52 protein-coding genes, 1 tRNA gene and 2 pseudogenes (2 of these 55 running past the window's edge) are annotated in these 55,875 nt (G+C 71.8%); 28 read left to right on the top strand and 27 right to left on the bottom strand.

What is annotated here, in order from left to right; translation table 11 throughout:
• From ACIRO3_RS28740 to ACIRO3_RS28715, 6 genes are all read right to left on the bottom strand, one after another.
• Nucleotides 1–494, bottom strand: partial view of an acyltransferase gene (locus ACIRO3_RS28740; RefSeq protein ID WP_404141603.1) — the 5' end (the start) only. It extends 709 nt beyond the left edge of the window; 494 of the gene's 1,203 nt are visible here — the first part of the coding sequence; its start codon is at nt 492–494; its stop codon lies off the left edge, out of view.
• A complete protein-coding gene (locus ACIRO3_RS28735; protein ID WP_404141601.1) occupies nt 487–1,488 on the bottom strand; it encodes an alpha/beta hydrolase in 1,002 nt (333 codons plus the stop codon). The genes ACIRO3_RS28740 and ACIRO3_RS28735 overlap by 8 nt, the downstream gene beginning before the upstream one ends.
• A 234-nt stretch (nt 1,489–1,722) precedes the next feature.
• The gene (locus tag ACIRO3_RS28730; protein WP_404141599.1) at nt 1,723–2,112 is read right to left on the bottom strand and encodes a nuclear transport factor 2 family protein; all 390 of its coding nucleotides are present in this window, start codon (nt 2,110–2,112) and stop codon (nt 1,723–1,725) included.
• An 81-nt stretch (nt 2,113–2,193) separates the two neighbouring features.
• Complete coding sequence (locus tag ACIRO3_RS28725; RefSeq protein ID WP_404141597.1) at nt 2,194–4,092, bottom strand: serine/threonine-protein kinase; 1,899 nt, start codon at nt 4,090–4,092, stop codon at nt 2,194–2,196.
• A gap of 272 nt (nt 4,093–4,364) precedes the next feature.
• Nucleotides 4,365–4,991: a MarR family winged helix-turn-helix transcriptional regulator gene (locus ACIRO3_RS28720; RefSeq protein ID WP_404141640.1), complete on the bottom strand. Its 627-nt coding sequence runs from the start codon at nt 4,989–4,991 to the stop codon at nt 4,365–4,367.
• 19 nt (nt 4,992–5,010) lie between these two features.
• Nucleotides 5,011–5,640 carry a DJ-1/PfpI family protein gene (locus tag ACIRO3_RS28715; protein WP_404141595.1) on the bottom strand — a complete coding sequence of 210 codons (630 nt, stop codon included), beginning with the start codon at nt 5,638–5,640 and terminating at the stop codon, nt 5,011–5,013.
• Between the two features lie 241 nt (nt 5,641–5,881).
• On the opposite strand from ACIRO3_RS28715, the gene ACIRO3_RS28710 reads away from it, so the two are divergent.
• From ACIRO3_RS28710 to ACIRO3_RS28700, 3 genes are all read left to right on the top strand, one after another.
• The gene (locus ACIRO3_RS28710; RefSeq protein ID WP_365998325.1) at nt 5,882–7,234 is read left to right on the top strand and encodes an aspartate aminotransferase family protein; all 1,353 of its coding nucleotides are present in this window, start codon (nt 5,882–5,884) and stop codon (nt 7,232–7,234) included.
• A 133-nt stretch (nt 7,235–7,367) separates the two neighbouring features.
• Nucleotides 7,368–8,033: a GntR family transcriptional regulator gene (locus ACIRO3_RS28705; protein ID WP_404141593.1), complete on the top strand. Its 666-nt coding sequence runs from the start codon at nt 7,368–7,370 to the stop codon at nt 8,031–8,033.
• 191 nt (nt 8,034–8,224) lie between these two features.
• Nucleotides 8,225–8,875, top strand: coding sequence for a hypothetical protein (locus ACIRO3_RS28700; RefSeq protein WP_361770210.1), 651 nt, complete (start codon nt 8,225–8,227; stop codon nt 8,873–8,875).
• 135 nt (nt 8,876–9,010) lie between these two features.
• Here the strand turns inward: ACIRO3_RS28700 and ACIRO3_RS28695 are convergent, their stop codons facing one another.
• Complete coding sequence (locus ACIRO3_RS28695; protein ID WP_361770207.1) at nt 9,011–9,736, bottom strand: SLATT domain-containing protein; 726 nt, start codon at nt 9,734–9,736, stop codon at nt 9,011–9,013.
• Between the two features lie 255 nt (nt 9,737–9,991).
• Here ACIRO3_RS28695 and ACIRO3_RS28690 point away from each other — a divergent pair, with 255 nt between their 5' ends.
• The 7 genes from ACIRO3_RS28690 to ACIRO3_RS28660 all read left to right on the top strand — a co-directional run bounded on the left by ACIRO3_RS28690 (nt 9,992) and on the right by ACIRO3_RS28660 (nt 16,179).
• Nucleotides 9,992–10,336: a YbaB/EbfC family nucleoid-associated protein gene (locus tag ACIRO3_RS28690; protein WP_361770204.1), complete on the top strand. Its 345-nt coding sequence runs from the start codon at nt 9,992–9,994 to the stop codon at nt 10,334–10,336.
• 96 nt (nt 10,337–10,432) lie between these two features.
• Nucleotides 10,433–11,032: a recombination mediator RecR gene (gene recR / locus ACIRO3_RS28685; RefSeq protein ID WP_404141591.1), complete on the top strand. Its 600-nt coding sequence runs from the start codon at nt 10,433–10,435 to the stop codon at nt 11,030–11,032.
• Nucleotides 11,025–11,711 (top strand): DUF5063 domain-containing protein, encoded by a 687-nt coding sequence (locus ACIRO3_RS28680; RefSeq protein WP_404141589.1) that lies wholly within the window; start codon nt 11,025–11,027, stop codon nt 11,709–11,711. The genes recR and ACIRO3_RS28680 overlap by 8 nt, the downstream gene beginning before the upstream one ends.
• Before the next feature lie 92 nt (nt 11,712–11,803).
• Complete coding sequence (locus ACIRO3_RS28675) at nt 11,804–13,078, top strand: aspartate kinase (RefSeq protein WP_361770198.1); 1,275 nt, start codon at nt 11,804–11,806, stop codon at nt 13,076–13,078.
• Nucleotides 13,075–14,151 (top strand): aspartate-semialdehyde dehydrogenase, encoded by a 1,077-nt coding sequence (locus ACIRO3_RS28670; RefSeq protein WP_361770195.1) that lies wholly within the window; start codon nt 13,075–13,077, stop codon nt 14,149–14,151. Before ACIRO3_RS28675 ends, ACIRO3_RS28670 begins: the two co-directional genes overlap by 4 nt.
• 220 nt (nt 14,152–14,371) lie before the next feature.
• The gene (locus ACIRO3_RS28665) at nt 14,372–15,085 is read left to right on the top strand and encodes a SigE family RNA polymerase sigma factor (RefSeq protein ID WP_404141638.1); all 714 of its coding nucleotides are present in this window, start codon (nt 14,372–14,374) and stop codon (nt 15,083–15,085) included.
• Nucleotides 15,082–16,179, top strand: a complete 1,098-nt coding sequence (locus ACIRO3_RS28660) for a hypothetical protein (protein ID WP_404141586.1) — start codon at nt 15,082–15,084, stop codon at nt 16,177–16,179. Before ACIRO3_RS28665 ends, ACIRO3_RS28660 begins: the two co-directional genes overlap by 4 nt.
• Here the strand turns inward: ACIRO3_RS28660 and ACIRO3_RS28655 are convergent.
• Nucleotides 16,151–16,963 carry an SURF1 family protein gene (locus tag ACIRO3_RS28655; protein WP_366147708.1) on the bottom strand — a complete coding sequence of 271 codons (813 nt, stop codon included), beginning with the start codon at nt 16,961–16,963 and terminating at the stop codon, nt 16,151–16,153. The genes ACIRO3_RS28660 and ACIRO3_RS28655 overlap by 29 nt on opposite strands.
• A gap of 42 nt (nt 16,964–17,005) precedes the next feature.
• A complete protein-coding gene (locus ACIRO3_RS28650) occupies nt 17,006–18,817 on the bottom strand; it encodes a prolyl oligopeptidase family serine peptidase (protein ID WP_404141584.1) in 1,812 nt (603 codons plus the stop codon).
• Between the two features lie 100 nt (nt 18,818–18,917).
• Here ACIRO3_RS28650 and ACIRO3_RS28645 point away from each other — a divergent pair, with 100 nt between their 5' ends.
• Complete coding sequence (locus tag ACIRO3_RS28645) at nt 18,918–19,118, top strand: hypothetical protein (protein WP_365998317.1); 201 nt, start codon at nt 18,918–18,920, stop codon at nt 19,116–19,118.
• 302 nt (nt 19,119–19,420) lie between these two features.
• The gene (gene codA, locus ACIRO3_RS28640; protein ID WP_404141582.1) at nt 19,421–21,343 is read left to right on the top strand and encodes a cytosine deaminase; all 1,923 of its coding nucleotides are present in this window, start codon (nt 19,421–19,423) and stop codon (nt 21,341–21,343) included.
• 35 nt (nt 21,344–21,378) lie between these two features.
• Here codA and ACIRO3_RS28635 read toward each other — a convergent pair whose 3' ends face one another.
• Nucleotides 21,379–22,026, bottom strand: coding sequence for a TetR/AcrR family transcriptional regulator (locus tag ACIRO3_RS28635; protein ID WP_404141580.1), 648 nt, complete (start codon nt 22,024–22,026; stop codon nt 21,379–21,381).
• Between the two features lie 117 nt (nt 22,027–22,143).
• On the opposite strand from ACIRO3_RS28635, the gene ACIRO3_RS28630 reads away from it, so the two are divergent.
• The gene (locus ACIRO3_RS28630; protein ID WP_404141578.1) at nt 22,144–22,671 is read left to right on the top strand and encodes a DUF5956 family protein; all 528 of its coding nucleotides are present in this window, start codon (nt 22,144–22,146) and stop codon (nt 22,669–22,671) included.
• A gap of 74 nt (nt 22,672–22,745) precedes the next feature.
• On the opposite strand, the gene ACIRO3_RS28625 is transcribed toward ACIRO3_RS28630, so the two are convergent.
• From ACIRO3_RS28625 to ACIRO3_RS28605, 5 genes and pseudogenes are all read right to left on the bottom strand, one after another.
• Nucleotides 22,746–22,901 carry a hypothetical protein gene (locus ACIRO3_RS28625; RefSeq protein WP_404141576.1) on the bottom strand — a complete coding sequence of 52 codons (156 nt, stop codon included), beginning with the start codon at nt 22,899–22,901 and terminating at the stop codon, nt 22,746–22,748.
• Nucleotides 22,902–22,960: 59 nt separating this feature from the next.
• Nucleotides 22,961–24,067, bottom strand: coding sequence for a sulfite oxidase (locus ACIRO3_RS28620; protein WP_404141575.1), 1,107 nt, complete (start codon nt 24,065–24,067; stop codon nt 22,961–22,963).
• Nucleotides 24,068–24,181: 114 nt separating this feature from the next.
• Nucleotides 24,182–24,255, bottom strand: a tRNA-Pro gene (locus ACIRO3_RS28615).
• A 37-nt stretch (nt 24,256–24,292) separates the two neighbouring features.
• A pseudogene (locus tag ACIRO3_RS28610) lies at nt 24,293–24,565 on the bottom strand (Pr6Pr family membrane protein); the annotation flags it as partial.
• Nucleotides 24,566–24,631: 66 nt separating this feature from the next.
• The gene (locus ACIRO3_RS28605) at nt 24,632–25,570 is read right to left on the bottom strand and encodes a metallophosphoesterase (protein ID WP_365998309.1); all 939 of its coding nucleotides are present in this window, start codon (nt 25,568–25,570) and stop codon (nt 24,632–24,634) included.
• 80 nt (nt 25,571–25,650) lie between these two features.
• On the opposite strand from ACIRO3_RS28605, the gene ACIRO3_RS28600 reads away from it, so the two are divergent.
• The gene (locus tag ACIRO3_RS28600; RefSeq protein WP_361770159.1) at nt 25,651–26,112 is read left to right on the top strand and encodes a GatB/YqeY domain-containing protein; all 462 of its coding nucleotides are present in this window, start codon (nt 25,651–25,653) and stop codon (nt 26,110–26,112) included.
• Between the two features lie 81 nt (nt 26,113–26,193).
• Here ACIRO3_RS28600 and ACIRO3_RS28595 read toward each other — a convergent pair whose 3' ends face one another.
• Nucleotides 26,194–28,509 carry a transglycosylase domain-containing protein gene (locus ACIRO3_RS28595; RefSeq protein ID WP_361770156.1) on the bottom strand — a complete coding sequence of 772 codons (2,316 nt, stop codon included), beginning with the start codon at nt 28,507–28,509 and terminating at the stop codon, nt 26,194–26,196.
• A gap of 386 nt (nt 28,510–28,895) precedes the next feature.
• Between ACIRO3_RS28595 and ACIRO3_RS28590 the strand changes: the two genes are divergently transcribed.
• Complete coding sequence (locus ACIRO3_RS28590) at nt 28,896–29,246, top strand: WhiB family transcriptional regulator (protein WP_030299276.1); 351 nt, start codon at nt 28,896–28,898, stop codon at nt 29,244–29,246.
• Between the two features lie 55 nt (nt 29,247–29,301).
• Here the strand turns inward: ACIRO3_RS28590 and ACIRO3_RS28585 are convergent, their stop codons facing one another.
• Both ACIRO3_RS28585 and ACIRO3_RS28580 read right to left on the bottom strand, forming a co-directional pair.
• Complete coding sequence (locus ACIRO3_RS28585; RefSeq protein WP_404141572.1) at nt 29,302–30,780, bottom strand: ArsA family ATPase; 1,479 nt, start codon at nt 30,778–30,780, stop codon at nt 29,302–29,304.
• 8 nt (nt 30,781–30,788) lie between these two features.
• Nucleotides 30,789–31,775: an ArsA-related P-loop ATPase gene (locus ACIRO3_RS28580; RefSeq protein ID WP_361770150.1), complete on the bottom strand. Its 987-nt coding sequence runs from the start codon at nt 31,773–31,775 to the stop codon at nt 30,789–30,791.
• Nucleotides 31,776–32,090: 315 nt separating this feature from the next.
• On the opposite strand from ACIRO3_RS28580, the pseudogene ACIRO3_RS28575 reads away from it, so the two are divergent.
• The 6 genes and pseudogenes from ACIRO3_RS28575 to ACIRO3_RS28550 form a co-directional block, all read left to right on the top strand.
• Nucleotides 32,091–32,918 (top strand): annotated as a pseudogene (locus ACIRO3_RS28575) (transposase); the annotation flags it as partial.
• A gap of 166 nt (nt 32,919–33,084) precedes the next feature.
• Complete coding sequence (locus ACIRO3_RS28570; protein ID WP_107089134.1) at nt 33,085–33,249, top strand: DUF4177 domain-containing protein; 165 nt, start codon at nt 33,085–33,087, stop codon at nt 33,247–33,249.
• The gene (locus ACIRO3_RS28565; protein WP_361770146.1) at nt 33,246–33,719 is read left to right on the top strand and encodes a RidA family protein; all 474 of its coding nucleotides are present in this window, start codon (nt 33,246–33,248) and stop codon (nt 33,717–33,719) included. Before ACIRO3_RS28570 ends, ACIRO3_RS28565 begins: the two co-directional genes overlap by 4 nt.
• A gap of 108 nt (nt 33,720–33,827) precedes the next feature.
• Nucleotides 33,828–34,754, top strand: a complete 927-nt coding sequence (locus ACIRO3_RS28560) for an NUDIX hydrolase (protein ID WP_404141569.1) — start codon at nt 33,828–33,830, stop codon at nt 34,752–34,754.
• On the top strand, nt 34,751–35,596 hold the full coding sequence (locus ACIRO3_RS28555) for an MBL fold metallo-hydrolase (protein WP_365998305.1): 846 nt from the start codon (nt 34,751–34,753) through the stop codon (nt 35,594–35,596). The genes ACIRO3_RS28560 and ACIRO3_RS28555 overlap by 4 nt, the downstream gene beginning before the upstream one ends.
• Nucleotides 35,593–35,889 (top strand): hypothetical protein, encoded by a 297-nt coding sequence (locus ACIRO3_RS28550; RefSeq protein WP_404141568.1) that lies wholly within the window; start codon nt 35,593–35,595, stop codon nt 35,887–35,889. The genes ACIRO3_RS28555 and ACIRO3_RS28550 overlap by 4 nt, the downstream gene beginning before the upstream one ends.
• A 103-nt stretch (nt 35,890–35,992) precedes the next feature.
• Here the strand turns inward: ACIRO3_RS28550 and ACIRO3_RS28545 are convergent, their stop codons facing one another.
• Both ACIRO3_RS28545 and ACIRO3_RS28540 read right to left on the bottom strand, forming a co-directional pair.
• Entirely contained in the window at nt 35,993–36,817 is an 825-nt protein-coding gene (locus ACIRO3_RS28545) for a nucleotidyltransferase domain-containing protein (protein ID WP_404141566.1), read from the bottom strand.
• A gap of 112 nt (nt 36,818–36,929) precedes the next feature.
• Nucleotides 36,930–37,604 carry a Crp/Fnr family transcriptional regulator gene (locus ACIRO3_RS28540; protein WP_003981529.1) on the bottom strand — a complete coding sequence of 225 codons (675 nt, stop codon included), beginning with the start codon at nt 37,602–37,604 and terminating at the stop codon, nt 36,930–36,932.
• Between the two features lie 279 nt (nt 37,605–37,883).
• Between ACIRO3_RS28540 and nth the strand changes: the two genes are divergently transcribed.
• From nth to ACIRO3_RS28525, 3 genes are all read left to right on the top strand, one after another.
• Nucleotides 37,884–38,747, top strand: coding sequence for an endonuclease III (gene nth, locus ACIRO3_RS28535; RefSeq protein WP_361770131.1), 864 nt, complete (start codon nt 37,884–37,886; stop codon nt 38,745–38,747).
• A gap of 125 nt (nt 38,748–38,872) precedes the next feature.
• On the top strand, nt 38,873–39,631 hold the full coding sequence (locus ACIRO3_RS28530) for an NUDIX hydrolase (RefSeq protein WP_404141564.1): 759 nt from the start codon (nt 38,873–38,875) through the stop codon (nt 39,629–39,631).
• 13 nt (nt 39,632–39,644) lie between these two features.
• Nucleotides 39,645–40,850, top strand: a complete 1,206-nt coding sequence (locus ACIRO3_RS28525; RefSeq protein ID WP_404141562.1) for a MarP family serine protease — start codon at nt 39,645–39,647, stop codon at nt 40,848–40,850.
• A gap of 430 nt (nt 40,851–41,280) precedes the next feature.
• Here ACIRO3_RS28525 and ACIRO3_RS28520 read toward each other — a convergent pair whose 3' ends face one another.
• From ACIRO3_RS28520 to ACIRO3_RS28500, 5 genes are all read right to left on the bottom strand, one after another.
• A complete protein-coding gene (locus ACIRO3_RS28520) occupies nt 41,281–42,240 on the bottom strand; it encodes an alpha/beta hydrolase (protein ID WP_361770123.1) in 960 nt (319 codons plus the stop codon).
• Nucleotides 42,237–42,695 (bottom strand): phage holin family protein, encoded by a 459-nt coding sequence (locus ACIRO3_RS28515; RefSeq protein ID WP_361770120.1) that lies wholly within the window; start codon nt 42,693–42,695, stop codon nt 42,237–42,239. The genes ACIRO3_RS28520 and ACIRO3_RS28515 overlap by 4 nt, the downstream gene beginning before the upstream one ends.
• Nucleotides 42,696–42,746: 51 nt before the next feature.
• Nucleotides 42,747–44,204, bottom strand: coding sequence for a Na+/H+ antiporter NhaA (nhaA, locus tag ACIRO3_RS28510; RefSeq protein ID WP_404141559.1), 1,458 nt, complete (start codon nt 44,202–44,204; stop codon nt 42,747–42,749).
• Between the two features lie 220 nt (nt 44,205–44,424).
• On the bottom strand, nt 44,425–46,422 hold the full coding sequence (gene acs, locus ACIRO3_RS28505; RefSeq protein ID WP_361770114.1) for an acetate--CoA ligase: 1,998 nt from the start codon (nt 46,420–46,422) through the stop codon (nt 44,425–44,427).
• Between the two features lie 190 nt (nt 46,423–46,612).
• On the bottom strand, nt 46,613–49,039 hold the full coding sequence (locus ACIRO3_RS28500; protein WP_404141557.1) for a SulP family inorganic anion transporter: 2,427 nt from the start codon (nt 49,037–49,039) through the stop codon (nt 46,613–46,615).
• A gap of 234 nt (nt 49,040–49,273) precedes the next feature.
• Between ACIRO3_RS28500 and ACIRO3_RS28495 the strand changes: the two genes are divergently transcribed.
• Nucleotides 49,274–50,587, top strand: a complete 1,314-nt coding sequence (locus tag ACIRO3_RS28495) for a hypothetical protein (protein WP_404141555.1) — start codon at nt 49,274–49,276, stop codon at nt 50,585–50,587.
• Here the strand turns inward: ACIRO3_RS28495 and ACIRO3_RS28490 are convergent.
• Complete coding sequence (locus ACIRO3_RS28490) at nt 50,541–51,566, bottom strand: ATP-binding protein (RefSeq protein ID WP_365998297.1); 1,026 nt, start codon at nt 51,564–51,566, stop codon at nt 50,541–50,543. The genes ACIRO3_RS28495 and ACIRO3_RS28490 overlap by 47 nt on opposite strands.
• 109 nt (nt 51,567–51,675) lie before the next feature.
• On the opposite strand from ACIRO3_RS28490, the gene ACIRO3_RS28485 reads away from it, so the two are divergent.
• Complete coding sequence (locus ACIRO3_RS28485) at nt 51,676–52,530, top strand: oxidoreductase (protein ID WP_404141553.1); 855 nt, start codon at nt 51,676–51,678, stop codon at nt 52,528–52,530.
• 465 nt (nt 52,531–52,995) lie between these two features.
• On the opposite strand, the gene ACIRO3_RS28480 is transcribed toward ACIRO3_RS28485, so the two are convergent.
• A complete protein-coding gene (locus tag ACIRO3_RS28480) occupies nt 52,996–53,856 on the bottom strand; it encodes an HAD family hydrolase (protein ID WP_404141552.1) in 861 nt (286 codons plus the stop codon).
• A gap of 490 nt (nt 53,857–54,346) precedes the next feature.
• Between ACIRO3_RS28480 and ssd the strand changes: the two genes are divergently transcribed.
• Together ssd and ACIRO3_RS28470 are read left to right on the top strand one after the other, a co-directional pair.
• Complete coding sequence (gene ssd, locus ACIRO3_RS28475; RefSeq protein ID WP_404141636.1) at nt 54,347–55,534, top strand: septum site-determining protein Ssd; 1,188 nt, start codon at nt 54,347–54,349, stop codon at nt 55,532–55,534.
• Nucleotides 55,531–55,875, top strand: the start of a protein-coding gene (locus ACIRO3_RS28470) for a TadA family conjugal transfer-associated ATPase (protein WP_404141550.1). The gene runs 804 nt beyond the window's last position; the window shows 345 of its 1,149 coding nt (coding positions 1–345); it begins with the start codon at nt 55,531–55,533; the stop codon falls past the right edge of the window. The genes ssd and ACIRO3_RS28470 overlap by 4 nt, the downstream gene beginning before the upstream one ends.

Below are 55,875 nucleotides of genomic sequence, written 5' to 3'. Positions count from 1 at the left end.
GTCGCGGCGGTGAGCGCGGCGAACACCAGCAGGAACCAGAGCGGCGACAGGACGAGCTTCACCAGGGACCTGACGGTGTCGAAGTCCACCCCGCCGAGCAGCATCCCGCCCGCGGTGACGACCCACAGGGTGACGACCGCCGCCACCGGTCGGAACAACCGGCGCAGCCGCTGACCGATCCACGCGCCGTACGAGACTCCGCGCGCCCGGGCCGACGCGTACCCCTGGGCCGCGACGTGACCTCCGACCAGGAAGAAGACCGCCAGGGTCTGGAACACCCAGGAGACCGGGGCCAGGACGCTCATGTGGGCCAGCGGACTCGTCGTGCTCAGGCCGCCGTTGGTCGTGGTCAGAGCGGTCACCAGCCAGTGCCCCAACATCACGCCGAGGATGGCGAATGCGCGCAGCGCGTCCACGGAGCGGTCCCGGGAGGCCGGGGTGGCGGCGTGTATGCGGTCCGCGAGGTCGGACCAGCGGGCGGGATGCTTACGCATGGGAGGCCTCCGAAGAGCTCGAGCGGGCGAAGACACCGGAAGCGGCGGCGGTGGTGACGGCAGGGGCGGTGTCGGCGGACCCGATGACGATGCGGGCCATGCTGTCGAGGGACTCGGTGCCCGGCCGCAGGTAGTCGCTGTGCCCGGCGTCGCCCGCCTCGAAGGCCAGTGCGCCGAAGCCGGGATCCACCGGGTCGGCGCCGAACCCGACGGATCCGATCCGCACATGGGGCACACGGGCCACCCAGTCGCCGTTGCCACGCCCCGCCCACACGCGGGCGGTGGTGGCCAACTCGGCGACCGATCCGGCCCCGGTGCCCGGACTGCCGTACAGAACGATGTCGGTGACCTCGGGCCCCGTCGCGGTGCGGGCGCAGACCACGGAGCCGTAGGAGTGGCACAGGAGCGAGATCCGGGCCACGGACCGGGTGACCCCCCGCAACCCGGCCACGAAGGGGCCCAGTTCGGCGGCCCCCTCGTCGGCGCGACCCGTGGTCAGGACCGTGGTGCTGACCGTGCCGGGGGTGTCGTACCCGAGCCAGGCCACCACGGCTGAGCGCGGATGCTCGGCCTGGAGGCGCTGCTGAAGGGCGACGGCCCCGGCACGGAATCTTTGGTAGGTGTCCAGGGTGGTGTCGGAACCGGGCACCAGCACGGCCACCCGGTCCGCGGTCTCCACGTCGCCGAACACCTCGACGGCGCGCCCCTCCCCCCGCCCGTCGAAGCTCAGGAACCGGGCTCCGCCCGAAGGCGCCGCCATGGCCCGGAGCTTCGCCGCCCGTCCGCCGCGACCCGCGTCCTGGGCCATCCGGGCCGCCTCGGCGAGCTTGCCCAGATTGGCGGCGTAGCGGATCCGTGGGGCGGTGCCATCGGAGAAGGACAGTGGATTCGGGGCGGGCACGGCGGGCGGGGCGGCCGCCGACAGCGGGAACACCACGGCCGCGACGATCAGGCCGGCCAGCAGGGTGCGGGTCGTACGGCTGCCGATGCTCATGGCGTGCGTTCCTTCGATCCGGAGGTCCAGGTGGGTGCGTTCTTCTGGTTCCGAAGTTAGGAAGCGGGCCCCGTGGTCGGCGTCACCCTGCGGAGCCCCCTTGCTGAGTAGCTCTCAGGTATGACAGGGAAGACCTCCGAGCCATGGACCAGCGGATGGGGTGAAGACGGAGGGGCCGAAAGACGGACGGGGTGAAGACGGAGTGACGGAGGGGGCGGGTGGGTGCGGGGCGGCTCAGTCCGCCGTCAGGGGTTCCACGTAGCCCGCCCGCCACCGTGGCGCGGGACCCTGTCCGGGGCTGGTCCAGTACTCCCTGGCGCCCACGATCTCGCCGTCCCGTACGGTCCACAGGGAGACGGCCCGGTAGACGACGTGGTCCTGAGGTATCTCCACCTCGGTGACGACGAGGTCCCCGTCGGCGAGGATGCGCAGGACCTCCACGGGCCCCTCGTCGGTATCGGTGTCGTCGCTCAGGACGGCGATGAAGTTGGCCCGGCCCACGATGCGTTCGCTGCTGACGGGCCACTCGATGACCGCGTCCTCGGCGATCAGCTCGCAGACGCCGTCCCAGTCGCGTGCCTCGATCCGCTCCCACAGTCGTGCCACTACGCTCAACGGCTCCATGTGCCGCAGTTTGCGATGATGTTGACGCGCGCAACAAGCGCTGCCTGCAGGATTATTGACTTCGACACAAACGATCCGCGCCTACTCCCTGTCATACGTGAGAGGGAGCATCGCGGACCCCGTCAGCTCGCGTCGAAGGCGTCCGTCGGGCAGCAGACGCAACCGGCTGACACCACCCGCGGTACAGGTGGGTGGGGCTCCGGAGGTGACGGCCGAGCCGGCCAGTTCCACCGTGTCGTCACCGCCCAGAAGGGTGGCCCGCCAGGTACAGGAGTACCCCGGGTCCTCGGCCCGCAGGTCCATGACGGGGTCGCCGACCGTGCCGGGGGCCAGGGTGAGGTGCCAGGTGGTGGTCCCGGACGTCGCCCGCCAGGTGCCGGCGTAGGAGTCGGGGAGCATGAGCGTGGCCGTCGCGGGTCCGGCCCCCGGGGCGGTCCTGGCGGTGGTTCCCGTCTCCGCGTCGGGTCCGTTCGTCGCGCCCCCCGGCTTCGGTGCTCCGGACGCGGGCGGCGCGGGCGGCGCGGGCGACGCGGACGGCGCGGAGACGGCGCCGCGCGCCGCCGGGCGGGCGACGGGCGGGGCCGCCTCGGGGGCGGCGCTCATCACCGTGTGGACGGTGGCTCCCGACGCGACGGCGACGACCGCTGCCACCGCCGCCAGGAAGGCCGTCGAGGCGCGGCGAGGCCGGGACGCCGGCGCGCGGTGCGGCCTGGGTGGCGGCGCCGGAGTCAGCCCGTACGCGGCCCCTTGCCCCGCGGTCTCGCGACCCGTGGTCCTGTACCCCGCGGTCTCGCGCCCCGCGGTCTCGCGACCCGTGGTCCTGTACCCCGCGGTCTCGCGCCCCGCGGTCCCTCGCCCCGCGCTCCCGTGCCCCGTTGCTCCGGCCACCGCTGCCGCGGACCCCGCCCCGTACCCCGGCGGGTGCGTCGGCCGGGGCGGTGGCGGTCGGTCCGGGCCCGCGTCCTCGCGGTCGAGGAGCGCCACGGCATGCCTGCCGAGCAGGGCCACCAAGGGGGTCGGCAGCCACGGTTCCAGGGCCCGCCCGTCGGCCACGGTGGCGCGGGCGCCGACCCGGGCCGACACCTCCGAGGAGGTCGGCCGCGCGGCCGGATCCTTGAGCAGGCAGGCCCGTACGAGATCGAGCAGGTCGGCGGGTACGCCGCCCAGGTCGGGTTCCGCTTCGACGACGCGCAGGAGTAACCCGGCCGCTCCGTCGGACTGTTCGGTGTCCCCGAAGGGCGGCCGGCCGGTGGCCGCGTACGCCAGGACCGCGCCCAGGCGGAACATGTCACAGGCGGCCGTGACCGGTTCGCCGCGCACCTGCTCGGGGGCCATGAACCCGGGGGAGCCGATGAGTTCCCCGTTCCGAATGGCGCCCTGATCCGGGGCGGCCGGATCCTGCGGGGCATCCGGGGCGGCCGCGTCCTGCGCGGTATCCGGGTCCTGCCGCGCCCGCGCGATGCCGAGGTCGATGACACGGGGGCCGTCGAGCGTGAGCAGGACGTCGGAGGGTTTCAGGTCGCGGTGGATCAACCCGGCGCGGTGGATGTCCCGGAGGGCATACGCGAGACCGGTCGCGAGGATCCGTACGGTACGCGGCGGCAGCGGCCCGAAGTCCCGGTCCACGGCCTGGCGCAGGCTGGGCCCGGCGACGTACCCGGTGGCGAACCAGGGCACCTCGGCCTCCGTGTCGGCGTCGAGGAACGGAGCGGTCCAGTCGCCGCCGACACGGCGGGCGGCGGCGACCTCCTGCCGGAACCGGGCGCGGAACTCCTCGTGGAGCGCGAGGTCGGGGCCGGGGCCGGGGCCGGGTCCAGGGTCGGGCCCGGGCTCAGGGCCGGGGTGGACGAGCGTGACCGCGACGGTACGGCCGCGGTCGGAACGGGCGAGGTAGACCTGGCCCGTGTCACCGGCGCCGAGCCGGGAGAGCAGACGGTAGGGGCCGATGCGGTGGGGGTCGGCGGGGTCGAGTGGTTCCATGCCGGGTGGTCCCTCCCACGGGGGGTGGCCGGACGGGCCGAGCGTGGCGCGGTGGGCTCCGCGTGGGGAGGGACGGCGTCCGGGCGGGCCGTGGTTGCGGCGTTCCGCGGTTCCCGGTACCGGGATTCCGGTTGTGGGCGCCGCGCGGCGCGGCCCCGCCGCCGGACGCGGTCAGGCCGGGTCGACGGGACGCCCGAGCGCGCGACCCCCGAGGGCCGCATCCCCGACCAGGCATCCCCAACCGAGGCATCCCCGACCTCGGCGCCCCCGACCTAGGCGCCCGCGACGGAAGAATCCCCGAGCGCGGCATCCTCAACCGAGGCATCCCCAACCGAGACATCCCCGACCTCCGCACTCCCGCCCCCGGCATCCGCGAGGGTGTCCAGGGCCGCCGCCAGGCGTTCCAGTACGCGGGCCGTCTCCGCGAAGGCGGACTCGCCCAGTTCGGCGGCGAGTCGGGCGGCCAGGCCGGCGTGCCCCGGGGTGATGCGCTCGATGGCGGCCCGGCCGGCTTCCGTCGGGCGCAGCAACTTGGCGCGCCGGTGGGCCGGGTTGGGCACGTACTCCGCGAGGCCTCCCTCCGCCAGCAGGTCCGCGACGCGCTGGACGCTCTGGCGGGTGATGCCCATGGTCCGGGCGATGCCCGCGACCGGCAGTGGCTCCCGGAGCACGGCGCCCAGGACCTGCCAGCGGGCCGCGGTCAATCCGGCCGGGCGGGCCAGTTCCTCCGAGACGGAGAGGAGTTGGCCGTTCAGCCGGAACACCCCGAGCGCCGTGCGGCTCAGCAGGTCCTGCCGGTCGCGCGGGGAAAGCCCCCCGCCCGACGCCCCCACCTCACCGGACGCCTCCGCCTCACCCGACGCCCCCACTTCACCCAACACCCCCGCCTCACCGGACATCCCCGCCGCCGCCTCCCGCTCAGGCATCGCCGGCCTCCGCCGCCGCCATCAGGACCGGGAACGCGCTCGCGTCCGAGTCGTGGAAGAGCCGGTACCAGGCGTCCAGTACGTCGGGCTTGTAGACGTCGAGCCGGGCGAAGACCTCGCGGGCGAAGGCCACCGGCTCGGTCGGGCCCGCCGTGATCAGGTCGCCGTCCGTGACCGCGTCGGCCTCGACGTAGTCCGCGCCGCCCCCGTACCCGGGCTGCGCCCCCAGGTACTCGGCCGCTCCGCTGGTGTGCGGGCGGCCGTCCAGCAGGCCGGCCCGGGCGAGGCCCGCGGTGGCTCCGCAGATCGCCGCGACCGGGACCCCGGCCGCCAGGAACTCCCGGGCCTTCTCCGCGAACGGCGTCAGGTCGTCCCCGGTGTCCCAGAGCGCCGCCCCCGTGAGGATCAGCAGGGCGGAGTCCTCGGGACGCAGGTCGGCGAGGGCCTGGTCGGGCAGGACGCGGAGGCCGCCCATGGTGGTGACCGGCGTTCCGGTGGAGGCGCCGACCGTACGGACGCCGTGGCCGCGCTGGGTGAGGTGCGCGGTGGTGTGGCCGGTCTCCCAGTCCGCGTACGTGTCGTAGACCGCGAGGTGGACGGGCTTGCGCGGGGTTTCGCTCATGGTGCTCGCCTCCGTGTGTGCGTGTGCGTGTGCGTACCGGTACGAGGTGCTCGACGTCGTGCGGTGCGTGACGTCGTGTGGGACGCCCCGCCGACCACATGACAGAATCCTGTCATCAGGACAGTGTGCTGTCAATGAATCGAGTGTGGACAGGAGTGCAGACAGACTGCCGAGGGCCGGCCCCCACCCCCATACAGTCCGCCGATATCCCTCCCCACCTGCGCACTTTTAGCGTGGCCGGATGACCCCTCATGTCACCGGCGCGGCCGTCAAGGCCGCCGATCGCGCCCACGTCTTCCACTCCTGGTCCGCCCAGGCCCTGATCGACCCGCTCGCCATTGCCGGGGCCGAGGGGTCGTACTTCTGGGACTACGACGGCAACCGCTTCCTCGACTTCTCCTCCCAGCTGGTGAACACCAACATCGGCCACCAGCACCCGAAGGTCGTCGCCGCGATACAGGAGCAGGCCGCCCGGCTCTGCACCCTCGCGCCCGGCTTCGCCGTCGACGTCCGCTCCGAGGCCGCACGCCTCATCGCCGAGCGGACCCCCGGCGACCTCGACAAGATCTTCTTCACCAACGGCGGCGCCGAGGCCGTGGAGAACGCCGTACGGATGGCCCGGCTGCACACCGGCCGCCAGAAGGTGCTGTCCACCTACCGCTCGTACCACGGGGCCACGGCCGCCGCGATCAACCTCACCGGCGACCCGCGCCGCTGGCCCTCCGACACCGCCTCGGCCGGCGTCGTCCACTTCTGGGGCCCGTTCCTCTACCGCTCTCCCTTCCACGCGACCACCGAGGCCGAGGAGTGCGCCCGCGCCCTGGCCCACCTCGCCGACACCATCGCCTTCGAGGGGCCGGCGACCATCGCCGCGATCATCCTGGAGAGCGTCCCCGGCACCGCCGGGATCATGACCCCGCCGCCCGGCTACCTGGCCGGCGTGCGCGAGCTCTGCGACCGCCACGGCATCGTGTTCATCCTCGACGAGGTCATGTCGGGCTTCGGTCGGACCGGCACGTGGTTCGCCGCCGACCACTGGGACGTCGCCCCGGACCTGATCACCTTCGCCAAGGGCGTGAACAGCGGCTACGTGCCGCTCGGTGGCGTGGCCATCTCGGCCGCGATCGCGGAGACCTTCGCCACACGTCCCTACCCGGGCGGTCTGACGTACTCGGGCCACCCCCTCGCCTGCGCCGCCGCCGTCGCGACGATCAACGCGATGGAGGAGGAGGACGTCGTCGGGAACGCGGCCCGGGTCGGGGAGCAGGTGATCGGACCCGCGCTCGCCGAGATGGCCGAGCGGCACCCCTCGGTGGGGGAGGTCCGGGGTCTGGGCGCCTTCTGGGCGCTGGAGCTCGTACGGGACAAGTCGACGCGGGAGCCGCTGGTTCCGTACAACGCGGCCGGCGCGGACAACGCGCCGATGGCCGAGTTCGCGGCCGCCTGCAAGGCGTCCGGTCTGTGGCCTTTTGTCAACATGAACCGGACGCATGTCGTCCCCCCGTGCACGATCACCGAAACCGAGGCCAAAGAGGGCCTGGCCCTGCTGGACGCGGCGCTGGAGGTGGCCGACCGGCACACGGTCGACGCATAGGGACACGGAGAGATGCGGAAGGGTGGCGTCCGGATATCGGGCGTCATATCCGTATACCGGCCACAAACCGTTCGGTTTCGGCCGCGCTGCCTGGCCTAAGGTGTCCGAAGTTCTACGGAGGAGACGGACCCCTATGCCAGGCAGCGGAGCTGTCACCCGCAACACACTTCGCCGGCAGATCGCGGACGCGCTGCGGGACGAGGTGCTGGCGGGACGCCTGCCCCCGGGGACCGAGTTCACGGTCAAGCAGATCGCCGAGCAGTACGAGGTCTCCGCGACCCCGGTGCGCGAGGCGCTCGTCGACCTCTCGGCACAAGGGCTGCTGGAGTCCGTGCAACACCGGGGGTTCCGGGTCCGGACCTACTCCGTCGACGACTTCCGGGGCATGATCGAGGCCCGCATGCTGATCGTCGACGGGATATTCCGCCGGCTCGTCGAACGCGGCACCGGGCCGGGGGCGGCCGAGATGCTCGTCTCCGTGCGGCGCCGGGGCGAGGAGGCGCGACGGGCCGCGCAGAGCGGTTCGCTGGAAGTGCTGATCGGCTACGACCTGCGCTTCTGGCGGGAGTTGAGCGGGCTGGTCGGCAACACGTACATATCCGAGTTCCTGCACCGGATACGCGTCCAGTGCTGGGTCTTCTCCGTCCCCCACCTCCAGAGCGCGCAGGACATGCGCAGCGCCCTGTGGGACGGCCACCGCGAACTGGTGGAAGCGGTGACGCGGGCGGACGCGACGGAGGTGCGCCGGATCGTGCACGCGTACAACCAACACGGACTGGACTGGGCGGCCGGGCTGTAGCCGCGCCGGGCGGACGGAACCGGTGCCCGTGCCCGTACTCGCGTCGGTCCCCGGGTCGGTCCCGGGGTCGGTCGCGGTCTGAGGAGCCCGTCGGAGCCCGCCGGTGCCCGCAGGTTCTGCGGACCTCTTCGCTGAGCGTGTCCGGCGCACTACGCTGGCGGAATCGGCGGCAATGACTGATCGGAGCCCGAGTGGCCTGTGACCTGTGGCTGGTCCCCCTTGTCGACGTGCTGTGCCACAGCCCCGACAACCCCTTCGCGGAAGAGATCGCCTCGTACGACAAGGCGTTGGGCGCGGCGGGACTGCCGTCCGTGCCCGTGTTCGCGTACATGCCGGGGCTCTCCGGCGATGTCGCCCCGGTGGCCGGTTTCGACTACGACGCCCTGCACTTCCTGCGGAGGGCCTTCCTGCTCCAGATCTGCGGACTGCCGGTGACCCCGGTGGACGAACTGGGCGGGGACTACGAGCAGCTCCTGGAGATGTTCGAGTCGACGGCGCAGCAGTCGCACCTGGTGTGGCACTACGACCACGCGGGCGCGTACGTGCCGGTGGACTTCGCGGCTCCGCTGGCCAACGAGGAGCTGCTGGCCGGGGGCGGCCCGCTGGGGTCAGCCCAGGGGCTGCTGCGGGAGCTGGCCCTGGTCGCTCCCGCGATCGGGATAGACCCGGGGAACCCGCCGGCGGCGCCCGCCCCGCCCGGGCGGCCCACGTCCCTGGAGGAGCCGGCCGGGCCTATCCCGTACGACGACAGTCCGTTCGCCCGGGAGCGGCACGTGTGGCTGGGGCTGCACGCGGCGGCGACGCGGAGCCTCGGACAAGGCTCGATGATCATCTTCAGCTGACCGACGACCGACGACCGACGACCGACGACCGACGACCGACGACCGACGACCGACGACCGACGACCGACGACCGACGACCGACGACCGACGACCGGCCGCCGACTGAACAGTCCCGTCCGCCTGGGCGGCCCCTCCTCAGCGGGGCTGCTCCGGCGGCCGTTGGCGGGGCATGTTCGGCCGGGTGCCCGGCGGGAGCGGGAACCGGGTGGCCGGGATGCCCGGGTCGGGGCGGGCCGGGGACGTGGTCAGGGACTGCATCACCAGCGGCGCCGGGCCGGCCCGGAACTCGACCATCCAGTCCGCCGTCTCCGAGCGGACCAGATCCGTGACGTCCTCGGAGAAGCGCCGCAGCACCGTCAGGCACCGCTCCGCCGCCTCGCTCGCCGTGCCCTCGGTGGGGCCCAGCACCTCCCGCACGTTCTCCGAGGCCCAGTCGAACTGCAGCGCCTGCAGTCGCCGCTGCACGGCCTGGGCCGTGGCGACGTCCCGCATCCACCCCGACGTCAGCCCGAAGAACCGGTCGCAGGCCAGGCACGCGGCCGCCAACAGCAGGCACAGGTACCCGTACGAGGCCGCGCCCGGCGCCGAGCCCGTCAGCTCCAGCAGCGGCATCGCGGCCCCCGTCACGGCTCCCGCGGCGGCGCCCACCCGCAGCGCCCGGGCGCCCCGTCGCTTCCACGCCCGGTCGGCCAGATACCACTCGGCGGTGCGCAGCGCGTCGGCCTCGACCCGTCGGTAGAGCTCGTCGAGCCGCTCGGCGGGCTCGCCCCAGTCCCCGAGAGGGAACGGTCGCCCGGTCAGGTCGCCGTCCTCTGCGGGATCCCGGGGTGGCCCCTCGGGCTGCATCTCCGGCTGACTCACCGGGCACTCCCTCTGCCTGCGCTGACGTGTCGTGGTGCGCGTGTGCGCAATGGTGCGCATGCTCTTCCTACCTTCGAATGACACGCGATGGACGACGAATCCCGGCTTTTCCGCTCGCAAGGAGGTCTCCATCAGGTACGCGCGCCCCCGGTCTCTCACTCGAAAGAGTTGGTCCTCACGGCGTAGGGCGCGCCGCGCGGGGAGCACGTAGGCTCGGATTGACCAAGCGTTCCCAAGGTATGGAGTGAGTGCCCTGTGATTTCCGGTGGTGGCCAGCCCGACATGCAGCAGCTGCTCCAGCAGGCCCAGAAGATGCAGCAGGACCTCGCCGCGGCCCAGGAGGCGCTGGCCGGGGCCGAGGTCGAGGGACAGGCGGGCGGCGGCCTGGTGAAGGCCACCGTCAACGGCTCCGGTGAGCTGCGCGCGCTCGTCATCGACCCCAAGGCCGTGGACCCCTCGGACACCGAGACCCTCGCCGACCTGGTCGTCGCGGCGGTCCAGGCGGCCAACGAGAACGCCCAGGCGCTCCAGCAGGAGAAGCTGGGACCCCTGACCGCGGGCCTGGGCGGCGGCAGCGGCATTCCGGGCCTTCCGTTCTAGACACCTCCGGCCCGCGCGGCCGGACCGCGCAACCCCACAGGGGCCGCGGTAACCCCCAAGGGGCCGTGAAACCCCACAGCGAAAGAAGGCAGTCCGTTGTACGAAGGCGTGGTCCAGGACCTGATCGACGAACTGGGCAGGCTGCCCGGCGTCGGGCCCAAGAGCGCGCAGCGGATCGCCTTCCACATCCTGCAGGCGGAGCCCACCGACGTCCGTCGCCTCGCGCACGCGCTGCTCGAAGTGAAGGACAAGGTCCGCTTCTGCGCGGTGTGCGGGAACGTGGCGCAGGAGGAGCTGTGCGGGATCTGCCGTGACCCCCGCCGCGACACGACGGTCATCTGTGTCGTGGAGGAGCCGAAGGACGTCGTCGCGGTCGAGCGGACCCGCGAGTTCCGGGGCAAGTACCACGTCCTCGGCGGGGCGATCAGCCCGATCGAGGGCGTCGGCCCGGACGACCTGCGGATCCGCGAGCTGCTGACGCGCCTGGCGGACGGCACGGTGACCGAGCTGATCCTGGCCACGGACCCGAACCTGGAGGGCGAGGCGACCGCCACCTACCTCGCCCGCATGATCAAGCCCATGGGCCTGAAGGTCACCCGCCTGGCCAGCGGGCTCCCCGTCGGGGGAGATCTGGAGTACGCGGACGAGGTCACGCTGGGGCGGGCCTTTGAAGGAAGGCGACTTCTCGATGTCTGACGCAACGCTGCACGCCCTGGGCCAGGACCCGGACGACTTCGCCGTCCAGATCGCGGACCAGATCGAGTCCTTCATCGTCGCGGTCACCGAGGTGGCCAAGGGCGAGGACCCGGACAGCGCCGTGCCCTTCCTCCTCCTGGAGGTCTCGCAGCTGCTGCTGGCGGGCGGCCGGCTGGGCGCGTACCAGGACGTCCTGCCCGACGAGCGCTACGAGCCGGACCTCGGACCCGAGCCGGACGTGGACGACCTGCGCGAGCGGTTCGCGTACATGCTGGACCCGGTCGACGTGTACTCCGAGGTCTTCGACCCGTACGAGCCGCGCAAGGCCCCGGTCGCGCACCGGATCTCCGACGACCTGGCGGACGTGGTCGCCGACCTGCGGCACGGACTGGCGCACTACCGGGCGGGCCGGACGACCGAGGCGCTGTGGTGGTGGCAGTTCTCGTACTTCTCCAACTGGGGCTCGACGGCCTCGGCGACCCTGCGCGCGTTGCAGTCGCTGGTGGCGCACGTGCGGCTGGACCAGCCGCTGGAGGAGCTCGACGGTCTGGACACCGACGAGGACCTCACCGAGGAGGATCTCGCGGAGCAGGCCGGGCGCGTGATGGTCGAGGAAATCGCAGGTCCGCTGGGTCTGGGCGGCAAGCGGGCCCGTGGTGCGAGTGAACCCATCCTTTGATCGTTTAGTCTCATGATGTGGTACGAAGCGGTCGGATCGCGGCCGCTCGTTAGACTGCACCAGCAATGAGACGGACTGAGCGAGGAGCGCACGTGGGCCTTGTCGTGCAGAAGTACGGAGGTTCCTCCGTAGCGGATGCCGAAGGCATCAAGCGTGTCGCCAAGCGAATCGTGGATGCCAAGAAGAACGGCCACCAGGTGGTCGTCGTGGTATCCGCGATGGGCGACACGACGGACGAGCTGATCGATCTCGCCGAGCAGGTGTCCCCGATGCCTGCCGGCCGCGAATTCGACATGCTGCTGACCGCCGGAGAGCGGATCTCCATGGCCCTGCTGGCCATGGCGATCAAGAACCTGGGCCATGAGGCCCAGTCGTTCACGGGCAGCCAGGCAGGTGTCATCACCGACTCGGTGCACAACAAAGCGCGCATCATCGATGTCACGCCGGGCCGTATCCGCACCGCGCTGGACGAGGGCAACATCGCCATCGTCGCCGGTTTCCAGGGCGTGTCGGCGGACAGCAAGGACATCACCACCCTCGGACGGGGCGGCTCGGACACGACCGCCGTGGCGCTCGCCGCGGCCCTCGACGCCGAGGTCTGCGAGATCTACACCGATGTCGACGGCGTCTTCACCGCGGACCCCCGCGTCGTGAAGAAGGCCAGGAAGATCGACTGGATCTCCTCCGAGGACATGCTGGAGCTGGCGGCCTCCGGGTCCAAGGTGCTGCTGCACCGCTGCGTCGAGTACGCACGCCGCTACGACATCCCGATCCACGTCCGTTCGTCCTTCTCCGGACTGCCGGGCACCTGGGTCAGCAACGAGAATCCGCAAGGGGACGAGCCGGTGGAGCACGCCATCATCTCCGGAGTCGCTCACGACGTCTCCGAAGCCAAGATCACGGTCGTAGGCGTTCCGGACAAGCCGGGCGAGGCCGCGGCGATCTTCCGCGCCATCGCGGACGCCGAGATCAACATCGACATGATCGTGCAGAACGTGTCCGCCGCCTCCACGGGTCTGACGGACATCTCCTTCACCCTCCCCAAGGCCGAGGGCCACAAGGCCATCGAAGCCCTGGAGAAGGCGAAGGGCGCGATCGGCTTCGAGTCCCTGCGCTACGACGACCAGATCGGCAAGATCTCCCTGGTCGGCGCGGGCATGAAGACCAACCCGGGCGTCACCGCCTCGTTCTTCCAGGCCCTGTCCGACGCGGGCGTGAACATCGAGCTGATCTCCACCTCGGAGATCCGCATCTCGGTCGTCACCCGCCAGGACGACGTCAACGAGGCCGTCCGCGCCGTGCACACGGCCTTCGGCCTCGACTCCGACAGCGACGAGGCCGTCGTCTACGGAGGCACCGGACGATGACGCCGACCCGGTCGACCCCGGCACCGGCACTCGCCGTGGTCGGGGCGACCGGAGCGGTCGGTTCGGTCCTGCTCGGGATCCTGTCCCAGCGGGCCGACATCTGGGGCGACATCCGCCTGATCGCCTCCGCACGCTCGGCCGGCCGTGTGCTGACCGTGCGCGGGGAGGAGATCGAGGTGCTCGCCCTCACCGAGGACGCCTTCGACGGCCTCGGGCCCGGTGACGTGGTGATCTTCCTTACCCCGGGCGAGGTCTCGGCGCGCTGGGCGCCCGTCGTCACCACGCGCGGCGCGGTGGCCGTGGACCAGTCGCCCGCCTTCCGGGACGACCCCGAGGTGCCGCTGGTGGTGCCCGAGGTGAACGGCCACGCCGTACGGATGCGGCCGCGCGGCATCGTGGCCGGCCCGGACTGCGTGACCGCCTCGATGATCGCCGCGGTGGGCGCGCTGCACGCCGAGTACGGGCTGGCCGACCTGGTCGTGTCCTCGTACCAGGCCGCGAGCGCGGCGGGCCGGGGCGGCGCCGAGACGCTGCGGCGCCAGGTGTCGCTGGTGGCGGGGACCTCCCTGGGGGAGAAGCCCGGGGACGTGCGCCGCGCCGTGGGCGAGGACACCGGTCCCTTCGCGGCCCCGCTCGCCCTGAACGTGGTGCCCTGGTCCGGTGGGCTGCGCGAGGACGGCTGGTCCTCGCACGAACTGGCCGTACGGGCGGAGACCCGGCGGATCCTCGACCTGGCGGAGCTGCCGATCGCGGTGACCTGCGTACAGGTTCCGGTGGTGACCGGGCACTCCCTGTCGGTGCGGGCCCGGTTCGAGCGCGAGGTGGACGCCGCGCACGCGCGGGAGATCCTGGAGGCGGCGCCCGGAGTGGTCCTGGTGGACGAGCCCGCCGCGGGGGAGTTCCCCACACCCGTGGACGCGGCCGGCACGGATCCGGCCTGGGTGGGACGGGTACGGGCCTCGCTCGACGACCGGCGGGCCCTGGAGTTCTTCGTCTGTGCGGACAATCTCCGCAAGGGCGCGGCCCTGAATGCGACGCAGATCTCGGAACTGATCGCGGGTGAATTTGCGTAATTCGCTTTGTAGGATCGGTGTCGATCCCTTGATCAAGGTGATGGCCCGACTGCCGCCTGGATAAATGGGGCAACCGGGAAGAGCGGGTACGCATGAGCGCAATGGGGATATTGCCGGAAACTCTGGCTCGCGCGTACAACCCTGACGGGGGGACGCGTGTCCAACAGGCGTGGCAGAGGCATTGCTCGATTTCACCGTCATACCGGTGCGCACCGGGACCATTCCCCCGCGCCGGAGATCGAACGCGCCCGGCGGCCTTCCTGTGATCGTGCCCGTCCCGCCGACGAGCGCGGCGACGTCCACGCCGTCCGTCGTACCGACCCTGGGCGGCCGCGTGCCCTCACCCCGGGATAGCGCCGGCGCCCCGGGGACCAACGCCGCCGACGACACGGCGCGCAAGGCCGCGGTGGCCGCGGACACCGAGAAGGTCGTCGTGGCCGGCACCACGGTGGACCACCTCACCGAGACCTACCAGGCCCACTACCGCTCCCTCCTGGGCCTGGCCGCCCTCCTCCTCGACGACACCGCCTCCTGCGAGGACGTGGTCCAAGAGGCCTTCATCCGCGTCCACTCGGCCCGCAACCGGGTCCGGGACCGCGACAAGACCCTGGCCTACCTGCGCCAGACCGTCGTCAACCTCTCGCGTTCCGCGCTGCGCCGCCGCATCCTCGGACTGAAGCTGCTGACCAAGCCGATGCCGGACATGGCCAGCGCGGAAGAGGGCGCCTACGACCAACTGGAACGGGACGACCTCATCAAGTCCATGCGGGGACTCCAACGACGCCAGCGCGAGGTGCTCGTGCTGCGCTACTTCGCGGACATGACGGAGGTTCAGGTCGCGGAGACGCTCGGCATATCGCTCGGCTCGGTGAAGGCGTACGGATCGCGGGGCATTGCCGCGCTGCGGGTGGCGATGGAGGCTGCGCAGTCATGATGGACGACCGGAAGAACGACGCCGAGGGAACCGACGAGCAGGCCCTGCGAAGCCTGCTGAGCGGAGCCGTCCAAGGCCTGGAGCCGTCCGAGGGAGCGCTGGAGCGACTGCGGTACGCCGTCCCCGCGCGCCGGGCCCGCAAGCGGCAGGTCCTCGTCTGCGCCGTGGCGGCGGCCGTACTGGCCGGGGCGGGCGTCCCGGCCGCCCTGCAACTGAGCGGCGGGCAGGGCTCCGCCACGGACCACTCCGCCATGGCCGGCCACGGGCAGCAGCAGGACGGCGACAGCGGAGGCACCTCCGACCCGCACCAGAACGGCTCGGGCAACTCCGCCGCACAACCCACCTTCCTCCCGGGGACGGGCCAGAGCGCCGGCGGCACGCCGTCCCCGCAGCCGAGCGGCTCCCCCTCCGACAGGGTCGTGGCGGGCCCGTCGGGCACGGCCTCCGCCGGCGCTGCGAGCGGTTCGGACGTCACCCCGCGGCCCCCGCTGGGAGCGGCCGGCGCGGTGCCGGGGTGCTCCGCCGACCAACTGGGTGTGCTGGGCAGCGCCGGCGCCCCCCGGGCCGACGGCAAGGTGTACGGCAGTTTCAAGGTCACCAACGTCTCCGGCCGGGGCTGTACGGTCACCGGCCCGGACACCGTCACCGCCGCCTCCGCGGCCAGGTCGGACCCGGCCGCGCCCGGCTCCGGGGTCACCGTGCTCAGCCACACCGCCGGGGACCCGGCGAGCGGACTGCTGCCCGATCCGGCCGTCGAGTCCGCCTCGGTGGTCCTCGAACCGAACGCCGCCTACGAGGTGCGGTTCGCCTGGGTGCCCTCGGCGCAGTCCTGTCCGGCGACCTCCGCCGGACCGACGGGCAAGCCCCCGGCGGGCGGTTCGGGCGAGCCCCCGGCCGGTACCCAGGGCGCCGGCGCCGACGGGGCGGCGGCGTCGGACCCGGCGAACGGGGGCGCCGGCGCGGACCCTGCCGGCGTGGCCGTGTCCCACACGCCCGAGGCGGGGGCGCCGATCACGCAGACGACGATCCCCGACGCCTGCGGCGGGACGCTCTACCGGACGGGCGCTATCGCGCTGGGGGCGTCGACGCAGTAGCGGCGGGGGCGGGCCGCGCGGCGACCGGCTCCGCCGGCAGCAGACCCGCCTCCGTGTCGCGCAGGGTCTCCACCTCGCGCCGGTAGAGCCGGAACCACATGAAGAGCACGAAGGCGGCGAAGACGAACCACTCGCCGGTGTACCCGAGGTTCTGGAAGGCCTTGAGGTCCAGGCCGGTGTTGGTCGGCGCCTTCGCGGGCACCGCGACCATCCCGTCCGACGGGGTCTGCACCGTCAGCCAGGCGTCGTACAGCGGCTCCTGCACCATGTTGACCAGCGTCGCGGCCCCGATCACCCCGAGCTGCCCGGCCGGCAGACCGCCCTGCGCGTACACGCCCTTGGTCCCGGAGTTCTCCGAGGCCTGGAGCGCCCCGGTCACCTCCACCCGCCCGCTCGGCGCGGCCGGCGCCTTCGCCGGGTCGGCGGGGCCCGGCAGCCAGCCCCGGACCACCGGGACGGCCTTGCCGGAGTCGGTCTTCAGCAGGGTCAGGACGTAGAAGCCGGACTTCCCGTCGAGCTGCCGTTGCGGTACGAGCAACTGCTCCCCGTACACACCGGACGCCGAAGCCGGCCGCCCGGAGGTCTCGGTGTCCACCGGGAGCAGCGAGTCAAGCGGCGCCGCCGCCCGGTCGGCGGGGCGTGCGGTCGTCGCCTCCCGATGGGTGTCGACGCGGTCCTCGAACCGGCCGAGCTGCCAGGTCCCCATGAACAGGCAGAAGGGGACGCCGAGCGCGACGAAGACGTTGATCCCCCACCAGCGCGGGGTCAGGAGAAACCGGTGCACCCCACCACGGTACGGGGGGTGCACCGGTCATCGGCTGCCGGGTCAGGCCGGAAGGTGCTTCAGCGCGAACTCCAGGTCCATCCGCACCTGCTTGATCCGCTCCTCCACGACCAGCGAACCGTGCCCGGCGTCGTACCGGTACACCTCGTGCACCGCCCCGCGCGCCGCGAGGCGGTCCACGTAGTTCTCGATCTGCCGGATCGGGCAGCGCGGGTCGTTGAGGCCCGCCGCGATGTGCACGGGCGCCTTCACCGAGTCCACGTACGTCAGCGGGGAGGACGCCTCGAAACGGTCCGGGACCTCCTCCGGCGTGCCGCCGAAGAGGGTGCGGTCCAGGGACTTCAACGCCTCCATCTCGTCGTGGTACGCCGTCACGTAGTCCGCGACCGGCACCGCCGCCAGCCCCACGGCCCAGGCGTCCGGCTGGGTCCCGAGGCCCAGCAGCGTCAGGTACCCGCCCCACGAGCCACCGGACAGCACCAGCCGCGCCGGGTCCGCGAGAGCGGACTCCACGGCCCACTCCCGGACCGCCGCGATGTCCTCCAGCTCGATCAGACCGACCCGGTGCTTGAGGGCGTCGGTCCACTCGCGCCCGTAGCCCGTCGAACCGCGGTAGTTGACCCGGACCACCGCGAAGCCGTGGTCGAGCCAGGCCGCCGGGGTCGCCAGGAAGGAGTCGCTGTCGTGGTGGGTCGGGCCGCCGTGGATCTCGAAGATCGTCGGGAAGGGGCCGTCACCGCGGCCCGTCGGCCGCTGCGCCAGCGCGTGGATCCGGCCGCCCGGACCCTCCACCCACACGTCCTCCACCGGCACTGAGCCCGGCGGCCGGAAGCCGGGCGGGTCCAGCACCACGCCGCCCGCCGTGGACCGCACGGCCGCCGGCTCGGCCGCCGAGGACCACTGGTACTCCACCGACCCGTCCGGGCGGGCCGTCGCCCCGGACACCGAGCCCGTGGGAGTCTCCACCTCGACGAGGGACCGCGTGGTCAGGTCGTAGCGCCACAGCTCGCTGCGCGCCTCGAAGTCGTGCGAGACCAGCAGGGCCGAACCGTCCGGATACCACTCGGCGCCCACGTCGCCCGGCAGCTCGATCCCGAGTTCCGTCTCGGTGCCCGTGGCCACGTCCCAGATCATCGGCTCCCAGCGGCCGCGCCGCTGGTGGGCGACGAGCAGCCGGGTGTCGCCGGGGACCGGGGCGAAGCCGAGCACGCCCAGACCCAGTTCCACGGTGCCGTTCTCGGAGTCGTCGAGCTCCGCGACCGCCGCGCCGTCGAGGGTGACGACGCGCAGCGCCGAGTGCATCGCGTCGCCGTGCTCGGTGTGCTCGATGACCAGCAAGGTCCCGTCGCGGGACAGGTCGCCCACGCCGGCGGACTCGCGGTGCCGGTAGATCACGGCCGGCGCGCCGCCGTCGGGCCGTACGACGTGGACGGAGGTGCCCTCCTCGTCGGTGGACCGGCCCACGACCGCGGTGCCGTCCCGCCCGATGGCGAGTCCGGCGGAGTACGAGGGCTCCAGACCGGGCGTGGCGGGCGTGTCGGGGCCGCCCGCGAAGGGCTGGCGGACCCAGGTGCCGAACTCGTCACCGTCGGTGTCGGAGAACCACCAGATCCACTCGCCGTCGGGGGAGAGGGTGCCGTCGGTGGTGCCGTTGGGACGGTCCGTGGCCTGACGTTGCGCGCCGGTGGCGCGGTCCCAGGCGTACAGCTCGTAGGTCCCGGTCGCGTTGGAGACGAACAGGGAACGGTCCGGCGCGTCCTCGGCCCACTCGGGCAGCCCGACGCGCGGGGCCCGGAAGCGCTTCTCCCAGTCGGGCATGGCGGGCGTGTCTGCGAAGGCGTCTGCGTCAGTCATGCCCCCATGTAACCCGATCGGCGCTGCCGGATGGTCCCGGCGCCCGGAAGGCGGCAGCGTGGGCGGGGATCCCACCCGCCGTCCTCAAGGAGGAACGATCATGGCGAAGCAGCCCAAGGAGCAGTCCGACATGTCGGGCGACAGCGGCTCCTCGCGTTCGCGGATGTCGAAGAGCTCGGACCAGCAGAGCAAGGGCAGGATCGAGGACATCGCCGAGGCCCAGGCCCGGGCGATGGACGAGGACGCGCGCCGCGAGCGGGGAACGAGGCCCCCGTCGTCCGGATCGAAGCGCGGCGGCTGAGCCGCCACACGGGTGACGGGTCCCGGGGATGTGCAGTCGATCTCCGCGAAGACCCGGGGCATGCAGCAGAGGGCCCGGGCCGAGCGCGGTCGACCGGCCGCCGACCGGTCGACCGCTGACCGGCCGCGTCACCGGCCCGTCACGGCCGCCGCTCCACCGCCGTCACCCCGTCACCGGCCCGCGGTTTCCCCCCGGAAACCGCGGGCCGTCGGCGTCCGGTCCCGCCCCCACCCCGGTCCCGGTCCCGCCGGCCCGGTCCCGCCTCCGGTCCGCCCGGCCGCCCCCGGTCGTACGCTGACGCCATGCGGATGATCGTCCGGGGCGCCCGGCTGTTGACCGACCACCAGTCCGCCGCCGGCGACGGACTCAGCGACGTGGAGGTCGCGGAGGACGGCCGGATCGCCCGGGTCGTCCCGCACGACGACCAGAAGGAGCCACCCTCCACCGGCGTCCTGATCGAGGCGCACGGGGCCCTGCTCACCGCCCCCTTCGTCGAGCCGCACATCCACCTCGACACGGCCCTGACGGCCGGCGAGCCGCGCCCGAACGCCTCCGGCACCCTCTGGGAGGGCATCGCCTGCTGGAGCGAACGCAAACGGTCCCTGACCCGCGAGGACGTCATCGCCCGCGCCACCGAGGTGCTGCGCTGGCAGGCGGCCCAGGGCGTGCTGCACGTACGGACCCACTGCGACACCACCGACCCGGAGCTCACCGCGCTCGACGCGCTGCTGGAGGTCCGGGACCGGGTACGGGACGTCATGACCCTGCAGATCGTCGCCTTCCCGCAGGAGGGCATCGTCTCCTTCCCGGACGGTGAGGCCCTGCTGCGCGAGGCGGTACGGCGCGGCGCGGACGTGGTCGGCGCGATCCCGCACTTCGAGGACACCCGCGAGGACGGGGTGGCCTCCCTCGGCATCGCCTTCGCGCTCGCCGAGGAACGGGGCCTGCGCGTCGACGCGCACTGCGACGAGATCGACGACGAGCAGTCCCGCTTCGTGGAGGTGCTGGCCACGCTCGCGCTGCGCTCGGGGCTGCGCGAACGCGCGACGGCCTCCCACACGACGGCCATGGGTTCCTACGGCGGCGCTTACAGCTTCAAACTCCAACGGCTCCTGTCGCGCGCCGGGATCAACCTCGTCTCCAACCCGTTCGCCAACCTCAACCTCCAGGGCCGCTTCGACGCCTATCCCAAGCGGCGCGGCCTCACCCAGGTCAAGGAGATGCTGGCGGCCGGGGTGAACGTGGCCTTCGGACACGACGACGTGATGGACCCCTGGAACGCCCTGGGCACCGGCAATCCGCTCCAGACCGCGCTCGTCGGCGTGTACGCCGCCCAACTCACCGGCGCCGACGAGATCCCCCACGCCTTCGCGATGGTGACGGAACGCGCCGCGCGGGTGCTCGGCCTGTCCGCGACCGAGTACGGCATCACCCCGGGCGCCCCGGCCTCCTTCGTCCTGCTGCCGGCCGAGTCGCCCACCGAGGCGATCCGCCGGCAGGTCCGACCCCGGTACGTCGTCTCGCGCGGCACCGTCCTCGCCGAGAACCCGCCCGCCTGCTGTCCTGGCCCGGCGAACCGGTCCCGTCGGAAGTGGACTTCAGGCGACCGTGAATCGCCGCCTACCCTGACGCCCATGACGACATGGAGACTTGACGGCACCTCGGCCCGAGCCGCCCTGGAGATCGCTTCCGAATACGCGGACCCGGCACTGCTGAACCACTCCGTGCGCTCGTACGCCTTCGGGGCCCACTACGCGCGCCAACACGACCTGACCTACGACGCCGAGCTGTTCTACGTCGCCGCGGTCCTGCACGACCTCGGCCTGACCGCCCCGTTCGACAGCCACACCCTGCCCTTCGAGGAGGCCGGCGGCCATGTCGCCCGCGTCCTGACGGCGGGCCTGGGCTGGCCGCCGGCCCGCCGCGCCCGCGTGGAGGAAGTGATCGTCCTGCACATGAGGGACGACGTCACGGCCGCCGAGGACGTGGAGAGCCACCTGCTCCAGGTGGGCACCAGCGCGGACGTGTCGGGGCTGGGGGTGTCCGACTTCCCCGCCGCGTTCACCGCGGAGCTCCTCGTCGCGTACCCGAGGCTCGGCTTCGGCGAGGCCTTCTGCGCCCTGGTCGAGGAACAGGCCGTCCGCAAGCCGGACTGCGCCGCGGCGGCCTGGGTGGCGAGCGGCGCGAGGGCACGCGTCGCGGCCAACCCGCTCGACGCGGGCTAGTGCTGTGACCGGATCCAAAGGACAGGCCCCAGGTCTCAGATCCCCCGCTCCAACATCGTGATCACGTCCTGGCCCGCGTCGTGCGCCTGTTCCGGGGTGACCCCGCGCAGCGGACCGTCGATCACCAGCGTCGCCAGTCCGTGCACCGCCGACCAGGCGAGGAACTCCGCGCCCGGGCGCCGTTCGGCCGGCAGCGCGCCGACCTCCACGAGTCCGTCCAGGGCGGCGCCGAGCAACTCGAAGGGGGTGAGGCCGCCCTCGCCGGCGGCCGTGGTGTCGGCGGCGTGGACCATGTCGGCCGGTACGTGGAACGCCGTCCGGAACCAGCCCGGCTCGGTGACCGCGAAGCGGATGTACCCCGTCCCCACGGCCCGGAAGCGCGCCCGCGCCCGCGCCGCGGGTTCCCCGGCGGGCGGGGCGGCCTCGAACTCGGCCTCCATCGCCCGCGCCACGTGCGCCATGGCGGCCTGCGAGACCGCGTGCACCAGAGCCCCCCGGTGGGTGAAGTGCCGGTACGCGGCGTTGGGCGAGACCCCGGCCCGCCGGGTGACCTCGCGCAGCGAGACCGCGTCGGGCCCGCCCTCACGGGCCAGTTCCAGGGCCGCGTCGAGCAGGGCGCCACGGAGGTTGCCGTGGCGGTAGGTGGTGCGCCCCCGCGGGGGTTCGGCGGTCGGTGCCGGCATGGGATCGTCGATTCCAAAGATGTGGACAGCGTCTACTTGTGGCCCAGCCTACGCCCGAAGCCGCCGCCGCCGCTCAGGGTCACGCACATTCGCCACCCCGTCGGATAGCGTGCCCGCATGTCCTGGGACGAGACCGGATCACCCCACCCGCTCGCCGCGCGCCGCACCGGACGCAGCGAACAGGAACCGGACCGGCTGCCCGAGGTCAGGGAACTGGAGGTGCTCGGCTGGGAGCCCGCACCCGAGAGCGCCACGTGGGTGTTCCTCCCCTACGTCTGGCCCGCGCGGGCCCGCACCTGGATCCCGGACCGCGGCACCCACTGGGCCGTGGAGAGCGAACTGGACGGCCACGGCCACATCACGCGCGTGCGGTGCGCCCCGCTCCCCGCCGAGGACCTGGACCTCCTCGACACCGAATCGGTGGCGGGCCTCGCCGCCCTCGGCCTGCCGCCCCGCCCCCGACACCGCCTGTGGCTGCTGCGTCCGGTCGGCCCCTTCGACACGGTCGACGCCGTCCTCGACCACCTGCTCCGGCTCGCCGAGGACCGCTCGGTCGACACTCGGACCCGGGAGTTCGTCACCCTGGTCCGCACGGAACTCGACGCCTACCCGGACCCGGACCCGGAACAGCCCCCCGCGCCCTGACAGCCTGCCCGTGCCCGGACATCTCCCCGCACGCGGACGCATCCCCCGCACCCGGGCCTACCACTGACTTCCCCTCAGGCCGGCAGCTTGTCCTTGGCCTTCTGGACCTCCTCCGGGCTGAGCGAACCGTCCGCCTTGAGCCTCGCCGGCCGCTCCAACTCGTCGACGTGCCGCGGGCCCCCCGACCCCCGCCGCCCCGAACTGCCCCGGATGATCAGGTAGACGAGCACCTCGGGCCCATGCTGTGCGCGGCCGGCCCGGCCCCCGTACCCGCTGGGGGCCGAACGGGTCACTCCCCGGGGGCGCACACCACCGCCACCCGCTGGACCGCGTTGTTGCCGAAGCCGCCCCGGTTCCACCTCTGTTCGAGCGGCTGCCGTCGCCCCTCGGCGTCCGTGGCCCGTACGACCAGGGTGTGCGCGCCCGCAGTCGCCTCCCACACCCCGTGCCAGGCCTGCCAGGCGCAGCGCCCACCGGCCGCCGCCACCTCGGCGTCGACCCAGGTCAGGCCCGCGTCGGCGCTGAACTCCACCCGCACCACCGGCCCGTACCCCGACCAGGCCCGGCCCGCCAGCGGCACCGGCCCGGGCCGCACGACACGGGTACGGGTCATGAAGTCGGGGAAGCCCGGCGGCGCCATCAGGGCGCGCGGCTCGATCAGGGTCACGGGCTCGCCGGCCTCGTCGGGGGACTGCCGGAACCGGTAGGCCACGGACTGCTGGAACCCGGTGAAGGGCACGTCGACCAGCGTGATGTCCGTCAACCACTTCACGTGGGCCATGCCGTACCAGCCGGGCACCACCAGCCGCAGCGGATACCCGTGCTGCGGCGGCAGCGGCAGCCCGTTCATCTCGTACGCGATCAGCACGTCCGCGTCGATCGGCAGCGGCAGACTCCGCCGGTAGTCCTGCTCCACCCCGCGCTCGAACCCGTGGTCGGCGCCCGTGAACACCGCCTCGACCGCGTCCGGCTCCACACCCGCCTCGGCGAGCAGCCCGCCCAGCGCCACCCCCGTCCAGTCGGCCGTCCCCACCGCCTCCACCAGCCAGGGCTGGCTCACCGGCCGCGGCGACAACCGCGCCCGCCCGTTCCCGGCACACTCCATGGTCACCCGCCGCGTGACGGCCGGCCGGGCCCGCAGCTCGGCCGCCCCCCACTCCACCGCGGTCCGCACCCGCCCACCGACCCGCAACCGCCACCCGTCCGCGTCGGCCGCGGGAATGTCGTAGTGCACCAGTACGTAGTGCAGCCCGGCCGGCGTCACCTCGTAACGCAGCGCCTCCAAGGGCAGACCGTGGTTGCGAGCGGCCAACGCCAACTCGTCCGCCCCGACCCCCTCCCCGACCGCGGCCACCCGACCCGGCCCACCGACACCCCCCGGGGACGCCCTCTCCATCCCTCCATGCTCCCCCGAAACCACCCCGCCGGCCTGCTCACCGAACGACGGCCCCAAACGCAGAAAGGGCCTGACCCGCGATGCGGATCAAGCCCTTGACCTGGTCTTACGAAGTCGGGGTGGCGGGATTTGAACCCACGACCTCTTCGTCCCGAACGAAGCGCGCTGCCAAGCTGCGCTACACCCCGATCGCCGCCTTGCAGACTTGCTGCCTGGCGACATCGATTACTTTAGCGGACCGTCGGCCGGAGACGAAATCCGGTTTTCGCGGGCCCGGCCCGGGCGGAGGTCCGGGCGGAAGCGGTCCGCCACCACCAGGGCGAGGCGGAGCGCGAAGAAGGCGACGCCCGGGATCAGGGCTTTCAGCGCGACCTGGCCGTAGCCGTACCGGGCCACATCGACGAAAGGGTACGGGTACCGGGCCGCGGCGCCCGGGGCCAGTACGGCGCCGCGGGCCGGCGCGAAGGTCACGTGGGCCAGGGGCCAGGCGAGCCATTGGACGGCGCGGCGAGGGCGATCAAGGCCCGCAACGCGCGGTGACGAGGACGGCGGGTGCGGGGCGGCTCACGCCTTGGGGGTGAGCGTCAACAGTGTGGCCTCGGGCGGGCAGGCGAAGCGCACGGGCGTGAACCGGTTGGTTCCGCAGCCCGCCGAGACGTGCAGGTACGCGCGGTTCCCGCCGGTCTCGTGCGTGGACAGGCCCTTCACCCGCTTCGCGTCGAGGTCGCAGTTGGTGACCAGCGCCCCGTAGAAGGGGATGCACAGCTGCCCGCCGTGGGTGTGGCCCGCCAGGATCAGCGGGTAGCCGTCGGCGGTGAAGGCCTCCAGCGTGCGCAGGTACGGGGCGTGCACCACGGCCATGGAGAAGTCCGCGCCGGACTCCGGCCCGCCCGCGACCCTCTCGTACCGGTCCCGCTTGATGTGCGGGTCGTCCAGTCCGGTGAAGGCGAGTTCCAGGCCGTCCAGCTTCAGTCGGGCCCGCGTGTTGGTGAGGTTCTGCCAGCCCGCCGCGTCGAAGGCGTCCCGCAGTTCCTCCCACGGGTTGTGGACGGCGCCGACGACCGGCTTGTTGCCGTTCAGCCCGTGCCGGCCCTGGGCTTTCTCGATCAGGTAGCGCGCGGGATTGCGCAGCCGCGGCCCGTAGTAGTCGTTCGACCCGAAGACGTACACGCCGGGGAACTCCATCAGCGGGCCGAGCGCGTCCAGCACCTCGGGAACGCCCTCCGTGTCGGAGAGGTTGTCACCGGTGTTGACGACGAAGTCGGGGCGCAGGCCCGCCAGGGACTGCAACCAGGCGCGCTTCTTGCGCTGCCCGCCGACCATGTGGATGTCCGACACCTGAAGGACGCGCAGTGGGCGCATCCCCCGGGGCAGGACGGGGACCGTCACCCGGCGCAGGCGGAACGACCGCGCCTCGAAGCCGGCGGCATAGGCCACACCAGCGGCCCCCACCGCCGCGATTCCGGCCGTGACCTTCAGGGGTACTCCGTAACGCGCACGCATGCCCCCATCGTCGCACCCTCGGCGGCTCCCGAGGAAAACCGGCGGGCGCCGACGCCCCCGCACCTGGCAGACTCATGTGCATGACCACGCTCAAGGCCAAGCTCCAGGAAGACCTCACCGCCGCCATCAGGGCGCGCGACGAACTCGCTTCGTCCACGCTGCGACTGACCCTCTCCGCCATCACCAACGCGGAGGTCGCGGGCAAGGAGGCACGTGTGCTCTCCGACGACGAGGTCCTCAAGGTGATCGCCAAGGAGGCGAAGAAGCGCCGCGAGGCCGCGGAGGCGTTCGCCGCCGGAGGCCGCGCCGAGTCGGCCGCGCGCGAGACGCTGGAGGGCGAGTTCCTCGACAAGTACCTGCCCAAGCAGCTCTCCGACGACGAGCTGACCGCGATCGTGTCGCAGGCGGTCGAGGAGGCGAAGGCGGCGGGCGCCGAGGGGCCGCGGGCCATGGGTGCGGTCATGAAGATCGTGAACCCGAAGGTCGCGGGTCTGGCGGAGGGCGGCCGCGTCGCCGCCGTCGTGAAGAAGCTCCTCTCCTAGTACGTACCAGGGATGAAAGGAGGAGGGCCCCCAGCCGGATCCGGCTGGGGGCCCTCCTCCTCCGCGTCACCGCGCGGGTGGTTACTCCGTGTCGCGTCCGCCGATCAGACCCGGGGGGAAGACGATCCCGCCGGGCCTGCCGCCGCCGTTGTCGCCGCCGGTGGCGCCGCCCGAGTTGCCGCCGGTGGCTCCGGCGGTCGTCTGTCCGCCGGGGCGACCGTCGCCGGGTTTGTTGTCACCGCCGGGCCGGTTCGGCTTGCCCGGCCGGTTCGGGTTCGGCGAGGTGGGCGGGTTCGGCTTGTTGCCGCGCGGGCCGCCGGTCGGGGACGCGTTGTCCGCGATGGTCACCGTGGAGAAGTTCAGCGACTCGCGGCCCGAGAGGGCGCCGGAGACCGCCTGCTTCCAGATCGGTCCGGGCAGCCCACCGCCGTAGACCTTGTCGTAGTACTCGCCGCCGATGGAGATGTTCTCCATCTGTACCTGCTTGGCCCCGCCCGATCCGACCCAGGTGGCCCCGGACATGTTGGGGGTGTAGCCGACGAACCAGGCGTTCCAGCGGTTCTCCGTGGTACCGGTCTTGCCCGCGCTCTGCCGGTCGGTCAGACCCGCCGCGGCACCGGTACCGCCGGTGTCGACCACGCCGAGCAGCAGCGTGTTGATGGTGTCGGCGGTCTTCTCCGACATCACCCGCTCGCACTTCGACTTCGGCACGGCCAGCGCCTTGCCGTGCGAGTCGGTGATCGACTCGATGGCGACCGAGGTGCAGTGGACGCCCCGGTTGGCGAAGGTCGCGTACGCGTTGGCCATGGTCAGCGGGGACATGCCCTCGGTGCCGAGCGCGATGGCGGGGACCTCGGGCAGCTTGGTGCCGTCGGCCGGCTTCACGCCGAGCTTGCCGGTCATCTCGGTGATCGGGCAGAGCCCGGCCTCGGAGATCATCTCCACGAAGTAGGTGTTGATCGACTTGGCCATCGCCTCCCGCATGCCGTACGGGCCGACCTCGGTCTCCGACTCGTTCTCCACCCTGGCCTTCTCGGTGTTGACCCAGGGCTTGTCGCCGCAGGTCTGCACCGGGCTCGGGTACTCCATCTCGTAGGGGGAGGCGTACGTCTTGGTCGGCGGGACGCCGCCCTCGATGGCCGCCGCCGCCACGAACGGCTTGAACGTCGAGCCGGTCGGGAAGCCGAAGTTGGAGCCGCCCAGCCGCTTGTCGACGGAGAAGTTGATCTGGGTCTCGTTCTTGCCGAAGCCGTAGGGCTTCGACTGGCCCATGCCGAGCACCCGGCCGGTGCCGGGCTGCACCAGCGTCACGGCCGTCGCGACCTTGTCCTCCTGGTCGACGTGGTCCTTGATCGACTCGTTGACCGAGTCCTGTGACTGCGGGTCCAGCGTCGTACGGACCGTCAGGCCGCCCTGGTTCCAGATCTTCGCCCGCTCCGCGCGCGTCTTGCCGAAGACCGGGTCGGTCAGGAAGCTGTTGCGGACGTAGTCACAGAAGAAGCCCGCGCCCTTGACGGCCGTGATGCAGCCGTTCTTCGGCCGGGTCACCTTCAGCGTGACGGGCTTCGCCTTCGCCTGGTCCGCCTCCGCCTGCGAGACGTCCTTCATGTCGGCCATCCGCTGGAGGACGACGTTGCGGCGCTTCATCGCCTCCTGCGAGTCGTTCACCGGGTCGAACCGGGTCGGCGACTGCACGACGCCCGCCAACAACGCGGACTGCTCCAGGGTGAGGTCCTTGGCCGGCTTGCTGAAGTACCGCTGGGCGGCCGACTCGATTCCGTAGGCCTGCTGCCCGAAGTACGTGATGTTCAGGTAGTTCTCGAGGATCTTCTTCTTGCCGAGTTCCTCTTCGACCTGGATCGCGTACTTCAGCTCGCGGATCTTGCGCCCGAGGCTCTTCTCCTGGGCCTCGCGCACCTTTGTCTCGTCGTCGCCCGCCTCCTCGACGAACACGTTCTTCACGTACTGCTGCGTGAGGGTGGAGGCGCCCTGTGCGGCGCCGCCCTCCTGCGCGTTGCGGTTGACCGCGCGCAGGATGCCCTTGAGGTCGACCGCGCCGTGTTCGTAGAAACGCGAGTCCTCGATCGCGACGATCGCCTTCTGCATGTACGGCGAGATGGCCGTCAGGGGAACCACCTGACGGTCGCGTGAATAGACGGTGGCGATCAGGCCACCCTCAGCGTCCAAAATCGTGGTGCGCTGACTCAACGGAGGTGTCTTGAGATTGGCCGGGATCTCATCGAAACCCTCGACCGTTCCTTTGGCCGCGAGACCCAGGGCGCCGGCGCCCGGGATCGCGATTCCGGCCAGTACGACTCCGGAGAGGACAGACACACCGAGGAACTTGGCGGCCTGCTGTGGCCCCGTGAGCCCGCCGCCCGAGCGCTTCTTTCCCATGGGGGGCAGCCTACGTTCTCATTCGCCGGACACGCGCGAATGCCTTGGCCTAAGCTGTCCCCAACTGTCACAGCAGTGCGGCACGACATCAACCCTTCGGCTTGAATTTCACCCTTCCCGAATGGGGTGGACAGATGTCCGAATCCCGCCGTTCGCTCTGATGGTCCGCCGCCGATTTCACCCGGATCGCCGGAATGGTCGGGCATGTCGTGCGATCACTCCGTCGGGTGATCTGCCGCTTACCCATAGTCCGTTCGGACCATTCAAGATTGGGCCCGACGGGGGTGTTGCACTGTGCCCGCCTTCCGTAACGTCCTCAACTGGCAGCGGTGAATATGCCGCTACCGCCGTGGGGGAGCCTCGATTCGGGAGAGGACGGCGCCGGGATGGGCTGGGTTACCGACTGGAGTGCGCAGGCAGCCTGCCGCACTACCGATCCGGATGAACTGTTCGTTCAAGGAGCGGCACAGAACAGGGCCAAGGCGGTGTGCACCGGATGTCCGGTGCGGACCGAGTGCCTGGCCGACGCGCTCGACAATCGTGTCGAGTTCGGAGTATGGGGCGGAATGACCGAGCGGGAACGTCGCGCACTGTTGCGCCGGCGCCCCACCGTCACCTCGTGGCGACGGCTGCTCGAAACCGCCCGTACGGAATACGAGCGCAGTACGGGCATCCTCACCGTGGATGTCGACGCGGAGATCGACGTTCCGTACGAGACGTACGCGGCTGCCGGGTAGATCACCCGGGCGGTCCCGCGTACGGACTCCCCCCGGGGAGTCGCGTACGAGACGCCTACGCTCCGGCCGGAACCCCGGTCGCGAGCCGCTCTCCGATGGCCCGCAGCCCGGCGAGGTCGTGTACATCGCCGGGCAGGGCGGCCACCTCGGCCACCGCCACCTCGGGGTGCAGCGAGGTGAAACGATCGTGCGTGCGTCGTTCGCGCGCGATCACCTGCATGCGTTCGGCGTGCAGTCGCAGCAGTCCTGCCGTGATCGCGTCCACGTCGGCACTGTCATCGTCTTCGGTGCCGTCATCGGCGTCGTCTTCGGCGTCGGGTGTGCCGGCGGTGTGCCGGTCCGTGCCGTCCTGGTGCGTCGTGGGTCGGTCCGTGCCGTGCTCGTCGGTCGGGTGCCGGTCCGTGCCGTGCTCGGTCGCGCCGGCGCTGGGGGAGCCGGTTTCGGGAGCCTCCGTGTCGGGGGCGGCGGCCTCCGCGGCCGCGTCACGAAGTCCAGCTTTCCCGGACTCCTGATCGACAATGCCACCGTCTTCAAGATTCTCTGCGGCGGCCAACGCCCGCTCCGCGGACAGCCGGTCGGCTCCGCTCACGTGCACCCGGTTCAGCACCAGGCCGGCCAGCGGCATGCGGTCCGCCGCCAGCCGCTCGACGAAGTACGCGGCCTCGCGCAGGGCGTCCGGTTCGGGCGCGGCGACCACGAGGAAGGCCGTACCGGGGGCCTGGAGCAGTCGGAAAGTGGCGTCCGCGCGGGTGCGGAAACCGCCGAACATCGTGTCCATCGCGGCCACGAAGGTCTGTACGTCCTTGAGGAGCGAGGCACCCATCAGCTTGCTCAGCGTGCCCGTCATCATCGACATGCCGACATTCAGGAACTTCATCCCGGCCCGGCCGCCGACCTTCGCCGGAGCCATCAGGACCCGGATGAACCTTCCGTCCAGGAAGGACCCCAGGCGTTTCGGCGCGTCCAGGAAGTCCAGTGCGGACCGGCTCGGCGGGGTGTCGACGACGATCAGGTCCCAGTCGTCCTTGGCCCGCAGCTGGCCCAGCTTCTCCATCGCCATGTACTCCTGCGTGCCGGCGAACCCGGCCGACAGGGACTGGTAGAAGGGGTTCGCCAGGATGGCCTGGGCCCGCTCGCCGTCCGCGTGCGCCTCGACGATCTCGTCGAAGGTCCGCTTCATGTCCAGCATCATGGCGTGCAGTTCGCCGCCGGCACCGTCCCCGCCGCCGTTCCCGTCCCCGCCGCCGTTACGGTCACCGCCGTCGTGGTCGCCGGCGCCCACGCCCTTGACGCGGCGCGGGGTGTTGTCGAGGGAGTCGATGCCCATCGACTGGGCCAGCCTGCGCGCGGGGTCGATGGTGAGCACGACGACCTTCCGGCCGCGCTCCGCCGCCCGGACGCCCAGCGCCGCGGCGGTGGTGGTCTTGCCGACCCCGCCCGCGCCGCAGCACACGATGATCCGGGTCTTCGGATCGTCCAGCAGCGCGTCGACCGCCAGCCGCGGCGGCGTGTTCATGCCCGTGCTCGCGCCCATGACCTCGCTCATTCGTCGCCCGCCTGCTTCCGCAGTTCCGTCGCCAGCTCGTAGAGCCCGGCCAGGTCCATTCCCCCGCCGAGCAGGGGCAGTTCGTACGTCGGCACGGGCAGCCCCGCCAACACGCCGCGCTGCTCGCGCTCCAGCTCCACCCGGCTCGCGTGCTCGGCGGCCTGCGTGAGCAGCGGGTCCACCAGCCGCTCGGCCAGTCCGCCGCGCCGCGCGCCGCCCAGCCCGGCCCGGGACAGTGCCTTCGCCACGTCGGCGCGGTGCTCGCCGGCCGCCGCGCGCAGGGTGTCCTCGTCCAGGTGGTGCGGCCGGACCATGTTCACGACGACCCGGCCGACCGGGAGGCCCGCCGCGACCAGTTCCGCGATCCCGTCCGCGGTCTCCTGGACGGGCATCTCCTCCAGGAGGGTGACCAGGTGGACCGCCGTGTCGGGCGACTTGAGCACCTTCATGACGGCCTGCGCCTGGTTGTGGATCGGCCCGAACCGGGCCAGCCCCGCCACCTCGTCGTTGACGTTCAGGAAGCGGGTGATGCGCCCGGTGGGCGGAGCGTCCATGATCACGTGGTCGTAGACGAACCTTCCGGCCTTGTCCTTACGCCGGACCGCCTCGCAGGCCTTGCCCGTCAGCAGGACGTCCCGCAGGCCCGGCGCGATGGTCGTCGCGAAGTCGATCGCGCCCAACTTCTTGAGCGCGCGGCCGGCCGAGCCGAGTTTGTAGAACATCTGGAGGTAGTCCAGCAGCGCGCGTTCGGCGTCGATGGCGAGCGCGTACACCTCGCCACCGCCCCTGCCGGGCGCGACCGCGATCTTCCGCTCCTCGTACGGGAGCGCCTCCGCGCCGAAGAGCTGCGCGATGCCTTGCCTGCCCTCGACCTCCACGAGAAGAGTCCGCCTGCCCTCGCGTGCGAGGGCGAGCGCGAGTGCCGCGGCGACCGTGGTCTTGCCGGTGCCGCCCTTGCCGCTGACCACCTGGAGCCTGCTCACAGCGTCCGAGCCTAATTCCTTCGGCCCGCGTCCGGGGGTGCCGGGTGGCCTCGTGGGCGCGTTCGCGCCGTGAGGTCCGTTACGGCCGGGCCGCGGGCATCGCAACGGAGCGGTCGTCCCGGGCGTCCTCCTGGACGTCACCACCACACACCTTGATCACTCGTTGGAGTGGTGGCGCGAGCCCGCCCCACGGTGGTCCCTCGATGCGCCCGAGCCCTCCGGGTTCCGTGCACCGACGTCCGGAGTGAGCGTGCCGCGCGGCCCGCACCTGCTCGTGACCAGCGCGAACACCTGCGATCCCGGGGAGGGAACACCTTGATCTACTGCGGAATCGACTGGGCGGACAAGACCCACGACGTCGCCCTCGTCGATGCCGGCGGCCGGCTCCTGGCCGCCCGCCGCATCACCGACGACGTGGCCGGTTACCAGCGCCTGCTGCATCTGCTCGCCGAGTACGGAGACACCCGGGACGCCCCGATCCCGGTCGCCATCGAGACCTCCCGGGGCCTGCTCGTCGCCGTGCTGCGGACCGGCGCGCGGCAGGTCTTCGCCCTCGACCCGACGGCCGCGGCCCGCCACCGCCACCGGCACGCGGTCGCCCGCGAGAAGTCCGACCACGGTGACGCCCTGGTGCTGGCGCACATCCTGCGCACCGACATGCCCGCCCTCCGGCCGCTGTCGACGGACTCCGACGCGGCCCGCGCCGTCGCCCTCCTCGCCCGCGCCCAGCAGGACGCCACCTGGCACCGCCAGCAGATCTCCCATCAGCTCCGGTCCCTGCTGCGCGAGTACTACCCCGCGGCCCTGGCCGCGGCCGCGCACGGCCCGAACGGAATCTTCCGGCCCGAGGCGCGCGAACTCCTCAAAGCCGCCCCGACCCCGACCAAGGCCGCCCGGCTGACCCGGACGCAGATCACCGCGGCCCTCAAGCGAGCCGGTCGCAGACGGGGGGTCGAAGCCGAGGTGGAGCGGCTCCGCGCGGTCTTCCGCGCCGAGTGGGCCCACCAGCCGCCGCCGGTCGAGGAGGCCCTCGGTCGGCAGACGCTCGCCCTCCTGCTCCAGCTGGCCGCGGCGTGCACCGCGGCCGACGAACTCGCCCAAGCCCTGGCCAAGGCCGTCGCCCAGCAGGCGGAGGCCCCGGTCGCCCCGCACGCCACTGTCGCCCCGCGCGCCCCTCACGCCCAGCACGCCCAGGACATTGACGACGGGGCGGCCGGTGCGGGCGGTGCGGGCGGTGCGAGTGGGCCCGTGACCGCGCGCGTTCCGGGGCGCGCGTGAGCCCCGCGCGACAGGCACTACGCTCGCTCCCATGACCAAGAAGTTCGAATACGCGACCGTCCCGCTGCTGGTCCACGCCACCAAGCAGATCCTGGACACCTGGGGCGAGGACGGCTGGGAGCTCGTCCAGGTCGTGCCCGGGCCGAACAACCCCGAGCAGCTCGTGGCCTACCTGAAGCGGGAGAAGTCGGCATGAGCGGGATCGTCGACGCGAGGCTGGCCGAGCTCGGCCTGATCCTGCCCGAGGTCGTTCCGCCGCTGGCCACGTACCAGCCGGCGGTCCGGTCGGGCGTGTACGTGTACACCGCGGGACAGCTCCCGATGGTCAAGGGCAGCCTGCCGGTCACCGGCAAGGTCGGCGCCGAGGTCTCGGCGGAGCAGGCCAAGGAACTGGCCGCCACGTGCGCGCTGAACGCCCTGGCCGCCGTCAAGTCGGTGGTCGGCGACCTCGACAAGATCGCGCGCGTCGTCAAGGTCGTCGGTTTCATCGCCTCGGCGCCGGACTTCACCGCCCAGCCGGGTGTGCTGAACGGTGCGAGCGAGCTGCTGGGCGCCGTCCTCGGCGACAAGGGCGTGCACGCCCGCAGCGCCGTCGGCGTGGCGGTCCTGCCGCTGGACGCCCCCGTCGAGATCGAGATCCAGGTCGAGCTCACCCCCGACGCCTGATCCCTCCGGGCTGGTGGGGCTCCGCGACGGAGCCCCACCAGCCGCGGACGGACCCCGGCGCGGGCGGCGGCTCTCGAACATCGGGCCGGATCCCCGTAGCATCCCGCCATGCCGAACGGTGAGCACGGACAGCAGACCACCCCCACCGGCCCCACCCCCGCCGGAGGCCAGTGGTACCCGCCCGAGTGGCCCGACCGCATCCGCGCGCTCGCGGACGGCGCCCTCACACCCGTGGCGCCCAAACGCGCGGCCACGGTCATGCTGCTGCGGGACACCGACGCCGGCCCCGCCGTGCACATGCTCCGCCGCCGCACCTCGATGGCCTTCGCGGGCGGCGCGTACGCCTACCCCGGGGGCGGGGTGGACCCGCGCGACGAGGACCACCTCGTCGGATGGGCCGGGCCGAGCCTCGCGGACTGGTCGGCGCGGCTGGGCACCGATCCCCGTACCGCCCAGGCGATCGTCTGCGGCGCGGTCCGCGAGACGTTCGAGGAGGCCGGTGTCCTGCTGGCCGGTGAGACCCCGGACAGCGTCGTCGGTGACACCACGGCCGACGACTGGGAGGCCGACCGGCTGGCCCTGGTGGCCCGCGAGTTGTCCTTCGCCGAGTTCCTCGACCGCCGGGGCCTGCTCCTGCGGTCCGACCTGCTCGGGGCGTGGGCCCGCTGGATCACCCCGGCGTTCGAGCCCCGGCGCTACGACACCTGGTTCTTCGTCGCCGCGCTCCCCGAGGGCCAGCGCACCCGCAACGCCTCGACCGAGGCCGACCGGACCGTCTGGATCCGGCCCGCCGACGCCGCCGCCGGCTACGACAAGGGCGAGCTGCTCATGATGCCGCCGACGATCTCCACCCTGCGCTCCCTGGAGCCGTACGACAGCCCCGCGCACGCCCTCGCGGCCGCCGCGGGTCAGGACCTGGCCCCGGTGCTCGCGCAGGCCACCCTGGAGAACGGCGAGCTGGTGCTCAGCTGGCCCGGCCACGACGAGTTCACCAAGCGCGTCCGACCCGGAAACCCCGGAGGAGCCACCGCATGACCGACGCCGCCGCACTGCCCGGCCGGCCCCGCGGGACGGTCGTCTCCGGCCCCGCCACCGCCCGGGCGGTCAACATCCTGGCCCCCAACCCGTCCGCGATGACCCTGGACGGCACCAACACCTGGCTCGTCTCCGAACCGGATTCCGACCTCGCCGTCGTCATCGACCCGGGCCCGCTGGACGAGGCGCACCTGAAGGCCGTCGTCGACGTCGCCGAGAGGGCCGGCAAGCGGGTCGCGCTGACCCTGCTCACCCACGGCCACCCCGACCACGCCGAGGGCGCGGGCCGGTTCGCGGAGCTGACCGGTACGAAGGTGCGGGCGCTCGACCCCGCGCTGCGCCTGGGCGACGAGGGGCTCACCGCCCGGGACGTGATCCGGGTCGGCGGCCTGGAGCTGCGCGTGGTCCCGACGCCGGGCCACACCTCGGACTCGCTCTGCTTCCACCTGCCCGCCGACCGGGCGGTCCTGACGGGCGACACCATCCTCGGCCGGGGCACGACCGTCGTCGCGCACCCCGACGGCCGGCTCGGCGACTACCTGGACTCCCTGCGCCGACTGCGCTCGCTCACGGTAGACGACGGGGTCCACACGGTGCTTCCCGGCCACGGTCCGGTGCTGGACGACGCGCAGGGCGCGGTGGAGTTCTACCTGGCGCACCGGGCGCACCGCCTGGCGCAGGTCGAGACGGCCGTGGAGAACGGTTTCCGCACGCCGGAGGCGGTCGTGGCCCGGGTCTACGCGGACGTGGACCGGTCCCTGTGGCCGGCTGCGGAATGGTCCGTTAGAGCGCAGTTGGAGTACCTTCAAGATCACGGACTGATCTCTGGGGGATCCGAATGAACACGCTGTACCTGCTGCTCGCCCTGATCGTCGCGGCCGGGTGGATCACCTCGACCGTCACGCTGCGGATGAAGGCCCTGGAGCGCCGGGCGGACGGGCTCGAACGCCGCCTGGGCCTGGTCCTGGACCACTTCGGGATCGAGGAGCCGGAGCCGGCCGGGCTGGACGAGGTACGGGCCCTGGCGCGCGCCGGCCGCCAGGTCGAGGCGATCCGCGTCCACCGGCGGGTCACCGGCTCCGGCCTGCTGGAGGCCAAGCAGGCGGTCGAGGCCCTCACCGCCCAGCCGGCCTGACGCGCACCGCCGAGCCCGCCCGACCTTTCACCGCTCAGCCCGCCCGACGCGCACCGCTGAGCGCGCCTGACCTTCACCGCTCAACCGGCCCGACGCGCACCGCTCAGCCCGCCCGACGCGGCGTCCTCGTCCCGTGCCGGGCGGTGTACTCGTCCGCGAGCCACGGCCCGAGGTCGTCGACGTACGTCCACAGGACCGCCGGGTCGGCGACCGGTTCCAGTGCCACCGCCGCGGCGGCCCGCATCTGCGCCGCGCGCCCCGGGTAGTAGCGGCCGAAGATCTCCGCGGACTCGGCGAGATCGCTGGTCCAGCCGCCCCAGCGGGGCATGACCAGCATGAGGCCGGTCCGGACCAGATGGCGGGCGAAGGAGCGGCTGAGCCCGCGGTACTCCCGCGGGGTCGAGGCGTCCCGGATCCTGGACCGCCAGCCGGGCAGCAGGTCCGCCAGCCCGCCGTTGGTCTCCCGGGCGAGGACCCCGTCCGGCCGGTAGCGGGGCAGGTGCTCGGCCAGGTCGGCTCCGAGCAGCGGGGTGCACAGGCAGGCGAGGAACCAGCCCAGGTCGTACCGTTCCGGCTCGCTCAGCAGGGTGTCCTTGCCGTACAGCAGGACACCGACCCCGTCGATCTCCGGGAAGTCCTCGTCGAGCCCGCGCCCGAGCACCTCGGCGGTGTCGCGGTCCTCGTCGCCGGGCTCCCGGTGCAGGGCCAGCAGCAGGTCGAGGTCGGACCGCCCGGGCCGGGCGGTTCCGCGCGGCACGGAGCCGTACAGGTAGGCGCTGTGGAGCCGCTGCCCGTACGCCTCGGGGATCCGCTCCCGCGCGGCCGCGACGACCGGCGCGAACTCCGCGCCCACCCGGCCGAGTGAGCCCTCGCGCACGAAGAAGCCGTACGGGTCGAGCCCTCTGCGTTCCCTGTCCCGGCGCTCCATGTGCTCCACCCTGCCCTCACCCCGGCCGGGGTGCTCGCCCCGGTCGGGCGGCGCGACGGCGAAGGGGCCCCGCCCGACCGGGCAGGACCCCTCCACCGAAGAACCGCGTGCGTCAGCGCGAGCGCTTGGCCAGTCGCTCCACGTCGAGCAGGATCACCGCGCGTGCCTCCAGGCGCAGCCATCCGCGTCCGGCGAAGTCGGCCAGGGCCTTGTTCACGGTCTCGCGCGACGCGCCGACGAGCTGGGCCAGCTCCTCCTGCGTGAGGTCGTGGACCACGTGGATGCCTTCCTCGGACTGCACGCCGAAGCGGCGCGACAGGTCGAGGAGCGCCCGGGCGACGCGCCCCGGGACATCGGAGAAGACCAGGTCGGACATCTGGTCGTTGGTCTTGCGCAGGCGCCGGGCGACGGCGCGCAGCAGGGCCGTGGCCACCTCGGGCCGGGCGTTGAGCCACGGCTGGAGGTCACCGTGCCCCAGGCCGAGCAGCTTGACCTCGGTCAGGGCGGTGGCGGTGGCGGTGCGCGGGCCCGGGTCGAACAGCGACAGCTCGCCGATCAGCTCACCGGGGCCGAGGACGGCCAGCATGTTCTCGCGGCCGTCGGGGGAGGTGCGGTGCAGCTTCACCTTGCCCTCGGTGACGACATAGAGCCGGTCACCGGGGTCGCCCTCGTGGAACAGGGCGTCACCGCGCGCGAGGGTCACCTCGCCCATGGAGGCGCGGAGCTCCGCGGCCTGCTCGTCATCGAGCGCCGCGAAGAGCGGGGCACGCCGCAGTACGTCGTCCACGAGTCTCTCTCCTATGTCGACCGGCTCAGGGGACCGTGTTCCCCCATTTTGCCGGACGGCTCAAACAGTGCGATCAATCACGTTCCTCACAAGGATGCCGGACGTACGGGTGTGCTGTGCGGCGAGAGACCAATCAGGGTGGTGTTACCTGAGGTCCGGACGGGTGTCGGCGGCCGGCCTTAGGCTGGCCGGGTGTCCAATAAGCCGGTGAGAGCACAGGCCAAGGGGTCCGCGGCAGTGACCGAGACCCCGAATTCAGCCGTGGGCGAACATGCCCCCATGGAGGTGCCCCCGAAGGCCCCGCCGCGCCCCCAGGGCAAAGCTTCGGCCAAGAAACCGGAGGCCCCGGGGCGGCCTCCGAAGGCTCCGCGCCCGGAATCCCACCTCGCCATGGTCCGCCGGGCGCGGCGGATCAACCGGGAACTCGCCGAGATCTATCCGTACGCCCACCCGGAGCTCGACTTCCGCAACCCCTTCGAGCTGCTCGTCGCCACCGTCCTGTCCGCGCAGACCACCGACCTGCGCGTGAACCAGACGACCCCGGCCCTCTTCGCCGCCTACCCGACCCCCGAGGACATGGCCGCGGCGGCGCCCGAGGATCTGGAGGAGCTGATCCGGCCGACCGGGTTCTTCCGGGCGAAGTCACGCTCGCTCCTCGGCCTCTCGCAGGCCCTGCGCGACAACTTCGGCGGCGAGGTCCCGTCCCGTATCGAGGACCTCGTGACCCTGCCCGGCGTGGGCCGCAAGACGGCCAACGTCGTCCTCGGCAATGCCTTCGGGGTCCCCGGCATCACCGTGGACACCCACTTCGGCCGGCTCGTCCGCCGCTGGAAGTGGACCGAGCAGGTGGACCCGGAGAAGGTCGAGGCGGAGATCTGCGCGATCTTCCCCAAGAGCGAGTGGACGATGCTGTCCCACCGCGTCGTCTTCCACGGGCGCCGGATCTGCCACTCCCGCAAGCCCGCCTGCGGGGCCTGCCCCATCGCGCCGCTCTGCCCGGCGTACGGGGAGGGCGAGACCGACCCGGAGAAGGCGAAGAAGCTGCTGAAGTACGAGAAGGGCGGCCAACCGGGGCAGCGGCTGAGCCCGCCGCCGGACTACCCGGGCCTCCCGGCGCCTCCCCTGGGCGGGACCGCGCCCTGAGGACACGGCGGTGCGGCAGTAGGGCCCGGGCGCCGCACGGCGGCCCGCGGAGGAACCAATCCGGCCTCGGGGCGCGTTGTGCCGAGTGTCGCCGGTGCCGGCAACGGCAGGGAGCAGGGTCGCCTATGACGCGGGGTACGAAGGACGAGAGCGTGACGGGCCTGCCGTCGGGCGCGCCCCCGCCCGGGCCCGCGGAGCCGTACGCCGCCCCGCGCGGCGACGTCACCGTCAGCACCCGGGGCCTGCCCGGTTGGCTGGACCCGGTGGTCGAGGCCGTGCGCACGGTCCGCCCCGAGCAGCTCAGCCGCTTCCTTCCCCCCGAGGACGGCCGGGGTCGCCAGTCCGCCGTGCTGGTCCTCTTCGGCGACGGGCCGCGCGGCCCGGAACTGCTGCTCCAGGAACGCGCGAGCAGCCTCCGTTCGCACGCGGGACAGCCGTCCTTCCCGGGCGGCGCCCTCGATCCCGAGGACGGCGATCCGCTCACCACCGGGCCGCTGCGCGCCGCCCTGCGCGAGGCCGAGGAGGAGACCGGGCTGGATCCCGCGGGGGTCCAGCTCTTCGGCGTGCTGCCGCCCCTCTACATCCCCGTCAGCCAGTTCGTGGTGACCCCGGTGCTCGGCTGGTGGCGCGATCCCAGCCCGATCCGCGTGGTCGACCCGGCGGAGACGGCTCGGGTGTTCACGGTTCCCGTGGCGGATCTCACGGACCCCGATCACCGGGTGACCGTGGTCCACGCCCGCGGTTTCAAAGGCCCCGCTTTCACTGTCGAATCGGCTCTGGTCTGGGGCTTCACCGCCGGAGTGATCGACCGCATCCTGCACTTCGCGGGGTGGGAGCGGCCGTGGGACCGGTCACGCCAGGTCCCGCTCGACTGGCGCGCGTGAGACGGTGACCCACGTGAACGTGCTGGACATCCTGTTGTTGCTCGCCGCCGTGTGGTTCGCGATCGTCGGCTACCGCCAGGGGTTCGTCGTCGGCATCCTGTCGGTGATCGGCTTCCTCGGCGGTGGTCTCATCGCCGTGTCCCTGTTGCCCCTGGTCTGGGACCGGGTGACCGACGACGGCTCCCAGGTGTCCACCACCGTCGTGGTCGTCGCCGTCGTCGTCATCATCGTCTGCGCCTCGATCGGGCAGGCCTTCACCACCCATCTGGGCAACAAGCTGAGACGCCACATCACGTGGTCGCCGGCCCGCGCGCTCGACGCGACGGGCGGGGCGCTGGTCAACGTGGTCGCGATGTTGCTGGTGGCCTGGTTGATCGGTTCCATGATCGCCCAGGCGGCGCTGCCCACCACGGTGGGCAAGGAGGTCCGCAACTCCAAGGTGCTCATCGGCGTGTCGGAGGTGCTGCCCACGCAGGCGAACACCTTGTTCTCCGACTTCAGTTCCACCCTGGCCCGCAACGGGTTCCCGCAGGTGTTCAGCCCGTTCTCCAGCGAGCCCATCACCGAGGTCAAGCCGCCGGATCCGGCGCTCGCGAACAGCGCGGTCTCCGCGCGGGCCAAGCGCTCGATCGTGAAGGTCGTCGGCACCGCGGCCAGTTGCAGCAAGGTCTTGGAGGGCACCGGCTTCGTCTTCGCGCCGGGCAAGGTGATGACCAACGCGCACGTCGTCGGCGGCGTCGGCGAGCCGACCGTGCAGGTCGGCGGCGAGGGCAAGCTCTACGACGGCAAGGTCGTGCTCTACGACTGGCAACGCGACATCGCCGTGCTCGACGTGCCCAAACTGAAGGCGCCGGCGTTGGAGTTCGTCGAGAAGGACGCGACGAGCGGCAGCGACGCGATCGTCGCCGGCTTCCCGGAGAACGGTGCGTACGACGTCCGCGCCGCGCGCGTCCGAGGCCGCATCAACGCCAACGGCCCGGACATCTACCACCGGGGCACCGTGCGACGCGATGTCTACTCGCTCTACGCGACCGTCCGCCAGGGCAACTCCGGCGGCCCGCTCCTGACGGCCGACGGCAAGGTGTACGGGGTCGTGTTCGCGAAGTCGCTGGACGACCCGAACACCGGCTACGCCCTGACCGCCGACGAGGTTCGCGGCGATGTCGGCATCGGCAGGAACTCCGTGCGGCCGGTCGACAGCCAGAGTTGCGCCCTCTGAGCCGAGCCGACCGCGCGGGTGCCCGTACGTCCGAGTCCGGGGGTACGGGCACCCGTACGGCCGGGCCCGGATGCACGGGCACCCGTGCGCCGGGGCGTGGATGCACGGGCACCCGTAGGCCGTGGCTCCTACATCCGAGGATGCCGCAGGCGTGCCGACACCCAGCGGGCGCGGCGACGCAGGATGCGCGGAATACCGAGTCGGGGGTCGTGGCCGTCCCGGCCCGCCCTCTCGTGGGTGCCCGGCTCATCGGCCGAGCGGTGTTCGTGTGCGGTGTCACCGTAGTCGTGCGTCCAGCTCATACTTCGAGCTGTGCCCGGGCCCCAAGGTCGGTAATCCCGTCCGGAGCGTCCAATTGGCCTATGCGCGCGGCAATTGAATGCTTGTCATACAAGCGTGCGGCAGCGGTGTCGGGCCGCCAGGCGGCCGCTCAGCGATCCGGCTCGGGGTCCTTCAGCCAGTTCACCAGCTCGGTCGTGAACGCCGCCGGATCCTCCTCGTGCGGAAAGTGCCCGAGCCCGTCGAACAGCCGCCAACGGTACGGCGCTTCGACGTACTCCCCGGAACCCGCCGCACTGCGCGTACGCATCACCGGGTCGAGCGAGCCGTGCAGATGCAGCGTCGGCACCCGCACCGGCCGCTTCATCCGCCGGTTGAACTGGAGCCCGTCGGGCCGGGCCATGGAACGCATCATCCAGCGGTACGGCTCGATCGAGCAGTGTGCGGTGGACGGGATGCACATCGCCCGCCGGTACACGGCCAGTTCCTCCTCCGCCGGCGGAACGGGGCCCGACCAGTCCCGGATCAACTGCCCCACGAGGGCCCCGTCATCCGCGACGAGCTGCCGCTCGGGGATGAACGGCCGCTGGAACCCCCAGATGTGGGAGCTCGCGCGGGTCTGCCCGAAGTCGGCGAGCATCGCGGAGCGCCAGCGCCTCGGATGCGGCATCGACGAGACCACGAGCCGGCGCACCAGCTTGGGCCGCATCACGGCCGCCGTCCACGCGAGGTAGCCGCCCAGGTCGTGCCCGACGAGTGCGGCGTCCGGCTCGCCCAGGGACCGGATGACGCCGGTGACGTCGAGCGCCAGGTTCGCCGGGTCGTAACCGCGCGGGGTGCGGTCGCTGCCGCCCACCCCGCGCAGGTCCATCGCGACGGCGCGGTAACCGGCGTCGGCGAGCGCTGTCAGTTGGTGCCGCCACGTCCACCAGAACTGCGGGAAGCCGTGCAGGAGCAGCACCAGGGGACCGTCACCGAGCTCGGCCACGTGGAACCGCGCACCGTTGGCCGCGACGTCCCGGTGCGTCACCGCCCTCCCGCCCGGGATGTCGATCCGTGCCGCCGAGGCGGCGGTGGGCGGGGCGCCGAAGTCCGGCGAGGGGGCGGTCATGAGGACGAGCGTGCCACACCCACAGCGTTGTCACTCACCGCGCGCGGGTGGGGCTTGACGGTCGCGACGACCGCCGCGGTCTGCTTGACGGAGGCGATGGACTTCTCCGGCGGCTTGACCTTCTTGAACTTCGACACGGCCAGCAGCGCGAGCAGGCCCGCGAGCAGCAGGAACGCGACGCCGACGATGAGGAAGGACCACGCGAGACCGAGGCCGAGGTTGTGGATCCCGTACGCGGCGGCGAAACTCAGCACCGGCAGCGAGAAGAGCGCGAACACCCCCGCGATCGAAATGGCGGCGCTGCCGACACCCGCGCGCTTGACGTCCTGACGCAGCTCCGCCTTCGCGAGGGCGATCTCGTCGTGCACCAGGGCGGACATCTCGGCGGTGGCCGAGGCGACCAGCTGACCCAGCGTGCGCTCGGCTCCTCGCGGCCCTTGGTCCACTGCGCTCATCGCTCTCTCCCTAAGTCGTCCGTCGTCGACGGCTGTCCTCCGTCACTCAGATCATGCCGGACGGTCGCCGTCGGTGCGGCCCCCGGTGTCCGCTTCCGTTGCGCCGGTCGTGGCGGACGCCGTTCCCGGGAGGGCCGCCGACTCGGCCCTGCGACGGTGTTCCGCGGCCTTCTCCTCGTGGATCCGCGCCATGCGCAGGTGGTAGCCGGGGTCGTCCTGCTCGTAGATGTCGGGGATCCCGTCGAGGTCCTCGTCGCGGTCCTCCGCCTCGGCCAGCGCCCGGTACCTGCGGTCGCGCATCTTCAGCAGCACGCTCGCGATGATCGCGGCGATCAGCGAGCCGATCAGTACGGCGGCCTTGACCTCGTCCATGAGGGTGGCGTCGTCGGCGAAGGCGAGTTCGCCGATCAGCAGGGAGACCGTGAAACCGATGCCGGCGAGCGAGGCCACGGCGAGTACGTCGGGCCAGGCCAGGTCCTCGTTGAGCTCCGCCCTGGTGAAGCGCGCGGCCAACCAGGTGCCGCCGAAGATCCCCACCGTCTTGCCGACGACCAGGCCGAGGACCACGCCCAGGGTCTCGGGTCGGGTGAAGACCTGGGCGATGGCCTCGTCGGAGAGGGAGACGCCGGCGGAGAACAGGGCGAAGAGGGGAACGGCCAGCGCCGCGGAGATCGGGCGCACCAGATGCTCGATGTGCTCGCCGGGGGACTGCTCCTCGCCTTCCTCGCGGTGGCAGCGGAGCATCAGGCCCATGGCGACGCCGGCGATGGTGGAGTGGACGCCGCTGTTGTACATCAGGCCCCAGACGACCAGGGCGAGCGGGACGTACACGTACCAGCCGCGGACGCGTTTGCGGAGCAGGAACCAGAAGAGCACCAGACCCACGAGGGCGCCGCCGAGCGCCAGGAAGTCGATGTCGCTGGTGAAGAACACCGCGATGATCAGGATGGCGAACAGGTCGTCCACGACCGCGAGGGTCAGCAGGAACGCGCGCAGGGCGGACGGCAGCGAGGTGCCGATGACGGCGAGCACGGCGAGGGCGAAGGCGATGTCGGTGGCGGTGGGGACGGCCCAGCCGCTGATCGAGCCGTCGCCGAGGACATTGACCAGTACGTAGACCAGCGCGGGCACGGCCATGCCGCAGAGGGCGGCGATCACCGGGAGGGCGGCGGCCTTGGCGTCGCGCAGGTCACCCGCGACGAGTTCGCGCTTGAGCTCGATGCCCGCGACGAAGAAGAAGATGGCCAACAGCCCGTCGGCCGCCCAGTGCTGGATCGACAGGTCCAGGCCGAGGGAGGCGGGACCGATGTGGAAGGACCGGACGCTGTCGTAGCTGTTCGAGATGCCCGGGACGTTCGCCCACACGAGTGCCGCGATCGCGGCCAGCAGGAGCAGGACCCCGCCGACGGTCTCGGTGCGCAGGGCATCGGCGACGAAGCGGCGCTCGGGCAGCGACAGCCGGCCGAGCAGCTTGCGGCTCTTGTCATCGGTGGGGCGGGGCGCGGCCACGTGAAGGACACCTCCGGGGTGGGTTGGACGGCATGGCGAAGCACATTGCCGACCAGACTTCCCGGCGCACCCTGTGGAGTACTTATTTACGTTTCTCGTACTTTACAGGCGGTACGCAAGGTCATATGCGACGATCTTCCGTTGATCATCACTTTAAGTGCGAAAGGGGCATCCGGCGCGGCGCGCCGAATGCCCCTTTCCGCCGTGTCGTGCGGCCGGCTCAGTCCTCGCTGCCCGCTGCGGGCAGCTTGCTCTGGATCAGGTCCATGACCGAGGAGTCCGCGAGCGTGGTGACGTCACCGACCGCCCGGTTCTCCGCCACGTCGCGCAGCAGACGGCGCATGATCTTGCCCGAACGGGTCTTCGGCAGTTCCTGCACCGGCAGGATCCGCTTCGGCTTGGCGATCGGGCCCAGAGTGGCGCCCACGTGATGGCGCAGCTCGGCGACCAGGGTCTCCGTCTCCGAGGCGCTCCCGCGCAGGATGACGAAGGCCACGATGGCCTGGCCGGTGGTCTCGTCGTTCGCGCCGACCACCGCCGCCTCGGCGACGGAGGGGTGCGAGACCAGCGCGGACTCGACCTCGGTCGTCGAGATGTTGTGGCCGGACACCAGCATCACGTCGTCCACCCGGCCGAGCAGCCAGATGTCGCCGTCGTCGTCCTTCTTGGCGCCGTCGCCCGCGAAGTACTTGCCCGCGAAGCGCGACCAGTACGTGTCGATGAAGCGCTGGTCGTCACCCCAGATGGTGCGCAGCATCGACGGCCACGGCTCGGTGAGCACGAGGTAGCCGCCCCCGCCGTTCGGGACCTCGTTCGCCTCGTCGTCCACGACGGTGGCGGAGATGCCGGGCAGCGCGCGCTGGGCCGAACCGGGCTTGGTCGAGGTGACGCCCGGCAGCGGCGAGATCATCATGGCGCCGGTCTCGGTCTGCCACCAGGTGTCCACGATCGGGCAGCGGTCGCCGCCGATGTGCTTGCGGTACCAGATCCATGCCTCGGGGTTGATCGGCTCGCCGACCGAGCCGAGCACCCGCAGGCTGGAGAGGTCGAACTTCGCGGGGATGTCGTCGCCCCACTTCATGAACGTGCGGATCGCGGTGGGCGCCGTGTAGAGGATCGTGACGCCGTACTTCTGCACGACCTCCCAGAACCGGCCCTGGTGCGGGGTGTCGGGGGTGCCCTCGTACATGACCTGGGTGGCGCCGTTGGCGAGCGGCCCGTAGACGATGTACGAGTGCCCGGTGACCCAGCCGATGTCGGCGGTGCACCAGTAGACGTCGCTCTCCGGCTTCAGGTCGAACACCGCGTGGTGGGTGTAGGCGGCCTGCGTCAGGTAGCCGCCCGAGGTGTGCAGGATGCCCTTCGGCTTACCCGTGGTCCCCGAGGTGTAGAGGATGAACAGCGGGTGCTCGGCGTCGAAGGCCTGCGGGGTGTGCTCGGCGGACTGCCGCCCGACGATCTCGTGCCACCAGACGTCGCGGCCCTCGGTGAAGGCGGTGTCCTGGCCGGTGCGCTGCACCACGAGGACGTGCTTGACCTGCGGACACTTGCCGACGGCCTCGTCGATGGCGGGCTTGAGCGCGCTGGGCTTGCCGCGGCGGTAGCCGCCGTCGGCGGTGATCACCAGCTTGGCGTCGGCGTCCTGGATGCGGGAGGCGACGGCGTCGGCGGAGAAACCGCCGAAGACCACCGAGTGCGCGGCGCCGACGCGGGCGCACGCGAGCATCGCGACGACGGCCTCGGGGATCATCGGAAGGTAGACGGCGACGCGGTCGCCGGCGACGACACCCAGCTCGGTCAGGGCGTTGGCGGCCTTGGAGACCTCGTCCTTGAGCTGGGCGTAGGTGATCGACCGGCTGTCACCGGGTTCACCCTCGAAGTGGAGGGCGACGCGGTCACCGTTGCCGGCCTCGACGTGCCGGTCCACGCAGTTGTACGCGACGTTCAGCTTGCCGTCCGCGAACCACTTCGCGAAGGGCGGATTGCTCCAGTCCAACGTCTCGGTCGGCTCGGTGTCCCAGGTCAGCCGCCGGGCCTGCTCGGCCCAGAAGCCCAGCCGGTCCGCATCGGCCTGTGCATACGCAGCCTCGGTCACATTGGCGGCGGCGGCCAGATCGGCGGGCGGTGCGAACCGCCGCTCCTCTTTGAGCAGATTGGCCAGGCTTTCATTGCTCACGACATCTCCCTTTCCCAGGGTGTCCGTTGTGTCCCCGGGCATAGCTCATCAGTCGGCGGCCCGGGTGACAAGGGGTAGCCGGAAATTGGTTTAGACCTATATCACGGCCGGACCCACGTGCAAGTGGCCCCTCCTCGCCGCAGGGTGCGAGAAGGGGCCCACTTCGTGGCACGGATATCGGAGGGTATCGGTTCAGCCGGGTACGTGATCCGGGCCGGGGCGCGCGGGAGGTTCAGGCGCGCTGACCGACCCTGTCGAAGACCCGACAGTCGAAGAAGTCCTCGCCCTCCGAGAGCAGATACGCCTGTGCCTCGCCCACGTGGAAGTACATGCCGTGCAGCTCCAGCGTGCCCTCGGCGAGCCGGCGGGCGACCGATTCGTGCGCCCGCAGATGCTCCAACTGCTGCACCACATTGGTCAGGCACAACTGTTCCACGGCGTCGGCCGGGAGCCGCCCCGCGATCCTGGCCCAGGCGTGATGACGGCTGGACATCCGCTCCAGACTGGGCAGGCCGTGCCGCAGCCAGCGGCGAAGCGGGGTCATCGGGGTGCCCGGGTGGGAGTTCAGCAGGGCCTGCATGGCCCCGCAGCCCGAGTGGCCACAGACCGTGATGCTGTCCACCTGGAGCACGTCCACGGCGTACTCGATGGCCGCCGCGACCGAGTCGTCCGTGGACTCGGCGCCCGGCAACGGCACGAGGTTCCCGACATTGCGGACCGTGAACAGGTCTCCGGGACCGCTGGCCGTGATCATGCTGGTCACCAGCCGGGAGTCGGCGCAGGTGAGGAAGAGCTGCGTGGGGCGCTGCCCCTCGCGCGCCAGCCGGGCCAGTTCGTCACGGACATGGGGCGCGGTGTCCCGCTGGAAGGCGCTGATGCCGTTGGCCAGTCGGCCCGCTCCGCGCCGCCGGGGCCCGGCGGTGGAACCGGCAGTGGACGCGCCGGGGATCGTACGGTCGTCGGTGTCGGCGAAATCGCCGGAGCCGACGTCGGCCTGGTGGTCGCAGTGGTTCTGCCAGGGGGTCCAGGGCCGGCAGCACTGGTGGGTGCCGCGCTGGCCCGTGCCGGGGCCCTTGCCCCGGTCGGCCGTGCCGCGGTAGGCCATGCTGCGGTCGGTTTCGGGGGTCCGGTTGGTGGAGCGGCCGGTGATCTCCGCCGAAGCGCCGTGCGCCCGATGGGAGTCCTGCCAGTCGTGCAGGGTCTCGTAGGCCGCGTGGTCCATGAAGGAGCCGTCCAGCTCGATCACCGCGGGGCGGTCGTGCGGGATCTGGTTCAGCACCCGGCTCAGCCGGGGCACCGCGAGGAAGGTCAACTGGCCGCGCGCCCACACGCGGTGGACCCCGTCGAGCTCCTCCACCGTGATCCGGGTCCGTGCGAGACGGTGCAGGGCCAGGGCGACGGCCACCGCCACGCCGACGGCGACCCCCTCCAGGACCCCACCGAGCACCACGGCCACGATCGTCGTCGCGTAGACGAGGACTTCACGGTGTCGGGTGACGGTCCGCAGGTGCGTGATGCTGACCATCTGCACGCCCACCGCCATCACCAGGGCGGCCAGCGCGGCGAGCGGGATCAGGTCGAGGACCGGGACGAGCAGCGCCGCCGCGATCAACACCCAGAGCCCGTGCATCATCGAGGAGTTGCGGCTGGTGGCGCCGGATTTGACATTGGCGACGCTACGGACGGCCACGCCCGTGACGGGCAGCCCGCCCAGCGCTCCGGAGACGATGTTCGCCGCGCCCTGTCCGCGCAGTTCACGGTTGAGGTCGACGCGCGGCGGACGGTTGTCGGTGCTCCGCTCGGAGGCGATCAGCTTGTCGGTGGCGACCGCGGACAGCAGGGACTCCACGCTGCCGACCAGCGTGATGGTCAGCACCGCGGCGATGAGGCCGAGGACCGGCCCCTCGGGCAGCTCGGGCAGTGCGTGGCTGCGCCAGGACGGCAGGTCCACCCGGGGCAGGCTGAGCCCGGCCAGGGTGGCGAACGCGGTGGCCGTGGCGACGGCCGCGAGCGCGGCCGGAATCCTGCGCAGGTTCCGACCGATCCGGCCCGGCACCCGCGTCCAACCGAGCAGTACGACCAGGGTGAGCGCGCTGATGCCCAGCGCGACCGGATGGAGGTCGGCCAACTGGCCCGGTAGACCTCGGACGTTGGCCACGGCGGAGCTCTGCGGGGTGCCGCCGAGGACGATGTGCAGTTGGGCCAGCGCGATGGTCACGCCGATGCCGGCGAGCATGCCGTGCACGATCGCCGGGCTCACCATCAGCGCCGACCGGGCCGTACGCAGGAAGGCGAGCCCGAGTTGGCAGCAGCCGGCGAGCACGGTGATGGCGCAGGTGGTACGCCACCCGTAGCGCTGGATCAGCTCGGCGGTGACCACCGTGAGGCCGGCGGCGGGGCCGCTGACCTGGAGCGGGGCCCCACCGAGCCGTCCGGCCACGATTCCCCCGACGGCCGCGGCCACCAGCCCCGCCTGCAGCGGGGCGCCCGTGGCCAGGGCGATGCCCAGGGAGAGCGGCAGGGCGATCAGGAAGACGGCGATGGAGGCGGAGAGGTCCGCCGGGAAGCTCTTGACGGAAACGGGTGGTGGGGCGGACGGAGGGATGGAAAGGGCGGTGCCCGCGGAGTTTTCGGTGGCGCCTTCGTGGGTGGCTGTCATGGGTTCCCGTCTCCTCTGGGGAGGGATGAAGCGGCGGGAGTCTCAACACTCGGTAAATGAACGGTAATGGAGAGTAAAGAGAGGTGGGGGGAAATAGGAGTAAATGGCCTAGGAATTAGCCCCCAGGAGTGATTAAACATTTTGTCCGGCTTGTCACACCTTCCTAAAACCTGACCGCATGGGACGTTGCGGCGCGGAAGTCCTGCGATGGAACTGCGAGGGAGAGGTGTGCGGATGATCGCCGCCACGAAGAAGATCGCCGGCGGCCTGGTCGCCACGGCCTTGGTCCTGGGCGTTGCCGGGTGCTCCTCGGAGCCCGCCAAGCCCGCGCCCGGTGGCCAGAACGCCAAGAAGGGCGCCGCCGCACCGGAGGCTCCGGGCAGTGTGAAGCGGCTCATCGGCGACGGCTCGACCGCGTACACCGGCCTCCAGCCGAATGTCGTGAAGCCGCAGCGGATGAAGCCCGGTGAGAAGCCCCCGCAGTTCGTCGTCTTCTCGTGGGACGGCGCGGGCGAGGACAGCCAGAAGCTCTTCTCGCACTTCCGTGAGGTCGGCAAGGAGTACAACGCCCGGATGACCTACTTCCTCAGCGGCGTGTACATGCTCCCGGAGGAGAAGGCCTCGCTCTACACCGCTCCACAGCACTCCCCGGGCCGCTCCGACATCGGCTTCGGCGACCTCCAGGGCATCAAGGACACCGCCACCCAGATCCGCGCGGCCTGGCAGGAGGGCAACGAGATCGGCACCCACTTCAACGGCCACTTCTGCGGCCCCGAGGGCGGCGTCGGCACCTGGTCCGTCGAGGAGTGGAAGAGCGAGATCACCCAGGCCAAGTCCTTCGTCAAGAACTGGAAGACGAACACCCCGGCCCTGAAGGGCCTGGAGCCGCTCCCGTTCGACTACGACAAGGAGTTGATCGGCGCCCGCACCCCCTGCCTCGAAGGCCAGAAGAACTTCATGCTGGCCGCCAAGGACATGGGCTTCCGCTACGACTCCAGCGGCATCAGCAAGCAGATCTGGCCCAAGAAGACCGACGGCCTCTGGGACCTCCCGCTGCAACTGGTGCCCATGCCGGGGCGCGCCTTCGACACCTTGAGCATGGACTACAACTACATGGTCAACCAGTCCGGGACGACCACCCAGGGAGACCCCTCGCAGCACGCCTACTGGGGCGAGCAGATGCGCGACGGCCTGCAGAAGGCCTTCGACCGGGTCTACCAGGGCAACCGGGCGCCGCTGATCATCGGCAACCACTTCGAGTCCTGGAACGGCGGCACCTACATGAAGGCCGTCGAGGACTCCATCAAGTCCATGTGCACCCAAAAGGAGGTCCGCTGCGTGCCGTTCCGCGAGCTGGCCGACTGGCTGGACGCCCAGGACCCGAAGGTCCTGGCATGGATGCGCGGCCTCGATGTCGGTGAGACGCCGAAGGACGGCTGGAACAAGTTCCTCACCGCGGGGCCGCCGGCAGCGCTGGCCGCCCCCGGTTCCCCGGCCGGGGTCAAGCCGGCTGCGGAGCCGGCCGAGTCGGGGTCGGACGAGGGCTGACCACCTCCGCGCTCGGGGTTTCGCGGAGGACGAAATCGGGGTCGACCTGTTCCGCCAGGTCGACCCCGGTCTTCGCGTTCCCCCAGCTCTCGGCGTTCCGCAGGTGGAAGTGGACCATCTGCTCCGTGTACCGGGCCCAGTCGCGGCCGGCGTACGAATCCTCGGCGGCGTTCTGGAGCGCCTGCAACGCGAGCCGGTTGGTCGCCTCCAGCAGCTCGAACCGCGCCGGGAGCCCCTTCTCCATCGACCGCACCCAGTCCGAGTGCCCGACGGTGACCAGCAGGTCGTCGCCGACCTCGTCCTGGAGGAACTCGATGTCCTCCGGCCCCTGCACCTTGTTTCCGATCACCTTGAGGGCGATCCCGAAGTCCCGGGCGTACTCCTTGTACTGGCGGTAGACGGAGACGCCCTTGCGGGTCGGTTCGGCCACCAGGAACGTCATGTCGAAGCGGGTGAACATCCCCGAGGCGAAGGAGTCCGAACCGGCGGTCATGTCGACCACCACGTACTCGTCCGGGCCGTCGACCAGGTGGTTGAGGCAGAGTTCGACCGCCCCGACCTTGGAGTGGTAGCAGGCCACGCCCAGGTCCGCCTCGGTGAACGGCCCGGTGGCCATCAGGCGGACGGGCTCCCCGTCGAGCAACAGCGTGCGCGCGCACGCCTCGTACACCGGGTTGTCCTCGGTGACCCGCAGCAGGCGCGAGCCGGTCCCGGGCGGAGTGGTCTTGATCATGGCATCGGCGGATGCGATGCGCGGGTTCGATCCGCGCAGGTAGTCCTTGATGAGCGGCAGGTGCGCGCCCAGGGCGGGCAGCTCGGCGGCCTCGTCCTCGCCGAGCCCGAGGGCGACGCCGAGGTGCTGGTTGATGTCGGCGTCCACCGCGACGACGGGGGCTTCGTTTGCGGCGAGGTGGCGGATGAAGAGGGAGGACAGCGTGGTCTTACCGCTGCCGCCCTTTCCCACGAAAGCGATCTTCATGTTCACCAAGCGTAGCGGGTCGATAGCGCTCAGTGGTCTACCTGAGTGAAGAAGACCACTCCAAGGAGGGGTCGGTGCTATGCGTGCGCAGTGCGTAGGCTCCCTACTTATGAGTAGCGCTGCTGACCCGCTGGCCCCACTGGCCGGGCTGCCGGGTGTCTCCGATTCCGTGGATTCCGTACGCAAGGCCGTGGACCGGGTCTACGGACACCGGGTGATGCGTCGTCGCAGCGGGGAGATCGCCTCGGAGGCGGCGCTGCGCGGCGCCCGCGGGAGCGCGGCGCTGTCCGGCGCCGACTGGGCGCTGGAAGAGGTGCGCCGCCGGACGGACTTCGGCTCGGAGGCGCAGGCGCGGGCGGTGGGCGCCGCCCTTCGCCTGACGGCCGAGGCCGGTCAGCTCCTGAGCATCTGGCGGCAGTCGCCGATGCGTGTCCTCGCGCGTCTGCACCTGGTCGCGTCGGGTTCGACGCCCGCGGCTCCGGATCCGTCCGCACCGCCGGCGGTGGAGGGCGACACGGTGGGGCGGCCGCGCCTGGCGGGCGAACCGGTGGACGAGCCGCTGATCGATCTGCCGCTCCCCGGCGCCGAGGAGGTCGCGGGCCGGCTGGAAGGGCTGTCCCGGCTGATCATCGCGGGAGGCGCCGCCCCGGCGTTGATCACGGCATCGGTGGTGCACGGCGAACTGCTGGCCCTGCGCCCCTTCGGGACCTACAACGGTCTGGTCGCACGAGCGGCCGAACGGATCGTGCTGATCAACAGCGGGCTCGACCCGAAGGCCATCTGCCCGGCCGAGGTCGGCCACGCGGAGCAGGGCGCGGAGGCTTATGTCGCGGCCTTCGAGGGGTACGTTTCCGGGACCGCGGCGGGCATGGCCACCTGGATCGCGCACTGCGGCCGGGCGATCGAACTGGGTTCCCGCGAATCCATGGCGGTGTGCGAGGCGCTCCAGCGCGGCGCGGCCTGACCGTCGGGCCGCGGTGAACGGCGGGACGTGCCCTGAGCATGGGTTGCGGCGACACCGTCTTGCCTTGGTGTCGCCGCTGGCACTCGCGCCCAGTTACCAAGCGTCCTCGAATGTATGCCCATCAGGTCGGGAACTTTGCCCGTCACCTGGTGCGGCTGGCCCGTAATCGACGGGTCGACGTCGCGTGGGTGCTCGGCGTTCATGCTTCGGTCCGTGGGCCTTACTGCGTTTTAAAGATGATCCTCTCGGATGTTCTTTGGTCTCGCGGGCCGTTGACTCCTTTGTACTCCGCTTCAGAGACAAGCGAAACCCCTGGCTCCACTTCTTTACTTTCCCGGGCGAGCCGGGACGATCCGGACATCCGATATCCGCCGGCGGCAGTAGTTCCACGTTCGACGGGGCCGTCCGACTCCACGTACGTTCCGACTCCACGTACGTGAAGCCTCGCGCGCATGGACTACACGACTAGCCGGCGGAGGCACCCGCGCGGCGCCGGCTCGCGTACCAGACGAGCCCGGCCGTGGCCGCTGCCGCGCCGACCGCCGCCGCGGCCACCAGGGCCGGTCGGGAGGTCATGGACCCGGGCAGCCGCTGCTTGAGCCGCACGGGCCTGTTGAACACCAGCACCGGCCACTCCCGCGCGACCGCCTCGCGCCGCAACGCCCGGTCGGGATTGACGGCGTGGGGGTGTCCCACCGCCTCCAGCATCGGCACGTCGGTGATCGAGTCGCTGTAGGCGTAGCACCGCGCCAGCTCGTACCCCTCCGACTCGGCGAGCTCGCGTACGGCCTCCGCCTTCGTCGGCCCGTAGGCGTAGTAGTCGATCTCGCCGGTGAAGCAACCGTCCTCACCGACGACCATCCGAGTGGCCACGACGCGGTCCGCGCCGAGCATCTCGCCGATCGGCTCGACCACTTCCGCGCCCGAGGTCGACACGATCACCACGTCACGACCGGCCGTGTGGTGGGCCTCGATGAGGGACGCGGCCTCGTCGTAGATGATCGGGTCGATGAGGTCGTGCAGCGCTTCGGCGACGATCTCGCGCACCTGCTGGACGTTCCACCCCTTGCAGAGGGCGGACAGATACTCCCGCATCCGCTCCATCTGATCGTGGTCGGCGCCGCCGACCAGGAAGAAGAACTGGGTGTAAGCGGTGCGCAGCACGGCCCGCCGGTTGATCAGGCCACCTTGATAGAAGGACTTGCTGAACGTCAGAGTGCTCGACTTCGCAATGACCGTCTTGTCCAGGTCGAAGAAGGCAGCGGTGCGAGGCGAGGAGTGCGGCAAGGGCTGATTTTCCACGCCCCGAGCATATGCGCCCACCATTCGGCGTAAGGTGTGGCGCGTGGGTTTGCCTGAGAGGGCTCTCGGGTACACCATGGAAGTCACGGATCGTTCGCGACCGTGCTAACCCGGTCTGGCTCCTCCCCCCCCGAGTCGGACCGTGGGGACGACCCCCGCTCTCCCCCCCGGCGGGGGTCGTCGCATGTCCGGACGCGGTTTGCGTCCCTTGCTTACGGCCCGTGGTGACCATTTCCCCGGCCCCTCCTCTTCGGCGGCCTTCCATCGCGAAGGCCTTCATCTCCTTGAACTCGTGACTGTGTGTAGTGGTTCCGCCGCGTTCTGAACTCACACGATGGGGTGGCGGAGTTATTCACAGGGGTCTTCTTGTCCACAGTTTCGGAGCAAGATCCACTTCATTTTCCTGATCCCTGCACGGTGATTCCAGCCGCGAAGTACGCGGTGTGTGGATTCGCAGTGAGAAGGGGCGGAGATCGTGGCTGGATCGAAGTCGTGTGAAGCACCGGAGTCCGAGGTGTTCGGCGGGGGAAGCCCGTCCACGCGAGCGGGGGAGGCCGTGCCCGGTGGTGGCCGGCCGCTGATCATCACCGAGGACCCCCTGTTGCTCGACGACCTGCTGCGGCTGTGCGCCGCCGCCGGCGCCGAGCCCCACGTGCACCACGCGGTGCCCGAGCCGGGTGAGACCGGCGGATCGGGGGCCCGGGGGGAGGCCGGCGGGGAGAACGCGGACCTCCGCGCATCGGTGCCCGGGAGCATCGGTTGGGACTCCGCCCCGCTCGTGCTCGTCGGGGACGACGCGGCGCGCCGGGTCCGAGGCGCACCCCGCCGGGACGCGGTCTTCCTCGTCGGCCGAGATCTGGACGACCCGCTGGTGTGGCAGCGGGCGTTGGAGATCGGCGCCGAGGAGGTACTGAGGCTCCCCGACGCCGAGAACCGACTCGTCGACCGCATCGCCGACGTGGTGGAAGGCGCCGGACGACCCGCCCTCGCGGTCGGCGTGATCGGGGGCAGCGGTGGCGCCGGCGCGTCCACCCTGGCCTGCGCGCTCGCCGTGCGGGCCGCGCGCGCCGGCGAACGCACCATCCTCATCGACGGTGACCCCCTCGGCGGGGGCATGGACGTACTGCTCGGGGGCGAGGGCGCCGAAGGGTTGCGCTGGCCCGACTTCGCGGCTTCGCGGGGCCGCGTCGGGGCCGGCGCACTGGAGGAATCCCTGCCCGAACTGCACGCGCTTCGCGTACTCAGCTGGGACCGCGGGGACCGCGTGGTCGTGCCGCCCGCCGCGATGCGCTCGGTGGTCGCCGCTGCCCGCCGCCGCGGCGGCGTGGTCGTCGTCGACCTTCCCCGGCGGGTGGACGAGGCCGTGGCCGAGGTGCTGGCCCAGTTGGACCTCGTACTGATGGTGGTGCCCGGGGAGTTGAGGGCCCTGGCCGCCGCCGGGCGGGTGGCGGCAGGGGTGCGGATGGTCGCCCGCGACGTCCGCGTGGTCGTCCGCGGCCGCTGCCCCGAGGGACTCGACGCCGAAGCCGTGGCCCGGCTGCTCGGAGCCCCGCTGGCCGGCGAGGTGCCGGTGGAGGTGGGGCTGCCGGGACGCGTGGCCGAGGGAGAACCGCCGGGGTCCCGGGGGCGGGGCGCGCTGGCCAAGTTCTGCGACGGGTTCTGGCGGCGGGCACTCGGCTCCGCCCAGGGGGTGCCGGCATGAGCGCGCTGCTCCTGGACGCGGTGCGGCAACGGCTCGCTGAGAGCGGTGCGGAGCCGACCCCGGCCAGGGTCGCGGCGGCCCTGCGGGCCCAGGGTCGGCTGCTCGGCGACGCCGAAGTGCTCGGTGCGGCGGCCGAGTTACGGTCCGAACTGGTCGGCGCCGGACCGCTGGAGGCATTGCTCGCGGACCCGGAGGTCACCGATGTACTGGTGGCCGCGCCCGACCGGGTATGGGTGGACCGCGGAGGCGGACTGGAACTCACCGGGGTGACCTTCGCCGACGCCGCCGCGGTGCGCAGGCTCGCGCAACGACTGGCCGCCGTCGCGGGGCGGCGCCTGGAC

It is taken from the genome of Streptomyces sp. NPDC102278 (assembly GCF_044766345.1).
In the GTDB taxonomy this organism is placed as follows: domain Bacteria; phylum Actinomycetota; class Actinomycetes; order Streptomycetales; family Streptomycetaceae; genus Streptomyces.
The sequence above is the reverse complement of the archived record's forward strand: the minus strand, read 5'-3'. Positions and strand labels throughout refer to the sequence as shown.

Bases quoted from the DNA above. Each gene is read 5' to 3' on its own strand.
- ACIRO3_RS28725 (WP_404141597.1), bottom strand. From the start codon at position 4,092: ATGGAACCACTCGACCCCGCCGACCCCCACCGCATCGGCCCCTACCGT.
- ACIRO3_RS28630 (WP_404141578.1), top strand. From the start codon at position 22,144: ATGTCCTGGGACGAGACCGGATCACCCCACCCGCTCGCCGCGCGCCGC.
- ACIRO3_RS28710 (WP_365998325.1), top strand. From the start codon at position 5,882: ATGACCCCTCATGTCACCGGCGCGGCCGTCAAGGCCGCCGATCGCGCC.
- ACIRO3_RS28545 (WP_404141566.1), bottom strand. From the start codon at position 36,817: ATGGAGCGCCGGGACAGGGAACGCAGAGGGCTCGACCCGTACGGCTTC.
- ACIRO3_RS28555 (WP_365998305.1), top strand. From the start codon at position 34,751: ATGACCGACGCCGCCGCACTGCCCGGCCGGCCCCGCGGGACGGTCGTC.
- ACIRO3_RS28705 (WP_404141593.1), top strand. From the start codon at position 7,368: ATGCCAGGCAGCGGAGCTGTCACCCGCAACACACTTCGCCGGCAGATC.
- ACIRO3_RS28530 (WP_404141564.1), top strand. From the start codon at position 38,873: ATGACGCGGGGTACGAAGGACGAGAGCGTGACGGGCCTGCCGTCGGGC.
- ACIRO3_RS28730 (WP_404141599.1), bottom strand. From the start codon at position 2,112: ATGGAGCCGTTGAGCGTAGTGGCACGACTGTGGGAGCGGATCGAGGCA.
- ACIRO3_RS28570 (WP_107089134.1), top strand. From the start codon at position 33,085: ATGACCAAGAAGTTCGAATACGCGACCGTCCCGCTGCTGGTCCACGCC.
- ACIRO3_RS28720 (WP_404141640.1), bottom strand. From the start codon at position 4,991: ATGTCCGGTGAGGCGGGGGTGTTGGGTGAAGTGGGGGCGTCGGGTGAG.
- ACIRO3_RS28515 (WP_361770120.1), bottom strand. From the start codon at position 42,695: ATGAGCGCAGTGGACCAAGGGCCGCGAGGAGCCGAGCGCACGCTGGGT.
- ACIRO3_RS28660 (WP_404141586.1), top strand. From the start codon at position 15,082: ATGATGGACGACCGGAAGAACGACGCCGAGGGAACCGACGAGCAGGCC.
- ACIRO3_RS28595 (WP_361770156.1), bottom strand. From the start codon at position 28,509: ATGGGAAAGAAGCGCTCGGGCGGCGGGCTCACGGGGCCACAGCAGGCC.
- ACIRO3_RS28560 (WP_404141569.1), top strand. From the start codon at position 33,828: ATGCCGAACGGTGAGCACGGACAGCAGACCACCCCCACCGGCCCCACC.
- ACIRO3_RS28650 (WP_404141584.1), bottom strand. From the start codon at position 18,817: ATGACTGACGCAGACGCCTTCGCAGACACGCCCGCCATGCCCGACTGG.
- ACIRO3_RS28500 (WP_404141557.1), bottom strand. From the start codon at position 49,039: ATGACAGCCACCCACGAAGGCGCCACCGAAAACTCCGCGGGCACCGCC.
- ACIRO3_RS28645 (WP_365998317.1), top strand. From the start codon at position 18,918: ATGGCGAAGCAGCCCAAGGAGCAGTCCGACATGTCGGGCGACAGCGGC.
- acs (WP_361770114.1), bottom strand. From the start codon at position 46,422: ATGCCCGGGGACACAACGGACACCCTGGGAAAGGGAGATGTCGTGAGC.
- codA (WP_404141582.1), top strand. From the start codon at position 19,421: ATGCGGATGATCGTCCGGGGCGCCCGGCTGTTGACCGACCACCAGTCC.
- ACIRO3_RS28600 (WP_361770159.1), top strand. From the start codon at position 25,651: ATGACCACGCTCAAGGCCAAGCTCCAGGAAGACCTCACCGCCGCCATC.
- ACIRO3_RS28670 (WP_361770195.1), top strand. From the start codon at position 13,075: ATGACGCCGACCCGGTCGACCCCGGCACCGGCACTCGCCGTGGTCGGG.
- ACIRO3_RS28550 (WP_404141568.1), top strand. From the start codon at position 35,593: ATGAACACGCTGTACCTGCTGCTCGCCCTGATCGTCGCGGCCGGGTGG.
- ACIRO3_RS28680 (WP_404141589.1), top strand. From the start codon at position 11,025: ATGTCTGACGCAACGCTGCACGCCCTGGGCCAGGACCCGGACGACTTC.
- ACIRO3_RS28620 (WP_404141575.1), bottom strand. From the start codon at position 24,067: ATGGAGAGGGCGTCCCCGGGGGGTGTCGGTGGGCCGGGTCGGGTGGCC.
- ACIRO3_RS28735 (WP_404141601.1), bottom strand. From the start codon at position 1,488: ATGAGCATCGGCAGCCGTACGACCCGCACCCTGCTGGCCGGCCTGATC.
- ACIRO3_RS28715 (WP_404141595.1), bottom strand. From the start codon at position 5,640: ATGAGCGAAACCCCGCGCAAGCCCGTCCACCTCGCGGTCTACGACACG.
- ACIRO3_RS28590 (WP_030299276.1), top strand. From the start codon at position 28,896: ATGGGCTGGGTTACCGACTGGAGTGCGCAGGCAGCCTGCCGCACTACC.
- ACIRO3_RS28485 (WP_404141553.1), top strand. From the start codon at position 51,676: ATGAGTAGCGCTGCTGACCCGCTGGCCCCACTGGCCGGGCTGCCGGGT.
- nth (WP_361770131.1), top strand. From the start codon at position 37,884: ATGGAGGTGCCCCCGAAGGCCCCGCCGCGCCCCCAGGGCAAAGCTTCG.
- ACIRO3_RS28480 (WP_404141552.1), bottom strand. From the start codon at position 53,856: ATGGTGGGCGCATATGCTCGGGGCGTGGAAAATCAGCCCTTGCCGCAC.
- ACIRO3_RS28635 (WP_404141580.1), bottom strand. From the start codon at position 22,026: ATGCCGGCACCGACCGCCGAACCCCCGCGGGGGCGCACCACCTACCGC.
- ACIRO3_RS28490 (WP_365998297.1), bottom strand. From the start codon at position 51,566: ATGAAGATCGCTTTCGTGGGAAAGGGCGGCAGCGGTAAGACCACGCTG.
- ACIRO3_RS28495 (WP_404141555.1), top strand. From the start codon at position 49,274: ATGATCGCCGCCACGAAGAAGATCGCCGGCGGCCTGGTCGCCACGGCC.
- ACIRO3_RS28585 (WP_404141572.1), bottom strand. From the start codon at position 30,780: ATGGGCGCGAGCACGGGCATGAACACGCCGCCGCGGCTGGCGGTCGAC.
- ACIRO3_RS28565 (WP_361770146.1), top strand. From the start codon at position 33,246: ATGAGCGGGATCGTCGACGCGAGGCTGGCCGAGCTCGGCCTGATCCTG.
- ACIRO3_RS28605 (WP_365998309.1), bottom strand. From the start codon at position 25,570: ATGCGTGCGCGTTACGGAGTACCCCTGAAGGTCACGGCCGGAATCGCG.
- ACIRO3_RS28520 (WP_361770123.1), bottom strand. From the start codon at position 42,240: ATGACCGCCCCCTCGCCGGACTTCGGCGCCCCGCCCACCGCCGCCTCG.